The organism is Listeria tempestatis (assembly GCF_963575625.1).
In the GTDB taxonomy this organism is placed as follows: Bacteria; Bacillota; Bacilli; order Lactobacillales; family Listeriaceae; genus Listeria; species Listeria tempestatis.
This window is the reverse complement of sequence record NZ_CAUYTK010000017.1, coordinates 1-52,842: the sequence shown is the minus strand read 5'-3', so window position 1 is coordinate 52,842 and position 52,842 is coordinate 1. Positions and strand designations below refer to the sequence as shown.

Sequence of the window (52,842 nt, the reverse complement as noted above, 5' to 3'; positions counted from 1 at the left end):
GATGAAAGTGGTCTCACAGATGCAGTGATGGGATTAGGATTGAGTGTGGCTGCGATGCGGGGGAGTGTTACGTTTGATAAAGCAGGTGGGGCTACAAATGATATTATTAAAGAGACACCTAAACCTCAAAAACCCGAACAAATGCATCATTATGCAACAAATAAGAATAAAACTTATACCCCGCAGTTTGAGGAGATAGTAAAAAAATATGATTTAGGTTTAGATGATATTTGGAATAAGGAACTTTTACCACATCAAGGAAGACATCCTAATGCCTATCATGACTATGTTTTAGAAAATATGAAACAATTTGATAGTATTGCACAAGGAGACAAAGATATCTTTTTAGAACTATATAAAAATTTAAAGAAAAATATTGCTTCAAACCCAGATATGTTATATAAAGACTATTGGTTGCAAAAATAGGAGGTTTCGATATGAAATATTACAAATTATCGTTAGATATGACTCGAAGCGATGATATAATATGTCATTATGAGAATGATTTTGGAATCCAACAAAATGACTTAATGACAGGGAAGAAATTTGATAGATGGAATGGTAATTTTAAATTCTTTTTTAATAAAGAAGAAGGTAGTGTGGCTACAGACTACTTGGCAAATGATAAGGGATGGTTTGTAGTATCACTTAAGTTAAAGAAACTTTTAGAAAGTCTAAGCACAGAAATTCAATTTTTGCCTATAGAAATAGTCGAAAAATCAGGCACAGAGAAAATGACTTATTATATAGCTAACATAATTAGATTAGTAGATGCTTTGTGCTTAAAAGAATCAGAGTATTTTTCTACTGAACTTTCGACTTTAGGAACCATTTACACTGTAAGTAAATTCGCTATTTATGAAAAAAAAGTAGAGGAATCAGATGTGTTTAAGCTATCAAACAGACAAGAAATTCCTATTTTCGTATCCGAAAAATTCAAAAACTTGATTGAAAATAATGATATTACAGGAATTACTTTAACAGAAATTAGGGTTGTATAGCATTAATAAAAAATCTTGTTGGAGTATGAATGAAAAGTTGATATTAATAATTTTCTTCAGAAATTAACTAAAATATCGTTACAACCATGTATGGCGTTCATATTGGCTTTTATGATTTAAAAAGTGAAAAAGAAAAAATTATGAAACAAATTTTAAATAATAAATGAACATAAGTATTAATTTTTTAACAAAATTAAAGAGAAGCCAAATTAATGCAGCTTCTCTTTTTCATAGTCATTATACTTTTTGCATAATAGTAACGGCATTTTTGATACGAAAAAAGTGAATAGTGATGATATTAATCAGTTTAAAGAAATGTTTCCTAACACGAATGCTGTTGTAAAATACACAAAATAGTTTGGAGGATAAACATGTTTCAATACGAGATGTATTTCGCAAATGAATATCTTTTTGAAGTAATGACAGATTTGTCGCAAATCATGGGAATAAAATATGATAAAGATGAACTACAAAAAGTAATTAAGTTTAATGAAAAGAATAATATAGAAAACCTTTTTATCAGTTATGATGAAAATAGACAATATTTTATTTGTATTGATTGTGATAACATAGACTGGATATATCCGTTAGTCGTAAGATGTTCTGATAAGCAACACGAAGGAGTTAATAAGTGTATGTTGGAATGGGATAACAAAATTAGAGAAGAGTATGGACAAGATTTAACAGATTGTATTGGCAATAGTTACGGAAATGAAGATACTTTGTTAAAAAGGATTGAAGAAAAATATAAAATTAGCATTTAATAAAAGGATCCTTTACTATCTGATTGACGTCAAATAGTAAAGGTAATCTCATTAAACAAGTTGCTAATACCTAACAAAAGCTAGCTGTATTTGTAGATGGATGTATTTATAAAAAATACTCTGAAGACTTCAGAAAAGAATATGAATTCACTGAAAAAGAATGGTATGGCGAAAAATAAAGTGAGCAAAGGGTAGACTGTCCTAGCACTAATTGATTATGCAACTAATATTTTATCCAAAACAAGTGATGGTGCTAAACTGTAGCGACTAGTAAAGTAGGATTAGAGGCATTTCAAAAACTAGGGTCAGTTTCAGAATTTATAAAGACACATAAGATTGCAAAAGAGGGAATTGGCTATGTTGGAGATACCCTAAGTGTTACTGCGTATGCTTATGATGAATACATTAATCCGAAGAGCCCAGCTTATGGAGATGTGAACAAAGCCCTGTATGGTGGAATTAATTTATTCCTGTGGAATGCCGGACCATTAGAAGGTGTACAATATGGTGGGCCTGTTGGTGCGGCAGCAGGGGCTGCTAATACTTTAATACAAGGAAATTTAACTTTGTGGACAGACAAACTATTTGGTTTTGACTTGCCAGGAAAGAAAATAAAAACATCTGGTTTTGGAACAGAAAAAAATAAACGTAAATGGTTAGACAATTTATATACCTATTATGGTCAACATAAAATTATTGAAACTGATAAAAATTATCGAATCGGTATTCAACCAGAAAGTGGCAGTCCGAATTTTAACCCTAAAACTCAATATGAACCAAAGCAAAATAAAAAGGGAGTAGGAACAAATAATGCTCCTTCAGAAAATTGGAGGGGAAATCGATGAGTTTATTTTCAAAGTTAGTAGAAGAAATTTCTTTTGAACAATCACTGGAAAAAAATTCAATGCATCAGATTTATACAACATTAAATGGGACTGGAAAGGAGTTATTACCCAAAACAGTCAAGATATTCATTTTTGGTGTGATTGCTTGGGTAGTTTGCCTATTTTCTAGCAATAATTGGTTCTTATTTCCGATTATTGCATCTATCATTATTTTAGCAACTGTCATTGCCTATTTCAAAAGTAGTCTATATTTCAAAGCGGCTTTGTATAATGTGGCCATGTATTTATTTACACAGACTGCCCTAATTTTTTATCTTTCTAGCGTAGAAATATCGGAAAATGTCATTATAAATAGAGTGATTATTTTTTTCTATATGGTAGCTGGATATACTCTGTCATTTTATGTAATCAGATTAAAGTTACTTGAAATAATACAAACGAGATATTTGGCAATAGATGAAGAGCGGTTAAAAAAAAGAGGACCTATTAAGTTAGTTCGAACATTATCTATTATCTTGGTAAGTTTTATGATTGTTGCTATTGCAGGTATGCAGTTATACAGGGTGAATAAATGGTGGCTGAGTGGCTCTGACCCAGATTTTCTCGTAGGCCTAAATGGCACATTTATGGGCACAATTTTATCAGTAGTTCTTATAGGGGTTGCGATAATCATTGTACTTCTAATTACTTTATTGCCTACTTTACTTTTAAATGCAACGACTGTTGTAGATGGATGTATTTATAAAAAATACTCTGAAGACTTCAGAAAAGAATATGAATTCACTGAAAAAGAATGGTATGGCGAAAAATAAAGTGAGCTATGAAGAAAAAGAGGATAAAAATTATGGAATCTTGACCCCAGTCCAATATATTTAAAACCAGATGTGACCAAGTGATTCAACCCTTTATAGGAAAATACTGATTTAAAATGAATGGGGAAAAATTCGTGCGTGTTTTCTTTTTCCACATAAGTTGTTTTTGCCAAGAACTATAGCCACAATGCAGAAGTCCAAACTTTAATCTGAAAGAAATAAACTTAGGGATTAATTCAAATAAATCTCCTTATGAAAATGGGGGTGTAAAATGAAGTTAACACGAATTTTGTTTAATAGACAAATACAAGAGCAGGTTCAAAAGATTGATTTTGATCAAACTAAACAGGTGGTCAATCAAACATTTATAAAAAGGGGACTAAAACAAAACTTAATATTTGCTAGATACTTGATATTTGCTCTTACTATTATTATTGAAATCTTAATGGCAGGTACTTTATCGGGATGGGTAGTCAGTAATCCGATTTCTGCCATACTCGAATGGGCAGTTGTTTTGACTACCATTATTTATTTTTTTAAGATTATTTTTAAAAGTTTTTCTGAAAACTATTTATCAAGATTTTATTCATGTTGTTCTATCATGTTTAGTATAATTTCATTAATTTTTTCAATTGGATTGTGGTTTATACTAATTGCTTTTTCTGGTGGATTAAAAGATGCCTACATAATGCAAATTATCATTCAAGTAACTAGTGCGATTGTTGGAGGCACATTGGTTATCTATGTTATCTACAAATATCTTCTTTATTTAGAAATGAAGGAGCTGACTAGTTTTGATAAAGGAATAAAGCTCCCTTTTTTAGGGAAATTTTTGGATAAGTTTATTATTTATGGAGTTGTCATTCTAATCGGGGGGATGCAATTATATCGAATGAATAAGTTCTGGTTATTAAATGATTCATCTTGGATTTCTACAGTAATTGTCCCAATTGGTCAGATGCTATTAGGGCTTATCGTCGTTACGTTATTGATTATTGTTCCTCTACGATTCTTTTATCCGGAATTTGTGAAAAGCTACTTGCTTCAAAAATACAATGAAGAATTTCGTAAAGAAAGTGGAGTAACAGAAAGCCGGTGGTATCGTGGATAAATGTTCAATCTAATGTCAGGTACATTTTTTGATTCTGTTATGGACAAATAGGCCGCCTCCATATATTCTAGCTATTCAATAGCAGAGACAGCAAGAGTATCAGAGGTGTATCGATAGGTAAAAAATTTTAAGCCACCAACATCAAAATAAAAAGGTCAAAAAACCATTCACTTGTTTTTTGACCTTTTTATTTATTATTTCATCCCCGAAACATTGAACCCTTTTAAAATGTATTTTTGGAACATCATAAAAATCAGGATAACAGGGATAACCATGAAAGTGGAGCCTGCCATTTGTAAAGCATAATTACTGCTATATTGCCCTTTTAGTAACTGCAAACCTACGGAAAGTGTATAATATTTCTCGTCATTTGCAATAATGAGAGGCCATAGGAATGAGTTCCAGCCAGCAATGAAGGTTAAAATTCCTTGAACTGCTAAAACAGGTCGGGAAATGGGAATGATAATGCGCCAGAAAATATAAAATTCACTAGCTCCATCTAGTCGGGCAGCTTCAAGCAAGTCATCTGAGATGGTGGACATAAATTGCCGGAATAGGAAAATTCCGAAAGCACCAACTAAACCTGGAAGGATAATACCAGTCATTGTATTCGTAAGTCCCATAGCATTTAAAATTAAGTAAACCGGAATCATTGTGACTTGTCCGGGAATCATCATAGTCGCAAGTACTAAATAAAATAGTTTATTTTTTCCTTTAAACTTAAATTTAGCAAAACCATAACCGGCCATTGCATTGAAGAATAGACCGATGAAAGAAAATAGTACAATAATGAGGGTGTTTTTCAAATATACACTGAAATTCATTTCAATAAACAGCATTTTGAAGTTTTCCCAAGTAAATGTTTCTGGCCAAACTGTTGGAGGAATTTTTAAAATTTCTGCATCCGTTTTAAAGGAGGAGAGCACCATCCAAATGAACGGCAAAATCATAAAAAATCCGCCAATCGTTAAAATAAGAATAACAATTAGTTTTGACATACGTGATTTCTCTGTATATGGATTCATTTTTTTCTCCTCTCAACTTACATCGTATTGTTTTTTCTTTGTAAACGGAATTGAAGCAGAGTCACAATAATAATTGCAATAAATAAGATGAATGATCCAGCCGCCGCATAACCAAATTTACTAAATTGGAAGCCATTTTGGTAGATGAAAAGGGCAACTGAATTAGTACTGTCTAGCGGTCCGCCTTTTGTCATAACAAACGGCTCTTCGAAGAATTGCAACCAGCCAATTAATGTCGTCACACTGACAAAGAAAATTGCAAAACTAAGTAGCGGTACAGTAATTTTAAAGAGCTGTTGGAAATTTCCTGCCCCGTCTAGTTGCGCTGCTTCGTAATATTCTTTTGGAATTCCTTGTAAGGCCGCTAAAAAAATGATCATATTGACACCAATGGCCCGCCATACAGCAAGAATAATTAAAGAAATTTTAGCAATCGTAGGGTCTTGTAACCACGGAACTGGCGGCAAGTCGATGAGCGACAGCAAGTAGTTAAAAAGCCCAAATTGCGGGTTGTATAAATAACTCCAAACAACAGCAACCGCGACAACGTTAGTGATTGACGGAGTATAAAAGATTAAGCGGAAAAATTGGAAAATCTTTGCTTGAGAAAAATTAATCATAATCGCAATGGCAAGCGAACAAACGATAACAAGTGGAACACCAACAATAACATAAAATAGTGTGTTCCCAATAGATTTCAAGAAAATTGGATCTTGCAAAATATTAACGTAGTTCTCAAATCCAATAAAATTAATTTTTGAAAAGTCTGCCAGCCCTGTTAAGTTAATGTCAGTAAAACTAATGACAAAAGCTACAACAATCGGTATGAGGGAAAAAAGAATAAGTAAAATTAGCGCTGGCGAAATAAAGAAATAGGGTGTATGACGATTTAAAAACTGTTTCATGGCGCTCCTTTCTTATGAAAAAACGGGGCAAAGTGCGCCCCGCGGTATTTTATTTCTTGAGTATATCAACGACTTGTTGATTGTATGAATCCATTTGCTCTTGTGGATCAGCTCCGCCGCGATAAATTTGTTCCCAGTTTTTGAGGTAAGTTTGCGCAATTTCTTCAAATTCTGGAATAAGAGGCATTGGTTCGGCATCTTGCATTTGTTCACCGAATACTTGATAGAATTGGTCTTCTTTTAATGTTTTATCTTCCCAAGCAGCTTTACTTGCTGGCATAGAATTTGTATCTTTTAGCCATTTTAATTGAATATCTGGTTGACTCATAAATTCCATAAATTTAAGTGCTTCTTTTTGTTTCTTAGAATATTTAAAGACAGTCAAGTTCGCGCCACCTAGGCTGGAAATGTTATTTTCTTTTTTAGGAAGTATAGCAGTTGCCCATTTCCCTTCAATATCTGGGATTGTTGTTTTAACCGTGTTAACCATCCAAGGTCCACTAATGAACATTGGTACAATTCCGTCACCGCCAAATGTTTGAGCGGCATCCATTCCTAAATCAGTTTTAGGTGCAGAACCATTTTTTACAAATGAATCTAAATATTTTACAGCATCAACAAATTCTTTTTGATTAAAAACAGGTTTTGTATTGTCATCAGTAAGCAGTTCAGAACCGTTTTGACGACCAAACATAAAGCCTAGCGTTTGCTCGTTTGCATCTACATTAAGGCCATACATGTCTTTGCCACGTTTAGAAAGTTTTAAAGCAGCATCGGAAAGCTCATCCCAAGTTTTAGGCGCTTCGTTGTAGCCTACTTCTTTAAGTAAATCGGTACGATAGAATAAAACGCGCGTTTCTGCGTACCACGGAACACCGTAGTATTTGCCGTCAAATTCGGTTGTTTTTACCGAACCTGGGAAAAATTTGTCGGGATTCATGTTTTCACTCGCTTTAACTTCCTTCGAAATATCTTGAATAGCACCAGCTTCAACAAATTCAGGCATCCAAGTTGTTCCCATTTGCAAGACATCTGGTCCTTCTTTTGATGCAACTGCTGTTAATAATTTGTCATGTGCGTTTGCCCAAGGGATAACTTGTACTTTTACATCAATACCACTATCTTTTGTAAAGTCTTTGGCTAATTCTTTCAATGACTTAGCTTCGTCTCCCATTGCCCAAACTGTAAGCGTATCTTTATCGCTAGATTCACTCCCACTTCCAGAACCACAAGCTGCTAACACTAAACTTAAGGATAAAACTAAAACAGACAAAACAATACTCATTTTCTTCTTCATTATTTTTACCTCCGTTTTTATGACACATTTTCACAAACTTGGAATTTTATAGAAACGTTTCGATAGAGTTATTATAATATGAAATGTAATCGGTTTCAACTGTTTTTTCTTAAAAAAGTAAAAAAAGATAAATAAATGGCTATATATAAGGATTTATATAAGGTGAATTTAAAACGGATGTAAAATTTGTTTTTCAGCATTTTAATAGTAGAAAAACAAAAATCGGGTATAAATTCTTGTGAAACAATAAAAATGATTGACTATAAAAAAGAAAGCGCTTATACTGTTGTTATATTTATATAGAAACGTTTCGATTTTAAAAGAAGTTTAGGAGGCCGTTATGAATAATAATCAGTTGGAAGACTTACTTAAAAAAATGACACTTGATGAAAAGATTAGTCAAATGATGCAACTTTCACCGATATTCTTCGAAGGAACTGAAATGCAAGGAGAAATTACTGGACCGATGGAAGAACTCAATTTGACGGAAAGCATCATCCAAAATGCGGGTTCGGTTCTAGGGTCGAGCTCGAAAAAAGATATGCTGCAAATTCAGGAAGCACATATGAAAACAAATCGCCTAGGAATTCCACTTATTTTTATGGCGGATATCATTCACGGGCATAAAACGATTTTTCCTATTCCACTCGCACTCGGCGCATCTTTTAGCGAGGAAATGGCTCGCGAAATGGCACGGGTTTCTGCACTTGAAGCGACAGCAAGCGGGCATCATGTGACGTTTTCGCCAATGGTAGATTTAGTTCGAGATCCGCGCTGGGGACGTGTTATGGAGTCTACAGGGGAAGATCCATATTTGAATAGTCGCCTGGGCGCGGCGATGGTTCATGGTTATCAAGGGGAAAACTTACGGGAAGATTATACACATTTAGCTGCTTGTGTGAAGCATTTTGCGGCATACGGAGCACCGCAAGGAGGACGCGAATATCATACGGTTGATATGAGTAAGCGCGAATTTTACCAAAATTATTTACCGGCTTATAAGGCTGCGCTTGAAGCAGGAGCAAAAATGGTCATGACATCTTTTAATGTGCTTGAAGGCGTTCCGGCAACAATGAACAAATGGCTAAATCGAGACGTTTTGCGGCAGGAACTGGGCTTTTCAGGCGTTTTAATTTCTGATTGGGGTGCGGTGAAAGAAGTCATTAATCATGGAACTGCAGAAGATACGAAAGAAGCTGCAAAAGGCGCTCTTTTAGCAGGCGTGGATCTTGAAATGATGACAGAGTGCTTTATCACTAATCTAAAAGAACTTGTTGAAACAGGTGAAGTGGCAGAAGAGCTACTAGACGAAGCGGTGATGCGCATGCTCGTACTAAAAGAGGAGCTTGGGCTCTTTGAAGATCCTTATCGGGGATTAAAACAGGATTCGCGGGGCGAAGATATTTTGTCTGATAGGAACCGCCAAGTAGCAAGAAGAGTCGCGACTGAATCAGCCGTGCTTCTTAAAAATAATTCTAACATGTTACCCCTTGCTTTAGACAAAAAAATTGCACTCATAGGGCCGCTTGCAGAAAGTAAAGATGTTCTTGGTGGCTGGGTTGTATACGGAGAACAAAAAGATGCGGTATCCATTGCGGATGCCTTTCCGGGTCATTTTAGCGCTACGGAAATTGTATCCACTGACTATGAGCATATTTCGGAAACCGTGTTTCAAAAAGCGGAAGAGGTAGCAAAAAATGCGGACGTTGTCGTTTTATGTGTAGGTGAGAAAAGTGAGTGGAGCGGCGAGGCGGCAAGTCTTGCGACAATTCGTTTACCAGAGGCGCAGTATGAGCTTGCAAAGCGTGTTGCCAAAGCAAATTCAGCAGTTGTAACAGTTTTATTCAACGGACGCCCGCTTGATATTCACGATTTAATCGACCATTCCGAAGCATTCTTAGATGTCTTTTTCCCAGGAACAGAAGCAGGGAACGCCATCTTAGATTTACTAACGGGTGAAGTAAATCCTTCTGGGAAGCTATCAATGACGATACCGCAAACAACAGGGCAAATTCCCATTTTTTATAATGAACTGCGTACAGGACGCCCGAAAACGGAACAAAATGCGGGCGAAAAATATTTGTCACAGTATTTGGATATTCCAAATGAACCGCTATTTCCATTTGGTTTTGGATTAAGTTATACGAATTTTACGCTTAGCGATGTAGAAGTCGCAAATCAAATTGCGCTTTCTGACACACTACATGTCAAAGTGACAGTCCAAAATACGGGCGAATGTGCCGGTAGTGAAGTCATTCAAGTGTATTTACAAGATGTCACGGCGAGTGTCTCACGGCCGCTAAAAGAGCTCAAGGCGTTTCAAAAAGTGCGCCTCGAACCAGGTGAGAAAACGACACTTTCTTTCGCTTTAACAAAAGAGGATTTTTCGTTTTATTTACCAGATTTACGTCGTGTGCAGGAAGCTGGGCTTCATCGTCTGTTTATCGGGACGAGCAGTGTGGATGTGAAAAGTTTTGAGGTTAGGGTGGTTAGATGATTACAATTGGAAAAGGTCAATTTGAAGCAAAATTTTTTGAAACGGGGCACCTGCATGCGCTTTTGTATGACGGGGTGCTAATTAATCAAGTTTTACAGAATCCGCTAGAAACGCGTTTAGGGCAAATTTTCTTGCGTGCAAATGGAGAAAGTTATCCGCTATTAAATGAGGAGGCGACTTTTTCATATCATACGAGTGCGGTTCAATATGCGGGTGTGTTACCTATTGGAAATTACGCTGTGACTTTTCATATCCATGCTGATGGCTGGTTTTATGAAGTGGAAACGGATGTCGCAGGAAGATATGATTTAATTTATATTCAAGATTTGGGGCTTGCTGATGTTGGGGCTGTTAGAACGAATGAGGCATATATGGCGCAATATATTGATTATCATGTACTTGATACAGAGCGCGGGAAGGTTATTTTAACTAGACAAAATCAGCCGCAAGCAGGGAACCAATTTCCGGGCGCCGAGTTTGGTGCTTTAAGTAAAATTACACGCTTTGTGACAGACGGATTTGATTTTTACGGGACGGGTGTCAAGCTTGGGGAAACACCTGAAGGACTTATTCAAGGTCTAAAAAATCGCAAATGGCAGTATGAGATGGCGCTAGTCGGGTTACAGACGGAGCTTTTAGAAGGTAAGGAAAAAACATGCTTTTATGGGCTACTAACACGAAATCAAAAGGAAGCGACTTCATCAGTAGCCTCCAAAGCGAAATTAAACGCGCTTTTTGATGGTTTGGAAGAGAACGATTTTCAAACGGGTGAAAAAATGATATGGCACCACGAACGAAAGTCGGAAGTTAGAGGTGAAACGGCTTCGGCAGATTGGCTTCAGGCGCACTATCCCGTGCGCCAATTTGAAGAACAAGCAGAAAACAAAACGCTAAGCTTTTTTACTCCAGAAAAAACGCATGTTGTTTTAAAGGAAAAAGAACGCCTCGTGGAGCGTGCGCACGGTACAATCTTGCTTGACCAAGTTGACTTGCTGGAACCTTCTGGTACGCTTGCGACAACGGTTTATATGGCGGGTGTATTCCAATCGCATGTGACGCTTGGGAATACGAATATGAATAAATTTAGTTCGCATCAACGAAATGCACTGAATTTGCTACAGACGAGTGGTTTACGAATTTATCTGTGCGGAGTAGACGGGTTACATTTACTTACGATGCCAAGTGTGTTTGAGATGCAACCAAACTGTGCCAAATGGATTTATATTTTAGCAGATGATACGCTCACTGTGGAAACGAAGCTTTCTAGTGGCAGTAAAAAAGTGCTTGTTACGATAACTTCAGAAAAGAACAAAGCGTATGATTTCATGATGACGAATCAGGTCAGCATGGGACCAAATGAATATGAGAATGAGTTCTCACGGCTAGAATCAGACGGCAAACTTATTTATCGGCCGAAAAACAATCCACGGTATCCAGATTTAGCGTATCACATTTCTGGCAATTTTGATGAAGTAACGGATGAACGTTTCATTGCAGATGCAGCAGTTGGCACAGCCGATTTAGATTGCTTTATCTTCAAAGGGAAAGAAAGCGCCCACTTGGAAGTTCAAGCTACATTAGACGGTCAATTTTTTGCTGAGAAAGAAGAAGACTTTGCGAAGTTTTATGATGAATTGCTTTCGCAGCTCAAGCTTTCTCATAGCTCAGATTTTGCTGAAAAGTATAATTTGACGGCTTATTGGTATGCGCACCAAATGTTAATTCACTATGCTTCACCACACGGGCTTGAGCAAGGTAGCGGCGCGGCTTGGGGGACACGTGACGTATCACAGGGACCGTTTGAATTCTTTTTAGCAACAGGACAAAAAGAGGTGCTGCGCCAACTTATTTTAAAAGTATTTTCGCACCAATATGCTGAAACAGGCGACTGGCCACAATGGTTTATGTTTGATGAGTATGTGGATATTCAGCAAGAAGAAAGCCACGGCGACGTCATCGTCTGGCCGCTCAAAATGATAGGCGATTACCTTGCGTTTTCAGGAGACAAAACCATTTTGGAAGAAAGCATTCCGTTTATTTCGGCGAAAACGAAAGGGTACACAGACTTCAACGAAACATTAAAGGCGCACATCGAAAAAGCTGTAGCGACAATTGAAAGTCGCTTTATGAAGGGGACTTCGCTTTCCAATTACGGTGACGGTGACTGGGACGACACACTACAACCGGCAAATAGTGAACTCAAAAAACGGATGGTTTCTAGCTGGACGGTTGCGCTAACGTACCAAGTTATGCAACATTTGGGGGACGAAATGCCAGAAGGAAAACACTATGCGGAGCTTGCAGATGCTATTAAGCGTGATTTTAACCAATATATGCTTGGCTCTACAGATGTCATTCCAGGTTTTATTTACATGAAAGATGAAACGACGGCGGAATTTATGATTCATCCGCAAGATTCGGAGACGAAAATTGATTACCGTCTTATTCCACTAACGAGAAGTGTCATCGCAGAACTTGTGAGTGATGAGCAGCGTAAGAAAAATTTTGATATTATCGAAAAGCATTTGCTCCATCCTGACGGGGTTCGTTTAATGAGTGCACCTGCCCACTATGCAGGCGGTGTGAGTAAGCACTTTAAGCGGGCTGAGCAAGCGGCGAACTTCGGACGTGAGGTCGGTTTGCAATATGTCCACGCGCACATTCGTTATGTTGAATCCCTTGCAAAGATAGGTGATGCACGCGCATTCCGCATGCTAGACGTGATTAATCCGATTCAAATTGCTAAAGTTGTACCAAACGCTGCTACGCGCCAAAGCAACACTTATTTTAGTAGTTCTGATGCGGCTTTCCTTGACCGCTATGCCGCTCAAGATGATTTTGCGAATGTGAAAAAAGGAAACATTCCTGTAAAAGGCGGATGGCGCATCTACTCAAGTGGTCCAGGCATTTACTTGAACCAATTGATTCGCTCTGTTTTAGGTATTCGAGAAACGGAAAATCATTTTGAATTTGATCCTGTTCTGCCGCGGGATTTAGATGGCCTAAAGGCGACAATTGAGCTTTCTGGTCGCTTGTTACACCTCACTTTCAAGATAAGCGAAGAAAAAGGGATCACTTTCGGAGGAGAGACGCGGCGTAAGCTTTTGCGTAATCCTTACAGAGAGGGCGCTCTTTTCATTCTGAAAGAGGAACTTGAAAGAGGTGAACATGAGCTTGAGATTTTGTTTACCAGTATTTAAGAAATTGTGTATAATATAAGAAAATGGCGAAAAGGAAGCGATTTATTTGGTTGGAATTAAAGATATTGCAAAAAAAGCTGGCGTTTCTATATCCACCGTTTCCTATGCGCTTAATGGAAGTTCGAAGGTGACGGAGAAAACTCGGAAACGCATTTTAGCCATTGCGGACGATTTAAATTATGTTCCAAACATGGCGGCACGTACTTTGAAAACGCGCGAAACAAAAATTATTGGCGCCTATTTGGCCAACTACGGCGGCGCCTTTTACGGGCCGCTTCTTGATGGACTCACTGAAACGCTGCGCAAACTAGATTATGAACTTATTGCGCTCAGTGGGGAAAAATCGCAGCGCTTTTTACCGGAAAAAATGATTGATGGCGCTATTATATTAGATGCGACTTTTAAAACGGAAGACATTTTAAAATACGCCAATCGCGGCCACAAAATGGTCGTGCTTGACCGCGAACTTGCGCACCCCAACATACGCCAAGTCCTACTTGATAACAAAGGTGGCGCCACTCTCGCTGTCGATTTCCTAAAAGAAGGGTTTAGTGGTGATTTTTATGTTATCAAAGGACCAGTTGATTCGTTTGACGGCAACGTCCGTTTTGACACCGCGCTTACGGAACTTGCGCGTTTTGATAGCGAAAAAGTTCATGTGATCGAAGGCGATTTTGAAGAAGCTTCCGGCGAACTTGCCGCCGCCCAAATTGTTCGCGAATGGAAACAGCCTGTCTCTATATTTTCGTTAAACGATAATATGGCAATCGGAATGTATCGCTATTTTGCTAAACAAAATTTTGTCATCGGTCGTGACGTGCGCATTATCGGTTTTGATAACCGTGACGTAGGCGCCTATCTAAATCCGCGCCTTTCGACCATCGACTATTCCAAGTACAAATGGGGGGCAGTCGCAGCCGAAAAGCTTGTGAAGTTACTGCAACAAGAAGAAACTGAAAATGAAATCATCTATACTTCGCTCATTCGAGGGGGTTCCGTTGGATAAATGAGGTAAAACCATATGGTTTTACCTCGTTTTTTATGATATGATGAGCTTACTTAATGAATGAAAAAAGGAGCTTTTAAATGCAAAAAATTTGGCAGGAAAAATGGTTGGAACATGAGTACGGGGAACCAACTGATATTCAAACCGCAATTTATGAGCCGCTTCAAAACGGAGACGATGTGATTGCGATTTCTCCGACCGGGACTGGGAAAACAGTTGCCTATACGCTACCAATTCTTGAAAAAATAGAAAAAAAACCACACACGCAGTGGCTCGTTTTGGCTCCAAGCCATGAGCTTGTCATGCAAATTTCAGATACAATTAAAACGTGGGTACCTGAAGGTATCCATGTATTACCAATTATTGGCGGGGCAAACGTCAAACGCCAAATCGAAAAGCTAAAGAAGAAACCGCAAATCATTGTGGCTTCGCCAGGGCGCGCACTAGAACTCATCAAACAAAAGAAAATCAAGATGCATGAAGTCAAAACAATCACGCTTGATGAGGCGGACCAATTGCTACTTGCAGAAAATTTTAAAGCCACAATGGAAATTTTAGCTAGTAGCATGCGCGACAGACAATTGGTCCTCGTTTCGGCAACGAAACTAGACGATTCTGAACAATTTTTTAGACAAACCGAGAAAAAACCGCTTTTCATTGAAGCAACACCTGTTGAGCGTGCGAATGAGAACGTATCGCACCTTTACATGGAAGTCGAAAACCGGGACAAAGCTACCCTCATCCGTAGGCTTGAGCACGTTCCAAATATGCGTGCCTTAGTCTTCGTTCGCGATAAACCGAGAATGGATATTTTGTTAGAAAAACTCGCGTATGACGGGGTGAAGGCGGCCGGAATTCATGGCGACATTCGCCGTGATGTGCGAAAAAAAACATTGCAAGCTTTTAAAAAGGCTGAACTAAATTTTCTTATTGTGACCGATGTGGCAGCAAGAGGTTTAGATATCCCAGACTTACCATATGTAATTCATTATGATTTGGCAAAAACAGCAAAAGAATATGTGCATCGTTCTGGACGAACTGGTCGTATGGGAAAAACTGGAATTGTAATCAGTTTTGTAAATGAAAGAGAAACAAGAACGCTCAAGCAATATTTAAAAGGCATAAATCAAACTGGAGAGCTTGTTCGTTTCTATAAGGGAAAACTTATGCCTGGTGTAGCACCAAAGAAAAAGTAGGCACTTTTTCAACAACTTGAAAGGCGCTTACAAAAACGAGTATAATAAGGATGAATGAGTTTTTAAAGGAGCGAAGGGCATGTCAAGTAGAAAAAATGAAGTATTACGACATTTAAATGCGATGAATCAAAAAGTTTCGGCTGGCGATGTCGCTAGTGAACTAGGTATGGACCGAGCAAATGCCAGTCGATACTTGAATGACCTATTTAAAGAAAATAAAATTGAAAAATTACCTGGCAAACCAGTTTTTTATCAAGCTTTAAAAATAGAGAATGAACATGAAACGAGCTCAAATGAAACGAGTGCTTTCGACCGTTTGATTGGTGCAAGTGACAGCTTAAAAGTAAGCATTCAACAAGCTAAGGCAGCTATTTTATATCCTCCGCATGGTCTTCATACACTTATTTTAGGAAAAACAGGGACTGGGAAATCGCTTTTTGCAGAATGTATGTATCATTTTGCGAAAGAGTCTTCCATGATTCCAAAAACGGCTCCATTTGTTTCTTTTAACTGTGCTGACTATGCACAAAACCCGCAACTTTTGTTCGGTCAAATTTTTGGTGTTTTAAAAGGCGCCTATACAGGTGCTGAGGAAACACGTTCAGGCTTACTCGCAAAAGCTGACGGAGGGGTTCTCTTTTTAGATGAAATTCATCGTCTACCACCAGAAGGACAAGAAATGCTCTTTACCTTTATTGATAAGGGGGAGTATCGTCCGCTTGGTGAAAGTTCAAAAGTGCATACCGCACAGGTACAAATTATTGGGGCGACAACGGAATCGCCAGACAATTTCCTTCTTGAAACATTCACAAGACGGATTCCAATGACAATCACACTGCCAGCACTTTCAGAACGCAATTTGGAAGAGCGTTATCAATTGATTGAATTTTTCTTAAAACAAGAAGCTCGCCGTTTAAATCAGCCCATTCGCGTGCATCGTCAAGCTTTAATTGCTTTTTTACTTTATCATGCAAGCGCCAACGTGGGACAATTGCAACGTGACCTAAAATTGGCGTGTGCGAAAGCGTTCTTACATTATAAAACGAAAGCGACAAACTACATTTTAATCGAACAGGATGATTTACCTATTCATGTGCAAAAAGGTTTATTGCATATGAAAGACGAGCCTGAGAAGTTAAATCGTCTCATTGATGTGAATAAAACAATTTTTAAATTTGCTGACGCTGGTGAAGAGAGTGTAGCGAAATATATGGACGTAAACGATGTCTATCAAGCCATTCAAGAGCGCGCAGATGAACTAATTAAAGAAGGTAAAAACCAGTCGGAACTTGAGGAAGCCCTCTATGTTGATGTCGACCAATATTTTCACGATTATATGGTACAACTGCCAACACAGCAAATGGCAAAAGAAATTGTTGTTCCGGAAGTTTGGCGTCTTACTGAGCGTGTTTATGAAGTGGCAACAAATCGTCTAGAGCGACAATACAATGACAAAATGCGTTTTGCTTTTGCGCTTCATCTCCAAAGCACAATTGAACGAATTCGTGAGCAAAAGCATATCATCCATCCAGATTTAAATAACGTACGTAAAAAATATCCGAAAGAATTCCAGGTTGCTATTGATATTTCTACTTTAATTGAGCAGGAACTAGGCATTGAAATTCCATTTGATGAAATTGGTTTCTTAACGATGTTTTTAACAGCAGAAGTGGTTGAGTCAATGTTTGTCAGTGAATCACAAGTTGAAGTTTTAGTTTTAATGCACGGACGTTCAGCAGCAACAAGTATGGTGGAAACTGTGCAAGAGCTTCTAAGTATTGAAAGTGGTACGGCGATTGATATGCCACTTTCGATGGAAGTAAAGACAATGTATGAAAAAGTGAAAAAAATTGTTGTGAAACTTGATCCACAAAAAGGTGTACTCATTCTTTCAGATATGGGGTCCCTTGCTTCTTTTGGAAATATGTTAACAGAAGAGCTTGGTGTTCGGACAAAAACGGTCACGATGGCTAGCACACCTGTTGTCCTTGAAGCAATTCGAAAGGCTTCACTTGGCAGGGGTCTCGAAGATATTTATCAAAGTTGTCAGCAACTGTTCGAAAATAAGTATAAAGCACAAATTTTACGAGCAAAACCCGCTAAAAATGCAGTTATTTTTACTTGCTTTACCGGGGAAGGAGTTGCTGAACAACTTCGTTTACGCGTGGAGCCACTTATTGATCAAACCAAAGTGGAAATTATTGTACTACAGTTTCTGCATAAAGAAGCATTCCGTGAGCGAATCGATCAGCTGATGGAGGAGTATAATATTTTAGCTATCATGGGTTCTGTTGAATTCCAATACCGAGATATTCCCTTTTTCAGCGCGCTGGAAGTATTCTCTGATGGCGGTATAGACATCATTAAGCGAATCTTAAATGATGAAGTACCTTATGAAAAATTAATTGCTTCTTTAAACGGAAATTTAACCGCTGTTGAATCAGCAGAAGAACTTGTCTATTTCTTACGGAAAATTATTTCTGAGCTACAAATTCAGCTTAATTTAATTTTAGAACCAGGGGTCGACATTGGCATGATTTTACATCTGGCATTCTTAATTGAACGAATGCGTCTTGGCGCTGTTGACCGTGAGTTTCCAGATTTTAATGAGTTCGCAAAAAACCATCTAGTGGAGATGCAAGTCACTCAACAGATGATGGAAAATGTAGAGCGAGAGTACAATATTACCATTCCACAATCCGAAATCGCCTACCTCACACAAATGATGCTGGCTAACCGGATTGGTGCTGCGGACTAAAAGTATGCTGAAGTGTGTAGGAAACTACACACTTTCATTGTTTTTGTGTAATGGAAAAAGAAGATAAAGCGGTCATTTAAAAATAACGAGATTGGCATGAAACTTGCATCTTAATAGGTCGATGCTAAATTTCGATTTCGGAGGGTTAACATGAAAAAAATTATGCTCATTTGTTCTGCAGGAATGTCAAGCAGTTTACTTGTGAAAAGAATGATTGAGGCAAGCGCTGAACGAAACATTGACACAGAAGTACTTGCTGTTGCTGAGGCTGATGTTCATAAACATATTCAAGATACAGATGCTGTTTTACTCGCACCGCAAGTTCGTTTTTTAGCTAAAAATTTAAAGAAAAAATTAGATCCACTTGAAATACCGGTTGAGATAATTGACAGCATTGACTTTGGAACCATGGACGGGAACAAAGTATTAGACCAAGCATTTCGAATGATGCAAGCGGATAATTAAAGAAAAGGACGTGTTGAAATGGAATTAGAACAAACGATTATGGGACTTATTGTTTTTGGAGGCAATGCAAAAAGCGATGCCATGCTCGCAATTGATGCAGCAAAAAAAGGGGATTTTGAAAAAGCTAACGAACAAATCAAATTAGCGGAGGAAGCTTTGTTAGAGGCACACCATTCACAAACGGCTTTAATCCAAGGAGAGGCGCGCGGTGAAAAGACAGAGGTATCGCTGTTACTTGTACACGCACAAGACCACTTGATGAATGCGATTACGTTTAAAGACTTGGCAAAAGAGATTGTTGAACTATATCGTACAAAATAAGAGGAGAGAAGGTTTTTGACTATGAGAAAATTAGGAATTTCGGTTTTCCCGCAACATGTGGCATTGGAAGACTCACTTCAATATATTGAAACGGCTGCTAAATACGGTTTCAGTCGTATTTTTACATGTTTAATTTCGGCGAATGATAAAGAAGAGTTTGCGAAATTAGAAACCATTTGCAAACGTGCAAATGAACTCGGATATGAAGTGATTGCTGACGTGGATCCGACTGTTTTTGAGTCACTTAACATTACGTATCAACAACTTGATCGTTTTAAAGAACTTGGATTATCGGGTTTGCGTCTTGATTTAGGATTTTCTGGTGCTGAGGAAGCTGCCATGAGTTTTGATGATAACGATTTAATGATTGAATTAAATATTAGTAATGGAACACGTTATGTTGAAAACATTTTATCTTATAAAGCGAATGTTTCAAATATCATTGGCTGTCACAATTTTTATCCGCGACGCTATACAGCACTTTCTCGTGAGCATTTCTTGCGTACAAGTAAACAATTTAAAGATTTGAATTTAAGAACAGCCGCTTTTGTTTCTTCAAATATTGGTGAATATGGTCCGTGGTTTGTTGTAGACGGAGGACTTCCAACGCTTGAAGAACATCGCGGTATGGATATTACGGTTCAAGCAAAAGATTTATGGAATACGGGTTTAATTGACGATGTAATTGTAGGGAACATGTTTGCCTCAGAAGAGGAGCTAAAGGCACTCGGCGAATTAAATCGCAACGAATTACAAATCGCAGTTGAATTTTTACCAGAAACGACTGATGTTGAAAAAGAAATTGTGTTGACGCAAAAACACTTTAACCGTGGGGACGTCTCCGCTTATGTTATCCGCTCAACGATGACACGTGTAAACTTTAAAACACATGATTTCCCAGCTCATGATACGGAAAAACTTGCTTTAGGTGATGTGACAATCGACAATAATGGCTACGAGCGTTACAAAGGCGAAATGCAAATTGCACTCCAAGAGATGGAAAACTCAGGAAATACGAATATCGTGGCACGTGTCGTTCCAGAAGAACGCTATTTGCTTGAAAATATTCTTCCTTGGCAACATTTTCGTTTGGTGGAGAAATAAGCAAAAAAAGTGGTCGCGCGTGCGACCACTTTTTTAAATAAAATGTCCTGAGAGGGAATCGAACCCACGACCTACAGCTTAGGAGGCTGTCGCTCTATCCTACTGAGCTATCAGGACAAAAGCCCAATGAATTTATTCTATCAAACTAAGAGCAAGTTGACAAGAGAATAAAAAAATGCGTGTGAACCATATTGAAACTAGGTTCACACGCGTTTTTTATTTTCCAACTAGCTTATCCAATTTTTCAATATACTCAAGTGATTTTCCCGTGCCAATCGCAACCGATTCCATCGGACTTGGCGCCATATGTACCGGAACATCGATTTGTTTCACAAGCCATTCTTGTAAACCTTGAATAAGTGCCCCGCCACCAGTTAACACAATGCCGCGGTCTACAATATCACCACTTAATTCTGCCGGGCATTTCTCAAGTGTTAGACGAATCGCTTCTAAAACGCGATTTAGAAGTTCAGAAATGGCATCTTGAATTTCATTTGAGGAAATCTCCACCACTTTTGGAAGGCCAGTAAGTAAGTCACGACCACGAACTTCCATTGTTTTTTCTGCATGAGGAATTGGGGCGTAACCGAGATTCATCTTGACGCGTTCGGCCGTAGATTCACCAATTAAAACGTTATACGTTTTACGGATGTACGCAATAATTTCTTCGTCGATATGGTCGCCGCCAGTTCGAATGGAGGTGCTAGATACGACACCGCCGTAAGAAATAATCGCAATTTCAGTTGTTCCGCCACCAATGTCGACAATGGTGTTCGCAAGTGGCTCATCTACAGGGAGGTCAGAACCAATTGCCGCAGCTACAGGCTCCTCGATTAAAACGACAGAGCGTGCGCCCATGCTACTAACAGCATCCGTAATCGCACGGCGTTCCACGGAAGTTGCGCCTGTTGGTGTGCAAACAATCACTTTCGGTTTTTTAAATCCACCGCCTGCTGCATTAATTCGCCTCATAATCTCTTGAAGTAGGCCGCTAGTAATATCAAAATCTGCAATCACTCCATCTCGCATTGGCCGTACCGCAACGATAGACGCAGGTGTTTTTCCAATCATATTTTTAGCTTCTGTTCCAATTGCTAAAACTTGTTTCGTATGTGTGTCTAAAGCTACCACAGAAGGTTCGTTTAAAATAATACCTTTTGATTTGCTATAAACAAGGATATTCGCTGTACCTAAATCAATCCCAATAGTTGTACTCCCAAACATTTTAACACCTAACTTTCCTTAACAATAATACTCGGCACAAAAGGCCCTATGGAACAGTATAAAGTAAATTCCTACACGAAGCACAAAATTGAGCCTTATGATAAGAAAAGTTAATCAGAACCATTTCTTTTTTTGAAGAAAGTAAATTCGCCGTAATCTCTGTAATAAAAAACATATCGCGACCATCGTTTAAAATTCGACTGCCGCAATATGTTTAAAGTTGTGTTTTTTCATATTGAACATACATGACGTAATAAATCAGCCCACTAATAAAAGCTAAACTTGCAATAAGTGCAAAGGTATAAAAGTACCCAATGAATGTGGCAAGTGTAATTGCAAGTGGCGCAATGACTTTTCCTAGCGTATATCTAAGACCCGCCGCTGAAAAATACATGGCGCGCTTGTCTTCTGGTGCTAGCTTAGAAACGAAATTTTGCTGAATACCTACCGTCATAAGTTCGGCAAAACTAAATAGAATAATTGCGAAAATGGCGCCCATTGCACCTGTCGAAAGTGAAAAGCATAAAATGGCAATGCCATATAGGAACGAGGAATTCATAAAGACAAATTTTTCCTTGTAACGCGTCATCCAGCGTGTCATAAAAACAGTAAGTGCCGCAACGCAAAAGCCGTTAATAGATACGACGACGCCAAATAATTCTTCGCCGCTAAGCGAGATACTAAACAAGCTTGATGCACCAATGACTTCTTTAATATATAACGGGAACAAAAGGTCAAGTTGCATGAAGGATTGCGAAATAATAACACCAGCTAGAATGTAAAGGAAAAATATTTTATCTTTGAAAATTAATTTGTAATTTTTAATTTGCTCAAGTAACACCGTCAAAATATTTTTGCTCGCTTGTTCTTTTCTTAATACTGGGTTTAGCGCGAGCGGCGCCGTTTCATGACCAAATTTTTGCAAAAGAAAGAGCAGTACAATATCAAAAAATGTAATCGAAAGTAGCGTTTGAACAGTAAAGCTATTGAAGACAACAGCTCCAATGATTGGCCCAATGACAACAGCGATATTAATCATCATGTAGAACACTGAATAAACATGGCTACGATGCTCCGGGGATACGACGTCAGCAATCATCGCCTGACTTGCCGGTTGGTAAAAGGCCATAAAAATACTCGCAACTGTAAAGCCAAAAAAGCTAAGATACGGGGAGTCAACAAATGAAAGTGCACCAATCGCAAAAATTAAAAAGCCAATCCCCTCACCAACAACAGAAATGCTCATCATCCTTTTTCGCCCGTAAACATCCGCAAAATAGCCACCAAGTAACGCAGTAATAACAGCCAAAAGCTGTGAAACAATAAGAAGCAAACTCGTCGTTTGTCGCCCAATCGCTTCTGAAAAATATAAGGTTAAAAAAGGGAACACTGTCCAAAAAGAAATATCAAGCAGTGCTTCCCCGAAAAGGCGCACCTTTAAATTAATATCCCATGTAGAAAATTTCATCATATACCTTCTTTCTCTGTTTAAAATAAAAGAAGCCCCTCCCGAAATTGCTAGCAGGAGGGAGCTTTTACGCGGTATATGTTATAAGAAAAGGATTTTAAAATGCCCAGTCGCCATTACGGAATACAGGAATCGTTTCACCTGATTTTGTAATGCCATCAATGTTCATTTTATCAGAACCAATCATGAAATCGACATGCGTTAAACTCGTGTTAACACCTCGTGCGTCAAGTTCCTCACGACTCATGTTTTCACCGTTTTTAATGTTGAATGCATAGGCGCTTCCGATTGCTAAATGGTTTGAAGCATTTTCATCAAATAACGTATTATAGAATAAAATACCACTTTGAGAAATAGGGGACGGATCCGGAACAAGTGCAACTTCACCTAAATAGTGAGAGCCTTCATCTGTATTTACTAAATCTTGTAAAATTTCCTGTCCTTTTTCAGCTTCAACATTTACAATACGACCGTTTTCAAAAGTAAGCTTAAAGTTATCAATCACGTTTCCAGAATAACTTAGTGGTTTTGTACTAGAAACATAACCTTTTACACTTGTTTTTTCTGCGCAGCAGAAAACTTCTTCAGTCGGCATGTTTGCCATAAATTCATGACCTTTTGCATTATAACTACCAGCACCAACCCAAACATGGTCTTCCGGTAAACCAATATAAAGATCAGTTCCCGGAGCTGTATAGTGTAATGTTTTAAATTGCTTTTCATTTAATTCATTTGCTTTAGCGTTTAAAGTAGAATCGTGTTTTTTCCAAGTTTCAATGGGGTTTTCCGTATTAATACGTGTTGTTTCAAAAATAGTTTCCCAAAGTTTTGGAACTTGTTCATCAAGTGGTAAATCAGGAAACACTTTTTGTGCCCATCCTAGAGAAGCAGCCGCTACAACGGTCCAGCTTACAACATTTGCCATCGTAAGTTCGCGGAATTCGCTAAGTGCTTGTCCCATTACTTTTTGATTTGCAGAAATTTTTTCACCAGGCACACCTTTAAGTAAATCGGGATCTTCTGAAACAATTGAAATAAAGCAAGCGCCTTCCTTAGCTAGCTCAGTTCGCTCTTGTACTCGGTGACTAGGAGCCGTTTCAAAAACAGAAAGTGGAGCATGGTTATAACGCTCAAGAGTGATTGTTTCATCTGTCCAGTTTACAATGACATCCATTGCACCTGCTTCAAATGCATGTTTCGTAATTAAACGAGTAAGAGGAGCGGATTCAACACCAGAAGCAATCACAACTTTTTGATTTGGCTGAACATTCACACCAACTTTAACAACTAGTTCAGCGTACTTGTCTAACTTTTCATTAAATTTTGTCACAATATATCACACCTATCTTTTTTCAATAAGATAATAGTAGCTCAAAATCACTGGGAAAGCAATGATTGCGCAAAAAAACCTGCACATTTTTATATTGTACAGGTTAATCTACTATTTTTTTCTGAAATAACTAAAGCCAAACATGATTAAAGCACCAATTAATGTGGAAAATAAAATCACGAGTACTAACGGCATTTCGACATGCATAAAAATAAAGTTTACACGAACCTTTTCGGCATTCACAGCTGCAAAAATAATAATAAAAACAACTAAAATTGCACTAACAATTAGTTTAACAGGAACTGGCTTCTTCGCATTCGTTTTTTTAGGTGTTGCTTGATCATTTGCCATCTCAATCCCTCCTTCTCAATTATAATAAGTAATAATCAAGGAAAAAACAAACGATATGAATAAATTTGACAATATTTTGAACTTTTCATCGAACGTATTTTTTTTTACATAAAAATTGGTATAATGTATGTAAAAAAAGAAGATGGGGAATTTATGAGAATTTTTATTGCAGTGTTGTCATTTATAGTTGCTGTTACGGGTTTTATTTTTCAGATAAATACTCAAAATGTTGTATTAGTTAACATTTTTAGTGTTTCTGCAGAAGAAATGGGACGGTTTGGCTACGTGTGTTCAGGGCTTATGGTTAGCGCGAGTATTTTATACATATTGGGAAGAAATAATCGCTATTTAAGTTTAAGTGCTGTTGTTATTTGGGGAGTGCTTGCGATAGCAGGCTTTTTTATCGAACCAGGTTATCAGTCAATTTTATTTATTCGTCCTATTACATGCGCAATATGTATCATTTTAGCTTTATTTGTATTCATTCCATCATTTAAAAATCAAAATCAATAGTAAACAAAAGAACTAAGCATTTGCTAGCTTAGTTCTTTTATCTAGATTTTTAGCCTAAAAGCACATCGACATATGTTTTAGCATAAGCTTCGGCGCGTTCAACATCTTCCTCATCTGGGTCTAAATCTACTTTTAGACCAGCAACAGGGACGGTTGCACCTTGTTCTTTTAATCGGGTTTCAACAAGATCGACTGTTAAGCAAAACTCATCATAAAATGTATCCCCCGATCCAAATGAGGCACAAACTTTTCCGGAAAAGTCTACATCCGCCATATCTTCATAAAAATCAACAAATTCATCTGGAAGCTGACCGTCATCATACGTATATCCGCCGATAAGTGCTCCGTCATAATCGAGCAAATCTTCCGGTTCAACGTTAATACACTCTTCAATCTCAACTTCAATATCATATTTTTCTAATTCTTCACCTAAGATGTCCGCAATTTCTTGAGTGTTTCCAGTCATACTTGCATAAACAATCATCACTTTTGCCATCTTCTAACCACCATTTTCTAAAATTTTTGTGAACAGCTATTCATAATGTGAAAAAATGGATAGCTTGATAAAGTTTTCACCAATAACTCTATTATAAATGTTCGATGAAATTGTGCAACCTTTTTTATAGAATACTTTATTTTATGATAGTAGGAGGTTATAATAAAGAATAGTGGATTTTTTAGGGAGGATGAAAACGAAATGATTACACTTAAATCACGCCGCGAAATTGACGAAATGAAACGTGCTGGTGATATTTTAGTTGCCACACATCAAGAAATCGCGAAATTAATTCGACCAGGTATTACAACTTGGGATATTGAAGTGTTTACAGAAAAGTTTTTAAAAAGCCAAGGAGCTACTCCAGAGCAAAAAGGCTTTGAAGGATATGAATATGCAACATGTGCAAGTATTAACGATGAAATTTGTCATGGTTTTCCGCGCAAAACACCTTTAAAAGAAGGTGATATTGTGACGGTCGATATGGTTGTGAATTATCACGGAGCGCTTGCAGATTCAGCATGGACGTATGCTGTTGGTGAAGTAAGCGATGAGGTGAAACATCTAATGGAAGTAACACGTAAATCACTTTATCTTGGAATTGAACAAGCTAAAATTGGAAATCGAATTGGAGATATTGGCCATGCCATTCAAACATATGTTGAGAGTGAAAATTTAAGTGTCGTGCGTGATTTCATCGGCCATGGTGTCGGTCCAACTTTACATGAAAAACCAGAAGTTCCACATTACGGAGAGCCTGGAAAGGGACCGCGCTTAAAAGAAGGTATGGTTATTACAATTGAACCAATGGTGAATATAGGGGGTTGGCGTGCCAAAATGGATGACAACGGCTGGACAGCACGAACTGTTGATGGCTCGCTTTCTGCACAATATGAACATACTATTGCCATTACAAAAAACGGACCAGAAATTCTAACGTATCAAGGTGAAAACGACTAAAGGTTAAAAACTGCAACATAAATTGTGTTGCAGTTTTTTTTAAAGAAAGAAGGGGAAATATGGGAGAGAAGCTTACGATTCAAAGAACAAAAGAGCCGTTCACAAAAGAACGACTCATAAATGAATTTAGAAAAGCTGGCATAAAAGCTCAGGATACAATTATTTTTCACGCTTCTTTGTCACAAGCTGGCTGGATTTGCGGGGGTGCGATTACCCTTATCGATGCACTGCAAACCGTCATCACTACAAAAGGAACGATTGTCATGCCTGCTCAAACAGGAGGCCTATCCGACCCAGAAAATTGGCAAAATCCGCCAGTACCAAAAGAATGGTGGGAAGAAATTAGAAAGACAATGCCAGTCTTTGATGCAAACCGCACGCCAAGCTACAAAATGGGGGTTATTGCAGAAACATTCCGAGCGCTTCCAGAGGTGTCGCGAAGCAATCACCCTTTTTATTCCTTCACTGCCTGGGGGAAAGACGCAACAAAAATTCTTGAAAACCACTCTTTAGAACACGGTTTTGGGGAAAATTCTCCTTTAGGAAAGCTGTATCAAATAGCGGGGAGTAAAATCGTTTTGTTTGGTGTTGATAATGATTCAAACACATCGCTTCATCTGGCGGAAGAGCGTTCAAACAAAGTGGCGAATAAAATGAACCGAGCGACACTGCTGAAAAACAATGCGCGGGTTGTTCAAACGTTTGAAGAAAAGGATTATAATAGCGAAGCGTTCTTAAAAATTGGCGAAGTTTTTGAAAAAGAAAAAGGGAGTCACAAAAAAGAAATTGCGCTCGCCCCGTCTAAAATATTTGATTTAAAAGAATTTGTTGATTTTGCGGAAAACTACTTAAATACGAATGAAGCTTAATTCTTCAGCAAATAATTGCATTTCCCTAGGGCTAATCAATTTTTTGCGATGAATTAAAGTATATAAATCAAGTAATTTATCATAATGTATGCTCTCAAGTTTCAAATTTTCAAAAACACCACTATTTACCATTTTTAATTTAGACGTAATCTCTTTTAACATAAAATCCACATTTTCTTGAGAGGGATTTTCTAAATTCATACTACTTGGCCCCTTTTTACTCGTAATAAAAAGCATTTTATCATAAAATAGCATGGTGTGCGAGTGTTAAAGGTATCGAAAAATGATTGAAAGGAGGAATTTTTATGGTGAAAAAGCTAATGAGGCACCCGCTTTATCGTTTTATCCGAATTATTGCCGAACGTTTTGGAAAAAATGATGTTTCTGGAAGCGCTGCTCAGCTCGCCTATTATATGCTTTTTTCAATCTTTCCAATGCTTTTAATTGCTGCGACTTTACTCGCTTATTTAAATATCGATAAAGATGCTGTTTTTAATTTAATTCAGGAATTTGCCCCAGAAGAAATTATTAAGTTTTTGGAAAGCAATTTAGATTCACTACTGACAAACCGAAATGGTGGTTTGTTATCAATTGGGATTATTGGTACACTTTGGTCAGCTTCAAATGGTATGAATGCTGTTACAAAAGCACTTAACAAAGCATATAGCGTAAGTGATAGGCGCAATTATTTTATTAAGCGTTTTGTATCAATGATTTTTACACTCGCGATGTTAGCGACGATTGCAATTACTTTGATTTTACTCGTATTTGGTCAACAAATTGGCTTGTTTATTTTTGATCACCTACACGCCTCACCAGAAGTTATGGATTTTTGGAATAATATTCGTTGGTTAGTAACGGTTGTTGTTATTTTTGTTGTATTTACTTTTTTATATTGGGTTGCACCAGCGAAACGAAATCATTTGTTTAAAATCTTACCAGGCGCTCTTTTTTCAACAGTCGGATGGTCGCTTACCTCAATGGGTTTTGCATACTATGTCAATAACTTTGCGAACTACTCGGCTACTTACGGCAGCATCGGGGTTATTATTATTTTAATGTTATGGTTCTACCTAACAGGCATAATTTTAATGATTGGTGGCGAAATTAATGCGACACTTTTAATTTTAAGGCGACGAAAGATAGCTGGCGAAATGAATTAAAAAAAAGCTTAGGACATCATGAGATTTTGTTTGATAAAAAAAAGAACGTAGGTAAATAAAAATCCAGTAAACATGCCATTTTTAAAAATGGATTTTACTGGATTTTTGCCTATTTTTTATTTATGACCCGAACTCTTTTTATGATGAACGAATTTCTTTCAACTTAGCACGAATTAAGTCCATGAAATAAGCTGCATCTGCTTCTTTACGTATATCAATTTCATCAATATTTATAACAAGTGTCTCACTATGATGATAGGAGTTAAACCAATCATCATAACGCGCATGTAAGGTCGTGTAATAGTCTAATAAGGCAGGATTTAGCTCGATTTGTTCATAAGGGCGCCCACGTCGTTTAATGCGTTTTAAAACAGTGTCTAAACTTCCACGCAAATAAATCAGCAAATCAGGCGACTTTTTCGGAAGCGTACTAATCTCTTCCATCATGTTATCAAGCAAATCTAAGTACGTATCCATCTCCGGCTCTGAAATATTTCCTTCTTCAAAATTAATTTTTGTAAAAAGCGCATCCTCATAAATACTTCGATCTAACACATTATTTTGGTCTAAAAGGGCGCGTTTTATGCTGCGAAAACGAGTATTTAAAAAATAAATTTGTAGCGCAAAAGCCCAGCGTTTTGGATCGTTATAAAACATTTCAAGAATGCGGTTATCTTGGATGCTTTCATAAAATGCTTTTGAACCCAATTCTTTTGCAATGAGCTCCGTATAGCTGCTTTTACCAGCGCCAATCATTCCAGCAAGTACAATCACGTTTTTTTCCATCCTTTCAAAAAGCCTCCTTCATTCAGTAATCAAAGGCTGATATCATTATTGTACCAAATTTTAGCAAAAACGAACCATGACAAAGCCCGTAATTTTTGATAGTATAAGAAAGAATGAAATGGAGGAGAGCATGTTGAGTGAAGCGCAAATCAAGGTCGGACAAGAATTTCCACTTACCATCAAAAAAATGGGAATTAACGGTGAAGGAATTGGCTATTTTAAAAGAACCATTATTTTTGTTAAAGGCGCGTTGACAGATGAAGAGGTCGTCGTAAAGGTGACGAAAACAGCGCCGAAATACAGTGAAGCCGTGGTGCGCAAAATCAGAAAAGCATCGCCAAATCGTGTCACAGCACCATGTCCCGTATATGAAAGTTGTGGTGGCTGCCAGTTGCAACATGTGTCATATCCAGCACAATTACAATTTAAAAAAGACATTTTAATCCAAGCGTTAAAAAAACATACAACCTTTGACACTGATAAAATGAAAATTCGCGAAACAATTGGGATGGAAAATCCATTTCGCTATCGTAATAAAAGTCAATTTCAAGCGCGAACAAATCGAGCGAGTGCTATCGTAACGGGACTTTTTGGTGCGGATTCACATGAACTTGTGCCAACAAGTGATTGTCTCGTACAAGATGAGCGGACGGTTGAAATTACAAATTCGGTGCGCGATTTACTTACAAAGTTCGGCATATCGGCGTATGATGAAGCAACTGGTCGAGGATTCATCCGTACAATTGTTGTCCGGGTTGGTGTTCAGACAGGGGAAGTGCAACTTGTTCTTATTACGACAAGTGAAAAATTTCCAAAAAAACAAGAAATCTTAGCTGAAATAAAAATAAGCCATCCAGAAATTGTATCGATAATGCAAAACATTAATGCTGATAAGACTTCTTTAATTTTTGGAGATAAAACACTTCTTTTAGACGGAAAAGCGAGCATTGAAGAGGAGTTAAATGAATTACAGTTTGATTTATCGGCGCGTGCTTTTTTTCAGCTCAACCCAAAACAAACGAGTCGTTTATATGAGGAAGTGTCAGAAGCGCTTACACTAACAGGTCATGAAAAAATTGTTGATGCATATTGCGGGGTGGGGACAATTGGGCTTTCTCTTGCTAATAAAGTGCAGGAAGTTCGTGGCATGGATGTTATTCCTGAAGCCATTACTGATGCACAAAACAATGCACTTAAAAACGGAATTACAAACGCCCACTATGTGACTGGCACAGCGGAGGAAGTATTTCAAAATTGGCGAAATGAAGGTTACTCGCCTGATGCGGTCATTGTTGACCCACCTCGAACTGGGCTTGAGGCAAGTTTAACACAAGCCATTTTAAGCGCTCGTCCAAAGCAACTTGTCTATGTGTCATGCAACCCTTCAACGCTCGCTAGAGACTTAGCTTTATTCGAAAAACGCTATCGCATTCGTTACTTACAGCCAGTTGATATGTTCCCAATGACTAGTCATGTGGAGTGCGTCGTGAAACTGTCACTAAAATCCAATCAAAAGAAAAAAGTAAAAAGCTGATACAGAATTGTATCAGCTTTTTATTTACAATTGGTGAGCATTGTGATAGTTTTAAACTTATAAAGGAGGGAGAAAATATGTCTAAGGCAAGCTACATCGCTTCCTTACTTCAAAATGGAAAGTTTATTGAGAAGTACAAAGAAGCGGGTAATTCCATGTTGCCAATCATTAAATCAAATCAGCCAGTTAGTTTAGAGCCCGTAAATGAGCAAACTTTATTAGAACCAAAAATGATTGTTTTTTGTAAAGTAAGAGGAAACTACTACACGCATTTGATTTCTGCCGTGCGTTCGCGAAACAATGAAATGGAATTTCAAATTTCAAATAATCATGGCTTTGTTAATGGTTGGGTGAAACGTAAAAATATTTTTGGAAAAGTAGTTAAAATTTGGTAATCGTACCAAGTTTTTTTTAATGCCTAAAATTCTCACCTTTCGTAAATTGACTAACGCTGAAAGTAACCAAAATATTTGCAAGAAGTGGCAAAAAGCCAATATTAATATCACTAATTGCACGCGGTAAATCTGGGAAAAGCGTCGCAAGTGTCATGCTATAATTGCTCACAAAAATGGTAATTAAAATCCCCGTTGCGATTCCAGAAATGGCGCCTGCAGTTGTAACTGGATTACGTTTCATTAAACTTGCAAAGAGAGCCGGACAAAGTTGTACAATAAGGCTATAGCCTACTTGAAGAATTGCCGCAAGCGCATTTCCACCTTGAAACACAAACACACAGGAAAGAACGCCAAGAAGCGGCACGAAAAGCTTGGACAGCTTTGCGACACGCTCCTCGTTATCGTTTCCTTTCAACCCAAAAACGATATTTTTAGAAAGCAAGGTGCTGGCAGTCATGAGAAGCATCGAGCCCGGCACAAGTGCGGTGAGCATGCCCGCAGCCCCAATGATACCCACAAAAAAAGGATTAAAGCTTTGAATGGCAAGCAAAATGAGCGCAAGATCGCTCTCATCGCCTTGTAGGCCAGGCACTTTAATAACGGCCGTGAACCCAATGAAAATAACAAATAATAGCATTAACGTATAAATTGGGCTGATGATGGCATTTTTTCTAAAAGTATTTGCATTTTTAGCAGTAAAAGTAGATGCAAATACTTGTGGCCACATGTAAAAACCGAGAACATAAAAGAGTACGGTACTTATAAACCAAGTTACAGTATAGGTAGTTTCGGGAAATGTTAAAAGTTCTGGTTTTATCTCCGCGACTTGTGCGAAAAGTTCGCCGTAGCTACCAAAATAATGGAGTGGCAAATAAATACCCATAAAGACAATAACAAATAAAATCATAAAATCTTTTAAAACGGAAATCCAAGCAACACCACGAATCCCTGATAGGACAGAATATAAAATAATACCGAATGTTCCAATGAAAATAGCAAGGTTCATGGGGATTTTGCCGTAGGATGTAAGTGAAACAATAATACCTAAACCTTTTAGCTGAATCACGATGATAGGAATAATGGCGATAACCCCAACAATAGCAACAATAATACCAAGCCATTTGCTGTTATATTTTTTAGCAAAAAAATCTGATTGTGAGACAAGGCGATGTTTGTGCGCATATGACCAAATGAGTGGAAGTAAGAAATAAGATGAGACGTAAGAAAGAGCAATGTAGACCATGACATAAACTGCCGAAATACCTTTTGAGTATGTCCAGCCGCTTCCACCTAGGAATGAGAACGTTGTATATACTTCACCAGCCGTTAAAAGAAAGACAAATACGGTATTAAAGCTTCGGTTCCCGACCGCCCAATTTTCAAGTGTCATTTTTTGTTTTTGCTTTGCGCGAATGGCTAAAATAATCGTTAAAATAAAAAAAGCTGAAATAATAAAAAGCGCCGTCATGATACATTATCCTCCCCGTCGTGTTCCCATTTATACAAAAGGAACACGGTAATAGAGGAAAGAATAACACCCACTGCAATATACACCAAAACAAACGGAACGCCAAAAATGAGTGGATAAATACGATTAGCAAATGGAATTCCACCTAAAATAAATAAAAAGGGGATGATTAGTAACCACTTTTTCATCTTTTTCCTCCTAAAATTTACTGCATTAAAGCCCAAAGAATAATCGCATCAAAAGCTAAAAGTCCGAGTACAACGGCTATCGAAATTTTGATGAGCAATTTTTTATCTGTTGTTTTTTTTGCCATATAAAAAGCCTCCATAAAGTTTACTATACAAAAGATACTATAAAAAACAGTATAACAGCAAAAAAGAATCTGGAACATAAATCTTTGCTGAATTTGAAAAATGGGTAGAAAATCGAAAAAAAGATTTTTTGCCTATTTTTTCATTAATGAATGGCAATAGCTACATCCTCTTTTTCTAATTTTTTCTAAATCTAGCGGTGAAATAATTTGATTCATGCTCTACTGTTTATACAAAAAGATTACCTTGTTGAATTTGGTTTTGTCGCTTTAATTCTAACATAGGTGGTCTTTTTTGTTGAGCAAAAGCAGGTGTTAGATTTCAAATGCGAAATCTAATGCTTGTTTTTTATTTACCGGGATTTATGTTTTGTTTTTGAGAAATAATTTAATGAAAAATTGACTTACTTTTTCAATGCTTAAGATTTATTATGAAGCTAAGAAAGGAGCTATCAGAATGGAAGTTCTTTTAGGAACGAGTATTGTAATTACGAAATGTCAGAAAAACTTCCGAGTTTTAGAAATATGTTATTCTGACTCACTTTAAATAAATATTTTGAGATCTTCTCTTTTGATAAAAGTTTTTTTATATGAAAGTTCATAAAATGTTCACAGACAAAGCTTTAAGGTTATGCTACATTTAAAATTGAAAGAAAATAATACATAAAGAAGAGTTTCATGCTTGGACAAATCAGAATGACTCCAGCAGAATTACGAGATTGTGCGAAAACTTATGGAACAAGTGCCACATGACATTGAACAAATGTTACAACGTTTATCGCAAACATAAGGACAACTTCGGAGTAAATAGGAAAGGCAAGCGTTTGCACGATTTGATGCTCCGCTTAATCAATTGAAACCAAAAGTAACGGAGTTTGCGAATGTGATGGATCGAATCGAACAACAACTTCAAAAAACAGTGACAGTGGTGAGAGAACAAGACCAACAACTGTCCCAAAACTTTGGCTTTTTAATTTCAAAAAAGCGTCTTTTATTGTATACCATTAAGAGGCGTTTTTGATAGAGAAAGACGTAAATAGATGGAGGAATGAGATGAAAAAGGGATGGATTATTTTTATTACTATCGTTGTCATTATTATTGCAGTTGTAGCAATTGCTGGAGGGAAGATGTACATGGATAATAAAAAGGTGAATGAAGATATGAATGAAGTTGTGCAAAGTAAGGAGGCTAAAGATTTGTTCGAGAAAACTTTAAAAAAAATGGATTCTGAAGCTCTAACCGAAGAAGGTCGTATTAAGTCATACAAGATTGATAGTGATAGCGTTAAGCATAATCCTATGGGAGGAATAAATGTAACATTAATAGTTAATAATAACAAAAATTTGCATGTAAATTTCACTATAGATAAAGGAGATAAAGGAATAAGAAATAGTGGAATTAGTTATTCTGAGAAACTAGAAAAATTAACGGAGGAGAATTGATATTGAAGAATAATCTCAATGATTCCCAGAGAGTAGATTTGGCGAGAAAGGAATATGACCCTTTACATGTCGGCGATAAAATTAAGATAGATGACGATAAGTTAACGATAGGCAAGGTTTCTCAAGTAGTTGACAATAAAGCAACCGGGGAACAAGCTTATATTATCACAAATACGGAGAAAACTGTCTCACCTAATGCTTCGCTGGCCGAAAGAGAAAAGGTTACAGAAGTCACCATTTTATATCCAGGATCTACTGAATTAGATCAATGGGAAAAAGAACCTTTAGATGTTTGGAAAGACTGGCTGGAGAATGATATCCCTTCTGCTGCACAAATCCTAACCAATACAGGTGGAAGAGTTGTGACACCACAATTAAAATCTGCCGCCGATACACTAAAAAATTCACTTAATAGGTATCCCAAGCTGTGGAAGAACAAGACCAACAACTTTCTCAAAAGTTTGGGTTTTAATTTCAAAAAAGCGCCTCTTATTGTATACTATAAGAAGTGTTTCTGATAGAGAAAGACGTAAATAGATGGAGGAATGAGATGAAAAAGGGATGGATTATTTTTACTACTATCGTTGTCATTATTATTGCAGTTGTAGCAATTGTTGGAGGGAAGATGTACATGGATAATAAAAAGTTGGATGAAGATATGAATGAAGTCGTACACAGCAAGGAGGCTAAAGAAGTTTTCGAAAATGGTTTGAAAAATTTAGATGAGAATGCTCTAACAAATCAAGGTGTTATAAAGACATATAAAATTGATGATGGAAGCATAGAAAAAAACCCTATGGGCGGTATAAATGTGACTTTATTCATTAATAATGAAAAAAGTTTATATGTCTATTTTATTTTGGATAAAAATAGTGAAGGTGAGTTGAAAGATTCAGGAGGAGGTAATTCTGCTAGTTTAGAAAAATTACTTCAGGAGGGGTAACATGTCAAGACTAAATTATAATGATGAATTGAGGGTTGAGATTGCTAAGCAAGAGTACATTAATTATAAAGTGGGTGAACCTGTAAAAATAAATGGCAAAAAGACAACTGTAGGCAAGGTTTCTCAAGTAGTTGACAATAAAGCAACCGGGGAACAAGCTTATATTATCACAAATACAGAGAAAACTGTCTCACCTAATGCTTCGCTGGCCGAAAGAGAAAAGGTTACAGAAGTCACCATTTTATATCGAGGATCTACTGAATTAGGTCAATGGAAAAAAGAACCTTTAGATGTTTGGAAAGACTGGTTAGAGAATGATATCCCTTCTGCTGCACAAATTTTGACGCATACAGGCGGAAAAGTTGTGACACCACAATTAAAATCTGCTGCCGATACACTAAAAAATTCACTTAATAGGTATCCCAATGCCAAACACTATGTTTATGCCCATTCTTTAGGTTCAATGACAGGACAGTATGCACTTTCTGATATTGATGAAAAAGATATTCCGCGAATCGGCGGTGCTTTTCTATATGAGGGACCAAACGTCTATTCCCTTTTAACTCCCGAACAAAAGAAAACGGCTGAAGCGCTACGAGGAAAGATTTATAATTATGTGGATTTTAAAGACCCAGTTACGATAGGCTATGGGGTTTATAAAGAAAATGTCGGACAATTAATTGCTGTTGATTCTAAAGATATGAATGATATGGGCAAACAACACATGTGGGGCGGCTATCAATATGATAAAGAAGGTAATGTGTTAACCGATGCAAAAGGTTATGCGGCACTAGCTAAAAATAATACAAGAGAAAAACTTGATGGTCTTGAAGATTTGAAGAAAATATTTGCTAAAAGTGGTGGGAACTTATCTGGATCTGAAAAGATTTTTTTGGATGCGGCTGAAGCACTAGCTTTAACACAAGGCATGAAGATGACCATTCAATACGATATGAATGAACTTCAAAAGACGTATAAGAAAGCAATTGATAATGCCGATGATTTATGGCGGGATACGTTAAAAGATGCTCGGACGATTGGAATCTCCCTTTCAGAATCCGAAAGACTTGATGCACTGGCGAGTGGTGGAGCTACAGAAGTGAGTATTCGAACGAAACCGAAAACGAAATACCAGAAAAAAATAACCGAGTTAACGACCATTCAAAAAGAGTATGATGAATTAATTAACAATATTAAGCACGCTATTGCTGAACAGTTGCAAAATGATCAAGAGCTCGCTCAGCAGATTGGAAATACGTAAGATGAATTTTTCTTCTCAAAGACGTCTCGAAGAACTGGAACAAGATTATACAAGCGTGCGCAAAAAACAAGAAGAAGCTTTAGAGGAAATTTATTTTCAAAATAGACAATTTGAAAAGGGGCTTGATGATTTAGCAGATCGTTTAAGATATGTGACCTCTCATTATGATTCGGAATTAATGCCGCCGATAAGCAAAGGATATTCAATAATTTCACATGCACATGAAGAAGGAAACTATTTCGTGAGGCAACTAACGAGCGAACTTGAAGAGGAGATAGATCAAACCACAGAGACCTATAATCTTGAAAGAACACGCTATGAAGAGGCATATTTGCTTGATAAGAAGGAGGGAGGGCATTCATGATTGATAGCTTAACAGTGGGGCTAGAAGATATAAAAAAGAAAGCTGAGAAATCATTGATTCACTTTTTTACAGCTTCACATAGCAAAGCTACCTCCGAAACACGAAAACAGGTCATGAAGGAAATGGAGAAAGAAGCCGTTCAAAAAGTGGAGTCCTCTAGTGAAGCCTATTTGGATTCTTTTTCTAGCTCGGTTCAAGGAAAATGGAGCAAAGCGGCAGATACCGCATTTAAGAACACAAATAAAGCGCTGAAAGATTTATAAAACTATTCGGGGATTTAAAAAATAGATGTTATAAATGTTGATAATAAAGCATTTGCTTTGAAATGTTAAGAACCAAGTGAAAAAAGACTGATTATAAATGATTTAATAAAGAGTCCGGAACATAAATAAAAAATAGGCAAAAATCCAGTAAAATCCATTTTTAAAAATGGCGTGTTTGCTGGATTTTTGCTTGCCTACTTTTTTTATCAGGCAAAATCTCATTATGTCCAAAGCTCTTTAATTAAAGTGAAGCTACAACGGCATCACGGAGTCGTTCAGCAGTTCCTGCGCCTCCGCGGTCATCATAATAAGCTTTGAAACGTGCATCGTCAACATACATGTTTACAAGACCAATATGCGCTTCTTCCGAATAGCTTGGCCAAGATAAGGAGAGCCATTCTTTATGTGTTAAATAAATGTCTTCCTGTAAAGCCGTATCCGTCTTCGCACGCTCAAGCAAATCAAACAGCTTGTCATTTAGTGCCTCCATCCGCGCAAAATCCTCTTTTGAAAGATTGAGCATACGTTTGTTGCTTTCATCAACCGTTTTGTCACCGTATTTTTCACGAATTTCTTCACCATACTTCGCTTCATTTTTTTCAATTAAATCTTTCTTAAATCCTTCAAATTTCTCTTTATCAGACATTTTCACCATTCCTTCCATGTTTTCAAGCGTTTTCTCAACATTTTGAATCAACGCATCTAGTCGTTCTTTTTTACGAAGGAGTTCCTGCCGATGACTTTTTAGAGCCTCTTTTGGCTGAAAAGTAGGATCTGTTACGAGCGCTTTAATCTCAGGAAGAGCTAAATCCATTTCGCGATAAAATAAAATTTGCTGCAGTAAATCTAGCTCATGTTGCCCGTATATCCGGTAGCCGCTTGATGCAAGCCTAGCCGGTTTTAAAAGGCCAATCTCGTCATAATAGCGTAGTGTACGTGCACTTACACCCGCCAATTTCGCCACTTTTTGAATTGTGTATTCCACGATTCAATCACCTCCGTATTCACATTATAAACCTTAACGTAACGTAAAGGTCAACTGGATTTTGAAATTAATTTTAGGCTTGCAAAAATGTAAGCTAGAATATATGTAGGAACGCTTTTCAAGAAGGTGCCTATCTGCTACACTAGCTATATAGAAAAAATAATTTGGAAGGCGTGAAACTTTTTAATGCAAGCACGAAATTTAAAATATCTTGTCCTTTGTCTTCCGGTTTTATATCTCGGGTACGGGATTACACTGGCGCTTCAATTTGGGAGCAGACCCGAGCTAATTAATTCAGCAGCAAATGGATTGTTTTTGCTTATCATTACGTTTATTTTAACAAAAAAAGCTGTTTTAAAGACGAGTATTGATTTTGTTTGGTTTATTGTTTTCATTTTATACGTGTTTGTGTTGCATCATCTTGTTACGTACATTGCTTTGGGGGATTTTGTAAGCAGTACGTACACAGGAAATTTTTATATTCAAACAGATATGATCAATCTCAAACCTTTTACGACAATTGAAAATACCGTCAAGCAGACATTACCAACAATGCCGACAATCATTCAAATCGTAGGAAATGCTTTACTTCTTGCACCGCTTTCTTTCTTTTTACTTTATTTTAAAATTTGTAAAAGAGCAAGTATGGCCATTTTAGTTGTATTTCTTACGTCTTGTATGATTGAACTCGTTCAATTTGCACAAACGACACTGATTACCGGTTTCGATGGTATTATGCTACCAACAGGTCGTTCAACGGATATAGACGATGTGATTTTAAACACTTTGAGTGGTTGCTTGGGAGTTATTGTTATGTATAGCGTACCGACGCTTCGAAAACGAATTGGGAAAAGAAAGCGTTAATTCTTTGACAAGCGAAGGAGAATGGAAATGAAAGAAAAATTATTACAAGCCTATGATTTTTTGAAGCGAAACAGTAAGATAGTTAAAATTGTCTTTGTTTCTCTTATCATGTTATTTGTCATCTACGAGGTCATCAACATTTTAACAACGGTCGATTATAGTTCGCTCAAACAAAATTTAACATCACAAAGTCCTGAAAGCATTTTTATTATGGTTATTGTCGGATTAATAGCCGTTATGCCCATGCTTATTTATGATTTTGTTATCGTTAAACTTCTACCAGGAAAATTTTCAACGATGCACGTCATCTCCTCAGGTTGGATTACAAATACATTCACCAATATTGGTGGTTTTGGCGGTGTTCTAGGTGCTTCTTTACGAGCTAGTTTTTACGGAAAGAATGCTTCGCATAAAGAAATTCTACTTGCAATTTCGAAAATAGCATTATTTTTAGTTTCTGGACTATCGATTTATTGTTTAATTGGGCTTACAACGTTGTTAGTTCCAAACTTTGCTAATCATTTTATCAATTACTGGCCATGGCTTCTTGGCGGTGGACTTTACTTTCCTATTTTATTTATCGTCACGAAATGGAAAAGTAAATCGCTTTTTGAAGATTTACCATTAAAACGCGAGTTAACTTTAATTTCTGCATCGCTTTTAGAATGGGGCTTTGCTTTCGGTTGTTTCATCATTATTGGCTTTCTCATGAACGAGCCAGTCGACCTAATGAAAGTATTTCCACTTTTTGTTATTGCGTCTGTCATCGGCATCGTTTCAATGGTTCCAGGAGGTGTTGGTACATTTGATTTAGTGATGCTCTATGGTTTAGGACAACTAGGCGTTTCGGAAGAATTAGCACTTGTGTGGCTCCTTTTTTACCGAATTTTTTACTATATCATTCCGTTTATTGCAGGATTATTTTTCTTTGTACAAAAAGCGGGCAAACGATTTAACGACTATTTAGAAAATCTGCCCTTTTTATTTTTACAAAAATTAGCACATCGTTTCCTTATTATTTTCGTTTATTTTAGTGGTTTGTTGCTTGTAATCTCTTCAGTCGCACCGTTTGCCGTCTATCACGTTCCTTTTTTGTATAAACTCATGCCTTTTGGCTTTCTGTTCATCTCCCAAGTTACAAACGTCGCGTTTGGTTTTCTCTTGCTTGGCCTAGGTCGAGCCATTGAAAGCAAAACAAAGAAAGCCTACATTACAACGATTATCATACTAGGCTGCGCGATTTTTAACACTTTGGCGCGTGTATTCTCCATTAAACAAGTGATTTTCCTTGGCATTATTCTGCTCTGCGTGTATTTAGCAAGAAAAGAATTTTACCGTGAAAAATTTGTGTACACATGGAGCAAAATCATTATGGACGCAATTATTTTTATCGTCTGCCTTGCTGGATATGTCATCATCGGCATCTACAATTCGCCAAACATCCAACATAAAAAACAAATCCCGGAATATTTAGAAATTGCGTCTGAACACGTGTGGGTAACCGGATTTATCGGTATGCTAATTGCCATCATCTGCTTGGTAGCTATCTTTATATATTTCTCTCAGTCTGAGAAAAAGCTCGGTAGCCCGTTTGAGTCTGAAAAAGTTCGTGATCATTTACGTAAATGGGGCGGGAATGAAGTAAGCCACACCATGTTCCTGCGCGATAAATTGCTTTTTTGGGCACAAGATGGTGAAGTGCTTTTTGCCTTCCGAATCATTGCGGATAAAATGGTCATCATGGGAGAACCAACGGGCAATCCAAATCGGCGAGATGCCGCTATTTTGGAACTGCTTGAAAAAGCAGACTTGTTCGGTTACCGTCCTGTATTTTACGAAGTTCGCGGGGATATGTTGCCATATTTACATGAAATTGGTTTTGATTTCATTAAATTAGGTGAGGAAGGTTACGTCGATGTCACAAACTTCTCTCTTTCTGGGAAAAAGAAAAAAGGCGAGCGTGCTTTAATGAATAAATTTGAACGTGAAGGTTATCAATTTGAAATTCTACAAGCACCGTTTAGCTCTGAGGTTTGGAGTGTGCTACGTAAAATATCTAATGAATGGCTAGACGGACGTACGGAGAAAGGTTTTTCTTTAGGATTTTTCGACTCCTATTATTTAGAACAAGCTGGGGTTGCAGTTGCTAAAAATGAAACTGGAGAAATTATCGCCTTTGCGTCCATGATGCCTGCTTATAATGATGAACTTTCCTCTATTGATTTAATGCGCTACGGTAAAGAGGCACCGTCTGGTATTATGGATTTCCTTTTCATTAACTTGTTTGAAAATGCTAAAGAAAATGGCTATCAAGTTTTCAATATGGGGATGGCGCCACTTGCCAATGTCGGCGAATCCAAATACGCTTTTCTCGGTGAACGTATGGCAGGTCTTGTTTATCGCTACAGTCAAGGATTCTATGGTTTTAAAGGGCTTAGAAAGTACAAGGCAAAATACGTCAACGTCTGGGTACAAAAATTTGTTGCCTACCGAAAAAGAAGCTCCATTGCCTTTACCATGTTACAACTCATGCTTCTTGTAGGAAAAAAACGTCAATTATCGCACAATCAAATTATTTTAGAAGTTCCACTTTCTGAATCAGAAAAATAAACGAAGAGTTCGGGACATAAATAACAAATAGGCAAAAATCCAGTAAAATCCATTTTTGAAAATGGCATGTTTACTGGATTTTTGCTTGTCTCCTTTTTTTATAAAACAAAATCTAACTATACCTCGGGCTCTTAGTCGATTAAATCGGCGAGTGCTTCTTCTAACGTATTAAATGTGAACTCGAAATGATGGGCGAGTAATTTATCAGGATAGACGCGCTGACTATCTAAAATCATTGCGGATTTATCTGCAAGTGCAAGTTGAATGACTTTTTTAGGAACAGGAGTCTTATACGGGCGATGTAATTTCTTCCCAAGTAATTCGGCAAATTTTTTCTCTTGGACAGGGTGCGGGGCAACTAAATTGATGGCGCCGTTTAATTCCTCTGTTTGAATGATGAAGTGGATGGCAGAAATGACATCATCTATATGAATCCAAGAGTACCATTGTTTCCCGCTACCAAAACGTCCACCGAAGAAATTTTGAAAAGCTTTCTCAAATATGGGAAACGCACCGCCGTCTCTCCCTAAAATGAGACCAAAGCGCGCGAATGCGACACGTATGCCATATTGTTCGGCTTTTATTGCTGTTTCTTCCCAGGCAAAAACAGTGCGCGCTAAAAAGGCTCGGCTCATGGGAGTATCTTCGAAGTCAGAATAAATCGCAGTTTTAGAAGAAGGGTAGACGCCAATTGCGCTTGCATTAATCCACACTTTTGGTTTTACATTCATTTTGCGAACGATGGATAGGAGTGCGGCCGTTGCTTCCACGCGGCTTGAAACAATGGCGCGTTTCTGCTCTTTTGTATAGCGCCCCTCAGCTAAATTAACACCAGCTAAATTAATCACCACATCAAAAACGTTTTCTTTTAAATCGGGAAGTGGGTTTTCGTTTGTCAGCCAGTTAATAAAATGAACATTCGCATAATCAGCTTGATTGCCGCGTGTCAAAATAAAAACGTCATCCATCGACTTCTCAAAGTCATGCGTCAAATGGCGCCCAACAAAACCAGTTCCGCCAGCAATTAAAATTTTCATAATCGGCTCACCTCTTACTTGTTTGTATTCCCACTTTCTTCAAATAAAAACTGTGATACAATGGAAGAGGAGGTTTTTTTATGAAAATAACTTTAATCCAAACCCAACAAAAGAATAAAGAACGTTACAACATTTTTGTGGATGAAAACTATTTATTCAGTGTAGACGAAGCCGTATTAGTGAAATTTCAGTTAAAAAAAGAAATGCCGCTAACAAATGAATTAATCGATAAAATCGTGGAAGAAGATGAAGTGCGAAGAGGACTAAACAAGGCCATTCAATTTTTAGCGCACCGCGTTCGCTCAGAAAAAGAAGTACGTGATTATTTGAAGAAGCAAGAAATTTCAGAGGCGCATATTTCAAATGTGATTCAAAAATTGGTGGAAATGAACTACCTAGATGATGCCGAATTTGCAAAACTATATATTAGAACGCAAATGAAAACAACCACAAAAGGAAAAGGCAAAATTGAACGCGAACTCATTGAAAAAGGCATCACACGCGAATTAATTACTGCCACACTTCCATTTTATACGGCAGACTTGCAGTTCGAAAATGCCAGCAAAGAAGCCGCTAAAATTGCGCGCCGCGGTAAGCGAACATCGCGTAAAATTTTAACACAAAAAATAATCACAGATTTAATGCAAAAAGGCTATTCGGTCGAGCTTGCGAAAGAAGCGGCGGCTCATGCGACAGCAGAATTAGATGAAAATAGTGATGAAGAAATCCTTGGCGCACAGCTTGAAAAACTGATGCGGAAAAATAAACGACTGGATTCAAAGAAAGCAAGACAAAAAACAATTCAGTCACTCATGCAAAAAGGTTTTCAATATGATACAATACAAGCTTATCTAGCAAAACATGAAATTGATTTTGAAGAGGTGGAGCAAGATTGAATGAATATGTAGAGGAACTCACGCAATTGCTTCAAGCGAAAAATCCGAATTTAGACAAAGAAAAAGCACTCTGGTGGGTGGAAATGCTTTGGTCGGATTTTGAAAGTTCTTATGCGAAGGCAGGTTATCCGTACCGCGGAAGTGAATATGCCTATCAGTATGTCAAACAACAAATTGAACGCCACGGCGCTACGCTGCATCATGTCGTTCGAGAAAATAAAGGAGAGTTTAAATGAAAATAAGAGGTTTTGAAGTGGTGAAGGATGCTAATCGAGTGTTTCTAAATCAAACGATTACACTACCCGTTCGGTCAGATAAAGGATCTGCTGGGTATGATTTTTTCTCCAATGAAGAAGTGACCTTACATCCAGGCAGTCAGCACGTTTTTTGGACAGATGTGAAAACTTACATGCAAGACGATGAGGTTTTAAGTGTGTATGTTCGTTCCTCGATTGGGATTAAACGCGGACTTAATTTATCTAATAATACAGGTATTATTGATGCTTCGTACTACGAAAATCCTTCAAATGACGGAAATATTGGGATTGCGATGCGGAATATTGGTGAAGCAAGTGTCAAAATTGAACAAGGTGAGCGAATTGCACAAGGCATTTTTACAAAATATCTCGTTGCTGATGTGGATAATGTGACAAATGAATCGCGCGAGGGTGGAGTTGGCAGCACTGGTAAATAGAATGAACTAATAAAAATCCCGGCTGTTATAAGTAACAGCCGGGATTTGCTTATGAGGTTAAAGTTAAACAGCTACTGGGGTGAGTTTCTTCTGAAGTTTTTCATCAGAGAAAATCCAGCCTGTGTATGATGATAAGATATTCATATCATCATCTAGGCGAACAACAGCAACAAACGGGTAGTGCCCGTTGCTACGGTATCTCAAATCCGTAAATGTGACATATGTGGCATCTAGCTTTTCTTCAATTCTCCAGTTATACACTTTTGAAAAGGAAACAAAAGCAGCCAAATTCTTATCTTGTTTCGCAGAACGAATGATTTCATTATTTGGAACAGGTAGGCGATCAAACTTTTCATAAACAGAAATGTTTCGTTTGAAAGCACGTCCCACATAATAGTGGTCTTTCGTCGTTACAGCAACACGCCACTGGAAGAAATGAATCGTTGAAGCGATGATAATTTCCTCAGCATCAGGAATTAAATTCTTGACGGCATGTTTTATCATATGCTGTGTAACTGCGCGCGCGACATAATAAAGCACGAGGATTCCGTATAGTGTAAAGAATGTTGGACCGGCAGGAGCACCGAGTAGCCAGATGATAATCGCAACAACATGAGATCCGAAAATAAACCAATCAAATGTGTTGATGAAACCAAATGCAACCCAAGTGTCTTTAAACGGTCGAACGGCTTGCGTCCCGTATGCGTTAAAAATGTCGACGAAAATGTGTAACCCGACTGCTATAAAGCTCCATAAGAGCAAGTGTAGAAATGTTGCTGCCGGAAAAATAAAGTAAAGTACAGTTGAAATTAAGAGCGGCCAAATCGCAAGCATCGGTAGGGAATGTGTAATCCCTCTGTGATTGCGAATATAATCCGCATTGTTTTTAAGTTTTAATACGGTGTCAATGTCAGGAATTTGAGAACCAATAATTGTTGCTGCCATGATACCCATCGTAGCATGAGTACTACTTGCAACTACAGGGTCGATTGTAGCAAGAGCCCCAAGTGCAATCCCCATAACAACATGTGTGCCTGTGTCCAAATGCTTTCCTCCTCCAAGAAGTTAGAAAGAGTCACTTTACAAACCAAGCGGCATCTTCCCGTGACTAAAGTGTGTGGGTGAGTAATGACTACTCTGTTAGCTAAGCCTTTACAAGCAGAGTGCTGTTCAAAAAAAGCTAGCTTCTGTATAATAGAAAAAGCTTAACCATTAATCTATTCCCATGTTTTCATTATACTACACATCATAAGTGCGGAGCATTAGAATTTTATGAGAAATTTAGGTGAACGAATGACACATACATACTTTAATAAAGAACAAACTGAAGCTTTCAGAAAGGCACTAATCGGTTGGTACCTAGCGAATAAGCGGATACTTCCGTGGCGAGAGAACAGAGACCCGTACCGGATTTGGGTGTCAGAAATCATGCTCCAACAAACGCGGGTGGATACGGTTATTCCTTATTTCACAAAGTTTATGACGCAATTTAAAACGATGAAAGACTTTGCTTATGCAGATGAAAATGCGATTCTTAAAATTTGGGAGGGACTCGGTTATTATTCACGTGTCCGTAATTTGCAAGCGGCGATGCGCCAAGTTGTAGAAGAACATGACGGAATCGTACCAAATACGAAAAAGGACATTTTAAATCTCAAAGGGGTAGGCCCATATACGGCTGGCGCTATTTTAAGTATCGCCTACCAAAAAGCCGAACCTGCAATTGATGGAAATGTGATGCGTGTTATGTCCCGTGTATGTGAAATTGATGCTGATATTATGAAACCAAGTACGCGAAAGATTTTTGAAACGGTACTGTATGATTTAATTGACCCAATTGATCCAGCATCTTTCAATCAGGGCTTAATGGAAATTGGCGCGTTAGTTTGCACACCCAAAAAGCCAATGTGTCTCCTTTGCCCACTGCAACCGTTTTGTTTAGCGCATAAAAATGGTAAGGAACTGGACTACCCAGTGAAAATAAAAAAAGTGAAGTCGAAAAAAATTCACCTTCTAGCCATTGTTGTTCGGCAAAATGACCATATTTTAGTGGAACAGCGTCCAACTTCGGGGCTCCTAGCCAATTTATGGCAGTTTCCAACTGTGGAAATAAAAGGAAATGCAAATAGTGAAATGATAAAACTTGCTTTTTTACAAAAATATGGTTTGGAAGTAGAGCTTCAAGAAGCACTCCCGCATGTGAAACATATTTTTTCGCATTTAGTATGGGAAGTGGACGTTTGGACAGCTGATTTGACTGGTGAAAAGCCAGAAGGGACGGCGAAATTTGTTTCGGAAGAAGAAATGCAGCAGCTTGCATTTCCAGTGCCATACCAAAAAATGTGGCAAAGTTTTATTGAAAGAAAAGGGGATTTGAAATGAATAAAGTAGCTTTAGTGACTGGAAGCAGTCGTGGACTTGGTCGTGAAATTGCGATTCAACTTGCAAAAGAAGGATATGATATGGCGATAAATTTTGCGCGAAATCGTAAAAAAGCAGAGGAGGTACAAGCAGAAATTAAAGCGCTTGGTAGAAAATGTGAGCTTTTCCGTGCCAACATTGGTGATGTTGACAAAACGCGTGTGATGTTTTCAGAAATTAAAGCGACATTTGGGCGGCTTGACCTGTTTGTAAGTAATGCTGCAAGTGGCGTTTTAAAACCACTTATGGAGCTTGAACAGACACACTGGGACTGGACGATGAATATTAATGCGCGTGCCTTTTTGTTTGCTAGCCAAGAAGCGGCTAAATTGATGCAGGAAACGGGTGGTGGGAAAATCATTGGGTTGAGCTCAATTGGGTCAATTCGCTATTTGGATAACTATACGACTGTTGGCGTTTCTAAAGCGGCAGTTGAATCGCTGACACGTTATTTGGCGGTTGAGCTTGCACCATTTGGTATAGCGGTTAATACTGTTTCAGGCGGCTTAATTGAAACGGATGCGCTAGAGCATTTTCCGAACAAAGCAGCATTAATTGAAGATGCGGTTAGTAAGACGCCAGCTGGACGCATGGTAGAGCTTCAGGATTTGGTTGGTGCGGTTATGTTTTTAGCGAGTAGCCAAGCAGATATGATTCGCGGACAAACCATTGTGGTTGATGGTGGGCGGACGTTACTCGTATAAGCTTGAACAAAAATAATTATGCCACTCGTGGTGGAACTTCCAACATAAATTTCATATTTTTAAGCAAAAAAGAAGCTTTTTAAGGGCTTTTCGTTACTTTATTGTTTTTTGCACTGTTTTGTTATGTTATAATGATTTGTGAATAACAGCTTCTAGTACATGAAGAAAGTAGGAAAGTGTGTATGTACTTGCCAAAAGAGAAAGAAATTATTCAGATTAAGAGCTACAAACATAACGGTAAACTTCATCGTACTTGGAAAAAAACAGTTGTTTTAAAAGCAACGGAAAATGTTATTATCGGGGGAAATGATCATACACTTGTCGTGGAATCTGATGGGCGAAAATGGGTGACGAGAGAGCCTTCAATTTGCTATTTCCATAGCGATTATTGGTTTAATGTGATTTCAATGATACGGGAAGATGGCTTGTATCATTATTGTAATCTAGGAACGCCTTTTGCAGTCGACGAGGAAGCGTTAAAGTATATTGATTATGACTTAGATATTAAAGTTTTTCCTGATGGACGTTTCCATTTACTTGATGAAGGTGAGTATGAGCAACATCGTCGCCAAATGAAATATCCTGATGCCATCGACCGAATTTTACGCAATAACGTAGATATTTTGAGTCACTGGATTTTGGATAAAAAAGGACCTTTTTCAAAGGACTATATTGATATTTGGTATGAAAAGTACAAAGAATACCGTTGAAAAGAGGGCTAGCACTGTGCTAGCCCTCTTTTCCTTATTCCTCCGTCACACTAATATCAATTTTATTTTCATCTGTATGTCGGATTTTAAAACTATGAATGAGTTTTTCCAAATAATCAAGCGATTCCTGATAAGCAAAAACACAAGCAATAATGCGCATTAAATGGTATTCATCTGTATTGTTATCTGGGTCACCTGACCTCATTTCATTTAAAAATAAGTCCATTAGTTCTTTTGGGTCTTGCGCGAGGTGATCTTCTAAATAATCCGTATCAACGGCAACGCGGTCGATATAGGTGAGTAGTAGCTGTTCATGTTTATCGACTAAAAAGTCAATTTGCTGTCTGATAATTTCTTGTTTTTCGGGATTAAGTTGTAAGTAATCATTTTCGTAGCGATTTTGAATTTTTAAAAGTTCATAACCTTTTTGTGAGCAGAGAATCATTTGCCTGTAGATTGCAATTTTACGCCCTTTAGAAACGGAATTTCGTTTTAAAAAAGTTCTTTCTTCTTTATAAAGCTCATATTGATTACGAATTTGCCCAATTTGTTTTTGCATCCAGTTCATATCTTTTTTTAGTAAAGGGAAGTCTGCCGCATGACGTAAATTTAAGCGAATCCATTTGATGATTTCATTGTTTGTATTATAAATTTGTTGGTATAGTGCCACCTCATATTTTGGCGGAATGAAAATTAAGTTGACAATAAATGCTGCAACAAGTCCTAACATGATTGTGCCAAAACGAATCAATGCGATTTCAAGGAAGTCATTCCCAGGTGAGTCCATAACAATGACAAGTGTGACGAGGGCAAGACCAATTGTATTCTCTAGTTTTAATTGAAGAAGAAGTGCCACACAAATAACGGAAGCTACACCAATTAAAATGAAGTCATTTCCAATGTATAATCCAAAAACAATGGCAATGATGGCGCCGATTACATTTCCTTGCGCTCGCTCCAAAATGGTTCGATACGAGCGGTAAATGGATGGTTGAATCGCAAATATGGCGGAAATCCCTGCCAGTGAAGGAGAGGGAGACTGGAAAAGTTCGGCAATAAATAAAGCTAAACTTATAGCGATACCAGTTTTTAAAATTCTAGCTCCAAATTTCATGCTAGGTAGTTCCTTTCTAATAGGCGATTTTATTCTTATATTACCTTTATTATAACCATATTTTTCATTTTATAACATAAAAATCATTTTTCCGAAGCCATTATGGCAAATACACGTTCTGTCGCTGCAATGGTTTTGTCAATGTCAACTTCTGTATGAGCCGTTGTAATAAACCAAGCTTCATATTTGGAAGCCGCCAGTAAGATACCTTCCTCGCGCATAAGTTTAAAGAAACGACTAAATTGTTCGCCGTCCGTTTGTTTTGCGTCCTCATAATTTTGCACAGGTTTATCAGTAAAAAATACAGTTAGTGCTCCGACAATTTGATTAATCGTAATGGTGATACCATATTTTTTTGCTGCATTTAAAATACCATTTTTCAATTTAAATCCGTATTTTTCAAAACGATCATAAAGTCCTTCTTCTTGCAAAACTTCTAGACAGGCGATTCCCGATAAGATTGAAGCAGGATTCCCTGCATGCGTGCCAGCTTGATAAGCCGGACCAAGTGGCGCAACGGTTTCCATAATATCTAAGCGACCACCATAAGCGCCAATCGGCAAGCCACCGCCAATAATTTTTCCAAGCGCAGTCAAATCGGGTTTTACTTGCAACAAATCCTGCGCACCACCGTACATAAATCGGAAAGCTGTAATCACTTCATCATAAATTACGAGCGCGCCCGCCGCGTGAGCTAGCTCATTCACTTTTTCCAAAAATCCAGGTTCAGGTCCGACGATACCAAAATTCCCAACAATCGGTTCCACAAGCACCGCCGCAACCTGAGTTCCCCACACATCAAGAGCTTCTTTAAAAGCTTCTACGTTATTAAAAGGAACGGTAATGACTTCTTTGGCTGTCGCTTCTGTCACACCAGCTGAATCAGGCGTTCCTAGTGTTGAAGGTCCAGACCCCGCTTCTACCAATACAAGATCGAAATGTCCGTGGTAAGATCCGCCAAATTTAATAATTTTTTCCCGCCCCGTATAGGCACGAGCAACTCGAACGGTTGTCATAACAGCCTCCGTACCTGAATTGGTAAAGCGTACCTTTTCCATAGAAGGAATAGCTTCTTTTAACATTTTAGCAAATGTTATTTCATGTACAGTTGGTGTCCCGTACAAAACACCAGTTTCTGCAGCCAAAGTGATTGCCTTTGTAATGTGCGGGTGCGCATGCCCCGTAATAATCGGGCCAAAAGCTGCCAAGTAATCAATATACTTGTTCCCATCCACATCATAAAAATAAGCCCCATTTGCTCGCTCCATCGTAATTGGTATGCCACCTCCAACGCCTTTATACGAACGACTTGGGCTATTAACACCACCAACGATATGTTTTTTTGCTTCCATATGTATGGCATCTGATTTTGAATGATCCATCTTGACATCTCCTTTAAATTTCGCGGAATCCCGCTTATCTAGTCCATTTTATGCGAAAAAATTTAAAACAGCAACTTGAAAGAACAACTTAATTGCCGTTTTTTAAAAAAAAGCATAAACTAAAACTATAGGAAGGGAGGCTATCTGTTTGAAAATCTTATATACACTATCCATATCGGAAGACTGGCAAATAAAACAGCAAGAAGCATATCCAAACGATATATTTTATTACGAAAAGAAAATAACAGATTTTAAAAACCTAGATGAAGTGGACTGTATCGTGACTTACGGCGGTGACATTACAACAGAAGTTATTAAAGAAGCTCGCGCATTAAAGTGGATTATGGTTTTTTCTGCTGGTGTTGATGGTCTACCTAAGCAAGCTATTTTAGAAAAAAATATTCTCATATCAAATGTTCGCGGCATTCACGCTATCCCGATGGCCGAATTTGTCATGAGCTATTTATTACATGATGTTAAGCAACTACAACATTTCTATGAAGCACAAAAAAATAAAGAGTGGGAGTTTTCTCACCCAGTTGTCGAACTTGGAAATAAAAAATTAGTCGTGGCCGGTGCCGGATCAATCGGTGCGCAAATCGCAAAATTTGCCAAAGTGTTTAACATGCAAACCATAGGACTAAATACAACCGGTCACCCCGTAGCAGGCTTTGATGAAACTTTCGCCATGCAGGACTTTAAAAAAGTCATTTCTGATGCTGACTATTTTGTTTCCGTTCTACCAAAAACAAATGAAACGACAGGCATCTATGATGAAGACTTCTTCCGCATTTTGCCAAGCAGCGCCGCATTTATTAATATCGGTCGAGGTAATGCGGTAGAAAGCACTGTCTTAGAAAAAGTTATCGCTGAAAAAACTATTCGACATTTCTATCTTGACGTCTACCCCGAAGAACCTCTTTCGACTGAAAGCCCGATTTGGACTGCTTCAAACGTCACAATGACCCCACACGTATCTGGTCACACTGATCAATACATCAATCGAAGCATGGCAATCTGGTTGGATAGTTTAGAAAAGTTCAAATTAGGCAAAACCGTACAAAATGAAATTGACCTAAATAGAGGCTATTAAATCGTTGTGTTGACAGTTTATGAACATTTCCGTTAAAATATAAGAAACTTATCATTTAAAGGAAGGAGTGCATGACGGTGTCTAACACTCATTTAAAAGAGTCAATAGATATTCTGAAACAGTCAGGAGTGCGAATTACTCCTCAACGTCATGCTATACTTGAATTCTTAATTAATTCACATATCCATCCAACTGCCGATGAAATTTACCGGGCACTTGAAGGTGATTTTCCAAATATGAGTGTTGCAACAGTTTACAATAACTTACGCGTATTTAGAGATGCGGGATTAATTAAAGAATTATCATATGGCGACGCTTCAAGCCGGTTTGATTTTTCTACTTCTAACCATTATCATGCGATATGTGATGAATGCGGAAAAATTGTTGATTTTCATTATCCAGGTTTAGATGAAGTCGAGCATTTTGCCTCTCATGTCACAGGTTATGAAATTAATAAACATCGCCTAGAAGTTTATGGATTATGTCCTGAATGTAAAGCGAAAAATAAAAAATAAAATCATCTATGTTTGAATAGGTGATTTTATTTTGCATAAAAGAATTAATTTTTATGCGAAAAAGGGAACTTCAAGACCTATTTTTGTTAGGAATTGATAAAAAAAATAATTTCTCGCATTTTTATGCATAAACTTATTGACATCTTCATTTAAAATTGATATATTAGTTCTCGGCGCTACTAATCAATTGTTTTTGAAATAAAATTAATTCAAAAATATGTTGACAGGCAAGCGTTTAGATGATATGATTTAAAAGTCGCAAAAAGCTAACTGCTTTTCAAAAATGCGATAAAATGTGACCTTTGAAAACTGAACAAAACGAAGATGAAAAAGCGATGAAACAGATGTTTCACCAATCAATTCATAGGA

General features: G+C 37.7%; 53 protein-coding genes, 1 tRNA gene and 1 pseudogene. 37 read left to right on the top strand and 18 right to left on the bottom strand.

Going from position 1 to position 52,842, the window contains the following annotated elements:
- The 6 genes from R8923_RS13775 to R8923_RS13750 all read left to right on the top strand — a co-directional run.
- On the top strand, window positions 1–426 hold a 426-nt coding region (locus R8923_RS13775), incomplete at its 5' end, for an AHH domain-containing protein (protein WP_485873330.1).
- A gap of 11 nt (window positions 427–437) precedes the next feature.
- A complete protein-coding gene (locus R8923_RS13770; protein WP_485873329.1) occupies window positions 438–1,001 on the top strand; it encodes an imm11 family protein in 564 nt (187 codons plus the stop codon).
- Between the two features lie 371 nt (window positions 1,002–1,372).
- Entirely contained in the window at window positions 1,373–1,765 is a 393-nt protein-coding gene (locus R8923_RS13765) for a hypothetical protein (protein ID WP_485873328.1), read from the top strand.
- Between the two features lie 434 nt (window positions 1,766–2,199).
- A complete protein-coding gene (locus R8923_RS13760; RefSeq protein ID WP_485873327.1) occupies window positions 2,200–2,610 on the top strand; it encodes a hypothetical protein in 411 nt (136 codons plus the stop codon).
- Entirely contained in the window at window positions 2,607–3,422 is an 816-nt protein-coding gene (locus R8923_RS13755; protein ID WP_485873326.1) for a hypothetical protein, read from the top strand. The genes R8923_RS13760 and R8923_RS13755 overlap by 4 nt, the downstream gene beginning before the upstream one ends.
- A 271-nt stretch (window positions 3,423–3,693) precedes the next feature.
- Window positions 3,694–4,533 carry a hypothetical protein gene (locus tag R8923_RS13750; RefSeq protein WP_485873325.1) on the top strand — a complete coding sequence of 280 codons (840 nt, stop codon included), beginning with the start codon at window positions 3,694–3,696 and terminating at the stop codon, window positions 4,531–4,533.
- A 194-nt stretch (window positions 4,534–4,727) separates the two neighbouring features.
- Here R8923_RS13750 and R8923_RS13745 read toward each other — a convergent pair whose 3' ends face one another.
- From R8923_RS13745 to R8923_RS13735, 3 genes are read right to left on the bottom strand one after another with little or no spacing between them, the layout of a single operon-like run.
- Complete coding sequence (locus R8923_RS13745) at window positions 4,728–5,558, bottom strand: carbohydrate ABC transporter permease (RefSeq protein ID WP_485873324.1); 831 nt, start codon at window positions 5,556–5,558, stop codon at window positions 4,728–4,730.
- Between the two features lie 17 nt (window positions 5,559–5,575).
- Window positions 5,576–6,463, bottom strand: a complete 888-nt coding sequence (locus R8923_RS13740; protein ID WP_485873323.1) for a carbohydrate ABC transporter permease — start codon at window positions 6,461–6,463, stop codon at window positions 5,576–5,578.
- Between the two features lie 49 nt (window positions 6,464–6,512).
- A complete protein-coding gene (locus tag R8923_RS13735; protein ID WP_485873322.1) occupies window positions 6,513–7,760 on the bottom strand; it encodes a sugar ABC transporter substrate-binding protein in 1,248 nt (415 codons plus the stop codon).
- Window positions 7,761–8,100: 340 nt separating this feature from the next.
- Here R8923_RS13735 and R8923_RS13730 point away from each other — a divergent pair, with 340 nt between their 5' ends.
- The 8 genes from R8923_RS13730 to R8923_RS13695 all read left to right on the top strand — a co-directional run bounded on the left by R8923_RS13730 (window position 8,101) and on the right by R8923_RS13695 (window position 20,307).
- The gene (locus R8923_RS13730) at window positions 8,101–10,257 is read left to right on the top strand and encodes a glycoside hydrolase family 3 N-terminal domain-containing protein (RefSeq protein WP_485873321.1); all 2,157 of its coding nucleotides are present in this window, start codon (window positions 8,101–8,103) and stop codon (window positions 10,255–10,257) included.
- Window positions 10,254–13,457, top strand: a complete 3,204-nt coding sequence (locus tag R8923_RS13725) for a GH36-type glycosyl hydrolase domain-containing protein (protein ID WP_485873320.1) — start codon at window positions 10,254–10,256, stop codon at window positions 13,455–13,457. The genes R8923_RS13730 and R8923_RS13725 overlap by 4 nt, the downstream gene beginning before the upstream one ends.
- Window positions 13,458–13,503: 46 nt before the next feature.
- Complete coding sequence (locus tag R8923_RS13720; protein ID WP_485873319.1) at window positions 13,504–14,463, top strand: LacI family DNA-binding transcriptional regulator; 960 nt, start codon at window positions 13,504–13,506, stop codon at window positions 14,461–14,463.
- Between the two features lie 80 nt (window positions 14,464–14,543).
- Complete coding sequence (locus R8923_RS13715) at window positions 14,544–15,659, top strand: DEAD/DEAH box helicase (protein WP_485873318.1); 1,116 nt, start codon at window positions 14,544–14,546, stop codon at window positions 15,657–15,659.
- 79 nt (window positions 15,660–15,738) lie between these two features.
- Window positions 15,739–18,417 carry a sigma-54-dependent transcriptional regulator gene (locus R8923_RS13710; RefSeq protein ID WP_485873317.1) on the top strand — a complete coding sequence of 893 codons (2,679 nt, stop codon included), beginning with the start codon at window positions 15,739–15,741 and terminating at the stop codon, window positions 18,415–18,417.
- Window positions 18,418–18,567: 150 nt separating this feature from the next.
- Window positions 18,568–18,882 (top strand): PTS sugar transporter subunit IIB, encoded by a 315-nt coding sequence (locus tag R8923_RS13705; RefSeq protein ID WP_485873316.1) that lies wholly within the window; start codon window positions 18,568–18,570, stop codon window positions 18,880–18,882.
- 18 nt (window positions 18,883–18,900) lie between these two features.
- Window positions 18,901–19,203, top strand: a complete 303-nt coding sequence (locus tag R8923_RS13700) for a PTS sugar transporter subunit IIA (RefSeq protein ID WP_485873315.1) — start codon at window positions 18,901–18,903, stop codon at window positions 19,201–19,203.
- 21 nt (window positions 19,204–19,224) lie between these two features.
- Window positions 19,225–20,307, top strand: a complete 1,083-nt coding sequence (locus tag R8923_RS13695; RefSeq protein WP_485873314.1) for a DUF871 domain-containing protein — start codon at window positions 19,225–19,227, stop codon at window positions 20,305–20,307.
- A 43-nt stretch (window positions 20,308–20,350) separates the two neighbouring features.
- Here the strand turns inward: R8923_RS13695 and R8923_RS13690 are convergent.
- The 5 genes from R8923_RS13690 to R8923_RS13670 all read right to left on the bottom strand — a co-directional run bounded on the left by R8923_RS13690 (window position 20,351) and on the right by R8923_RS13670 (window position 24,680).
- Window positions 20,351–20,424: transfer RNA gene (locus R8923_RS13690), tRNA-Arg, on the bottom strand.
- A 99-nt stretch (window positions 20,425–20,523) separates the two neighbouring features.
- Entirely contained in the window at window positions 20,524–21,531 is a 1,008-nt protein-coding gene (mreBH, locus tag R8923_RS13685) for a rod-share determining protein MreBH (protein WP_485873313.1), read from the bottom strand.
- A gap of 214 nt (window positions 21,532–21,745) precedes the next feature.
- Entirely contained in the window at window positions 21,746–22,999 is a 1,254-nt protein-coding gene (locus tag R8923_RS13680; RefSeq protein ID WP_485873333.1) for an MDR family MFS transporter, read from the bottom strand.
- A 97-nt stretch (window positions 23,000–23,096) separates the two neighbouring features.
- Window positions 23,097–24,329 (bottom strand): aminopeptidase, encoded by a 1,233-nt coding sequence (locus R8923_RS13675; protein ID WP_485873312.1) that lies wholly within the window; start codon window positions 24,327–24,329, stop codon window positions 23,097–23,099.
- A gap of 111 nt (window positions 24,330–24,440) precedes the next feature.
- Window positions 24,441–24,680, bottom strand: a complete 240-nt coding sequence (locus R8923_RS13670) for a LapA family protein (protein ID WP_485873311.1) — start codon at window positions 24,678–24,680, stop codon at window positions 24,441–24,443.
- 153 nt (window positions 24,681–24,833) lie between these two features.
- Here R8923_RS13670 and R8923_RS13665 point away from each other — a divergent pair, with 153 nt between their 5' ends.
- Window positions 24,834–25,193, top strand: coding sequence for a hypothetical protein (locus tag R8923_RS13665; protein WP_485873310.1), 360 nt, complete (start codon window positions 24,834–24,836; stop codon window positions 25,191–25,193).
- A 49-nt stretch (window positions 25,194–25,242) separates the two neighbouring features.
- On the opposite strand, the gene R8923_RS13660 is transcribed toward R8923_RS13665, so the two are convergent.
- Entirely contained in the window at window positions 25,243–25,689 is a 447-nt protein-coding gene (locus tag R8923_RS13660; RefSeq protein ID WP_088810907.1) for a flavodoxin, read from the bottom strand.
- Between the two features lie 201 nt (window positions 25,690–25,890).
- Here R8923_RS13660 and map point away from each other — a divergent pair, with 201 nt between their 5' ends.
- Both map and R8923_RS13650 read left to right on the top strand, forming a co-directional pair.
- Window positions 25,891–26,649 carry a type I methionyl aminopeptidase gene (map, locus tag R8923_RS13655; protein WP_485873309.1) on the top strand — a complete coding sequence of 253 codons (759 nt, stop codon included), beginning with the start codon at window positions 25,891–25,893 and terminating at the stop codon, window positions 26,647–26,649.
- 59 nt (window positions 26,650–26,708) lie between these two features.
- Complete coding sequence (locus tag R8923_RS13650) at window positions 26,709–27,518, top strand: AAC(3) family N-acetyltransferase (RefSeq protein ID WP_485873308.1); 810 nt, start codon at window positions 26,709–26,711, stop codon at window positions 27,516–27,518.
- Here the strand turns inward: R8923_RS13650 and R8923_RS13645 are convergent.
- A complete protein-coding gene (locus tag R8923_RS13645; RefSeq protein ID WP_485873307.1) occupies window positions 27,498–27,719 on the bottom strand; it encodes a DUF1128 family protein in 222 nt (73 codons plus the stop codon). The two genes, R8923_RS13650 and R8923_RS13645, sit on opposite strands and share 21 nt — an antisense overlap.
- Window positions 27,720–27,823: 104 nt before the next feature.
- Here R8923_RS13645 and R8923_RS13640 point away from each other — a divergent pair, with 104 nt between their 5' ends.
- The gene (locus R8923_RS13640; protein ID WP_485873306.1) at window positions 27,824–28,681 is read left to right on the top strand and encodes a YihY/virulence factor BrkB family protein; all 858 of its coding nucleotides are present in this window, start codon (window positions 27,824–27,826) and stop codon (window positions 28,679–28,681) included.
- A gap of 138 nt (window positions 28,682–28,819) precedes the next feature.
- Here R8923_RS13640 and R8923_RS13635 read toward each other — a convergent pair whose 3' ends face one another.
- Window positions 28,820–29,467, bottom strand: coding sequence for a deoxynucleoside kinase (locus R8923_RS13635; protein WP_485873305.1), 648 nt, complete (start codon window positions 29,465–29,467; stop codon window positions 28,820–28,822).
- 133 nt (window positions 29,468–29,600) lie between these two features.
- Here R8923_RS13635 and rlmD point away from each other — a divergent pair, with 133 nt between their 5' ends.
- Both rlmD and R8923_RS13625 read left to right on the top strand, forming a co-directional pair.
- Complete coding sequence (gene rlmD, locus R8923_RS13630) at window positions 29,601–31,001, top strand: 23S rRNA (uracil(1939)-C(5))-methyltransferase RlmD (RefSeq protein ID WP_485873332.1); 1,401 nt, start codon at window positions 29,601–29,603, stop codon at window positions 30,999–31,001.
- Window positions 31,002–31,078: 77 nt separating this feature from the next.
- Complete coding sequence (locus R8923_RS13625; RefSeq protein WP_485873304.1) at window positions 31,079–31,396, top strand: phage repressor protein; 318 nt, start codon at window positions 31,079–31,081, stop codon at window positions 31,394–31,396.
- A 16-nt stretch (window positions 31,397–31,412) separates the two neighbouring features.
- Here the strand turns inward: R8923_RS13625 and R8923_RS13620 are convergent, their stop codons facing one another.
- Window positions 31,413–32,864: a sodium:solute symporter family protein gene (locus tag R8923_RS13620; protein WP_485873303.1), complete on the bottom strand. Its 1,452-nt coding sequence runs from the start codon at window positions 32,862–32,864 to the stop codon at window positions 31,413–31,415.
- Entirely contained in the window at window positions 32,861–33,052 is a 192-nt protein-coding gene (locus R8923_RS13615) for a DUF3311 domain-containing protein (RefSeq protein WP_485873302.1), read from the bottom strand. The genes R8923_RS13620 and R8923_RS13615 overlap by 4 nt, the downstream gene beginning before the upstream one ends.
- 800 nt (window positions 33,053–33,852) lie before the next feature.
- Between R8923_RS13615 and R8923_RS13610 the strand changes: the two are divergent.
- The 7 genes and pseudogenes from R8923_RS13610 to R8923_RS13580 all read left to right on the top strand — a co-directional run bounded on the left by R8923_RS13610 (window position 33,853) and on the right by R8923_RS13580 (window position 37,448).
- Window positions 33,853–34,195, top strand: a pseudogene (locus R8923_RS13610) (WXG100 family type VII secretion target).
- Between the two features lie 32 nt (window positions 34,196–34,227).
- On the top strand, window positions 34,228–34,617 hold the full coding sequence (locus R8923_RS13605; protein WP_485873301.1) for a DUF1310 family protein: 390 nt from the start codon (window positions 34,228–34,230) through the stop codon (window positions 34,615–34,617).
- Window positions 34,618–34,619: 2 nt separating this feature from the next.
- Window positions 34,620–35,135 carry a hypothetical protein gene (locus R8923_RS13600; RefSeq protein WP_485873300.1) on the top strand — a complete coding sequence of 172 codons (516 nt, stop codon included), beginning with the start codon at window positions 34,620–34,622 and terminating at the stop codon, window positions 35,133–35,135.
- Between the two features lie 32 nt (window positions 35,136–35,167).
- Window positions 35,168–35,560, top strand: coding sequence for a DUF1310 family protein (locus R8923_RS13595; RefSeq protein ID WP_485873299.1), 393 nt, complete (start codon window positions 35,168–35,170; stop codon window positions 35,558–35,560).
- A gap of 1 nt (window position 35,561) precedes the next feature.
- Window positions 35,562–36,821 carry a hypothetical protein gene (locus R8923_RS13590; RefSeq protein WP_485873298.1) on the top strand — a complete coding sequence of 420 codons (1,260 nt, stop codon included), beginning with the start codon at window positions 35,562–35,564 and terminating at the stop codon, window positions 36,819–36,821.
- Window position 36,822: 1 nt separating this feature from the next.
- A complete protein-coding gene (locus tag R8923_RS13585) occupies window positions 36,823–37,185 on the top strand; it encodes a hypothetical protein (RefSeq protein ID WP_485873297.1) in 363 nt (120 codons plus the stop codon).
- A complete protein-coding gene (locus R8923_RS13580) occupies window positions 37,182–37,448 on the top strand; it encodes a hypothetical protein (RefSeq protein ID WP_485873296.1) in 267 nt (88 codons plus the stop codon). The genes R8923_RS13585 and R8923_RS13580 overlap by 4 nt, the downstream gene beginning before the upstream one ends.
- A gap of 241 nt (window positions 37,449–37,689) precedes the next feature.
- On the opposite strand, the gene R8923_RS13575 is transcribed toward R8923_RS13580, so the two are convergent.
- On the bottom strand, window positions 37,690–38,433 hold the full coding sequence (locus tag R8923_RS13575) for a MerR family transcriptional regulator (RefSeq protein ID WP_485873295.1): 744 nt from the start codon (window positions 38,431–38,433) through the stop codon (window positions 37,690–37,692).
- Between the two features lie 186 nt (window positions 38,434–38,619).
- Here R8923_RS13575 and R8923_RS13570 point away from each other — a divergent pair, with 186 nt between their 5' ends.
- Complete coding sequence (locus R8923_RS13570) at window positions 38,620–39,297, top strand: VanZ family protein (RefSeq protein WP_485873294.1); 678 nt, start codon at window positions 38,620–38,622, stop codon at window positions 39,295–39,297.
- Between the two features lie 27 nt (window positions 39,298–39,324).
- Window positions 39,325–41,907, top strand: coding sequence for a bifunctional lysylphosphatidylglycerol flippase/synthetase MprF (gene mprF / locus R8923_RS13565; RefSeq protein ID WP_485873293.1), 2,583 nt, complete (start codon window positions 39,325–39,327; stop codon window positions 41,905–41,907).
- A gap of 131 nt (window positions 41,908–42,038) precedes the next feature.
- Here mprF and R8923_RS13560 read toward each other — a convergent pair whose 3' ends face one another.
- A complete protein-coding gene (locus R8923_RS13560) occupies window positions 42,039–42,944 on the bottom strand; it encodes a TIGR01777 family oxidoreductase (protein WP_485873292.1) in 906 nt (301 codons plus the stop codon).
- An 80-nt stretch (window positions 42,945–43,024) separates the two neighbouring features.
- On the opposite strand from R8923_RS13560, the gene recX reads away from it, so the two are divergent.
- Genes recX through R8923_RS13545 form a run of 3 tightly spaced genes read left to right on the top strand, consistent with a single transcriptional unit; the run spans window position 43,025 to window position 44,534 of the window.
- Complete coding sequence (gene recX, locus R8923_RS13555; RefSeq protein WP_485873291.1) at window positions 43,025–43,840, top strand: recombination regulator RecX; 816 nt, start codon at window positions 43,025–43,027, stop codon at window positions 43,838–43,840.
- Window positions 43,837–44,076, top strand: coding sequence for a YfhJ family protein (locus R8923_RS13550; RefSeq protein ID WP_485873290.1), 240 nt, complete (start codon window positions 43,837–43,839; stop codon window positions 44,074–44,076). Before recX ends, R8923_RS13550 begins: the two co-directional genes overlap by 4 nt.
- On the top strand, window positions 44,073–44,534 hold the full coding sequence (locus tag R8923_RS13545) for a dCTP deaminase/dUTPase family protein (protein ID WP_485873289.1): 462 nt from the start codon (window positions 44,073–44,075) through the stop codon (window positions 44,532–44,534). The genes R8923_RS13550 and R8923_RS13545 overlap by 4 nt, the downstream gene beginning before the upstream one ends.
- A 63-nt stretch (window positions 44,535–44,597) precedes the next feature.
- On the opposite strand, the gene R8923_RS13540 is transcribed toward R8923_RS13545, so the two are convergent.
- Window positions 44,598–45,578 (bottom strand): metal-dependent hydrolase, encoded by a 981-nt coding sequence (locus R8923_RS13540; protein WP_485873288.1) that lies wholly within the window; start codon window positions 45,576–45,578, stop codon window positions 44,598–44,600.
- A gap of 249 nt (window positions 45,579–45,827) precedes the next feature.
- Between R8923_RS13540 and mutY the strand changes: the two genes are divergently transcribed.
- The 3 genes from mutY (at window position 45,828) to ntdP (ending at window position 48,369) form a co-directional block, all read left to right on the top strand.
- Window positions 45,828–46,916, top strand: a complete 1,089-nt coding sequence (mutY, locus tag R8923_RS13535) for an A/G-specific adenine glycosylase (RefSeq protein WP_485873331.1) — start codon at window positions 45,828–45,830, stop codon at window positions 46,914–46,916.
- Window positions 46,913–47,659, top strand: a complete 747-nt coding sequence (gene fabL, locus R8923_RS13530) for an enoyl-[acyl-carrier-protein] reductase FabL (protein WP_485873287.1) — start codon at window positions 46,913–46,915, stop codon at window positions 47,657–47,659. Before mutY ends, fabL begins: the two co-directional genes overlap by 4 nt.
- A gap of 182 nt (window positions 47,660–47,841) precedes the next feature.
- Window positions 47,842–48,369: a nucleoside tri-diphosphate phosphatase gene (gene ntdP / locus R8923_RS13525; RefSeq protein WP_088810924.1), complete on the top strand. Its 528-nt coding sequence runs from the start codon at window positions 47,842–47,844 to the stop codon at window positions 48,367–48,369.
- Window positions 48,370–48,403: 34 nt separating this feature from the next.
- On the opposite strand, the gene R8923_RS13520 is transcribed toward ntdP, so the two are convergent.
- Window positions 48,404–49,483, bottom strand: a complete 1,080-nt coding sequence (locus R8923_RS13520) for an aromatic acid exporter family protein (protein ID WP_485873286.1) — start codon at window positions 49,481–49,483, stop codon at window positions 48,404–48,406.
- Between the two features lie 83 nt (window positions 49,484–49,566).
- The gene (locus tag R8923_RS13515; RefSeq protein ID WP_485873285.1) at window positions 49,567–50,865 is read right to left on the bottom strand and encodes a glutamate-1-semialdehyde 2,1-aminomutase; all 1,299 of its coding nucleotides are present in this window, start codon (window positions 50,863–50,865) and stop codon (window positions 49,567–49,569) included.
- A 148-nt stretch (window positions 50,866–51,013) separates the two neighbouring features.
- Here R8923_RS13515 and R8923_RS13510 point away from each other — a divergent pair, with 148 nt between their 5' ends.
- Together R8923_RS13510 and perR are read left to right on the top strand one after the other, a co-directional pair.
- Window positions 51,014–51,958: an NAD(P)-dependent oxidoreductase gene (locus R8923_RS13510; RefSeq protein WP_485873284.1), complete on the top strand. Its 945-nt coding sequence runs from the start codon at window positions 51,014–51,016 to the stop codon at window positions 51,956–51,958.
- A gap of 71 nt (window positions 51,959–52,029) precedes the next feature.
- On the top strand, window positions 52,030–52,473 hold the full coding sequence (perR, locus tag R8923_RS13505) for a peroxide-responsive transcriptional repressor PerR (RefSeq protein WP_485873283.1): 444 nt from the start codon (window positions 52,030–52,032) through the stop codon (window positions 52,471–52,473).
- The last annotated feature ends 369 nt before the right edge of the window (window positions 52,474–52,842 follow it).

Excerpts from the sequence above, each read along its gene's own strand:
- R8923_RS13770 (WP_485873329.1), top strand. The coding sequence starts at position 438 with ATGAAATATTACAAATTATCGTTAGATATGACTCGAAGCGATGATATA.
- R8923_RS13765 (WP_485873328.1), top strand. The coding sequence starts at position 1,373 with ATGTTTCAATACGAGATGTATTTCGCAAATGAATATCTTTTTGAAGTA.
- R8923_RS13755 (WP_485873326.1), top strand. The coding sequence starts at position 2,607 with ATGAGTTTATTTTCAAAGTTAGTAGAAGAAATTTCTTTTGAACAATCA.
- R8923_RS13750 (WP_485873325.1), top strand. The coding sequence starts at position 3,694 with ATGAAGTTAACACGAATTTTGTTTAATAGACAAATACAAGAGCAGGTT.
- R8923_RS13745 (WP_485873324.1), bottom strand. The coding sequence starts at position 5,558 with ATGAATCCATATACAGAGAAATCACGTATGTCAAAACTAATTGTTATT.
- R8923_RS13740 (WP_485873323.1), bottom strand. The coding sequence starts at position 6,463 with ATGAAACAGTTTTTAAATCGTCATACACCCTATTTCTTTATTTCGCCA.
- R8923_RS13735 (WP_485873322.1), bottom strand. The coding sequence starts at position 7,760 with ATGAAGAAGAAAATGAGTATTGTTTTGTCTGTTTTAGTTTTATCCTTA.
- R8923_RS13730 (WP_485873321.1), top strand. The coding sequence starts at position 8,101 with ATGAATAATAATCAGTTGGAAGACTTACTTAAAAAAATGACACTTGAT.
- R8923_RS13725 (WP_485873320.1), top strand. The coding sequence starts at position 10,254 with ATGATTACAATTGGAAAAGGTCAATTTGAAGCAAAATTTTTTGAAACG.
- R8923_RS13715 (WP_485873318.1), top strand. The coding sequence starts at position 14,544 with ATGCAAAAAATTTGGCAGGAAAAATGGTTGGAACATGAGTACGGGGAA.
- R8923_RS13710 (WP_485873317.1), top strand. The coding sequence starts at position 15,739 with ATGTCAAGTAGAAAAAATGAAGTATTACGACATTTAAATGCGATGAAT.
- R8923_RS13705 (WP_485873316.1), top strand. The coding sequence starts at position 18,568 with ATGAAAAAAATTATGCTCATTTGTTCTGCAGGAATGTCAAGCAGTTTA.
- R8923_RS13700 (WP_485873315.1), top strand. The coding sequence starts at position 18,901 with ATGGAATTAGAACAAACGATTATGGGACTTATTGTTTTTGGAGGCAAT.
- R8923_RS13695 (WP_485873314.1), top strand. The coding sequence starts at position 19,225 with ATGAGAAAATTAGGAATTTCGGTTTTCCCGCAACATGTGGCATTGGAA.
- mreBH (WP_485873313.1), bottom strand. The coding sequence starts at position 21,531 with ATGTTTGGGAGTACAACTATTGGGATTGATTTAGGTACAGCGAATATC.
- R8923_RS13680 (WP_485873333.1), bottom strand. The coding sequence starts at position 22,999 with ATGAAATTTTCTACATGGGATATTAATTTAAAGGTGCGCCTTTTCGGG.
- R8923_RS13670 (WP_485873311.1), bottom strand. The coding sequence starts at position 24,680 with ATGGCAAATGATCAAGCAACACCTAAAAAAACGAATGCGAAGAAGCCA.
- R8923_RS13665 (WP_485873310.1), top strand. The coding sequence starts at position 24,834 with ATGAGAATTTTTATTGCAGTGTTGTCATTTATAGTTGCTGTTACGGGT.
- R8923_RS13660 (WP_088810907.1), bottom strand. The coding sequence starts at position 25,689 with ATGGCAAAAGTGATGATTGTTTATGCAAGTATGACTGGAAACACTCAA.
- map (WP_485873309.1), top strand. The coding sequence starts at position 25,891 with ATGATTACACTTAAATCACGCCGCGAAATTGACGAAATGAAACGTGCT.
- R8923_RS13650 (WP_485873308.1), top strand. The coding sequence starts at position 26,709 with ATGGGAGAGAAGCTTACGATTCAAAGAACAAAAGAGCCGTTCACAAAA.
- R8923_RS13645 (WP_485873307.1), bottom strand. The coding sequence starts at position 27,719 with ATGAATTTAGAAAATCCCTCTCAAGAAAATGTGGATTTTATGTTAAAA.
- R8923_RS13640 (WP_485873306.1), top strand. The coding sequence starts at position 27,824 with ATGGTGAAAAAGCTAATGAGGCACCCGCTTTATCGTTTTATCCGAATT.
- R8923_RS13635 (WP_485873305.1), bottom strand. The coding sequence starts at position 29,467 with ATGGAAAAAAACGTGATTGTACTTGCTGGAATGATTGGCGCTGGTAAA.
- R8923_RS13625 (WP_485873304.1), top strand. The coding sequence starts at position 31,079 with ATGTCTAAGGCAAGCTACATCGCTTCCTTACTTCAAAATGGAAAGTTT.
- R8923_RS13620 (WP_485873303.1), bottom strand. The coding sequence starts at position 32,864 with ATGACGGCGCTTTTTATTATTTCAGCTTTTTTTATTTTAACGATTATT.
- R8923_RS13615 (WP_485873302.1), bottom strand. The coding sequence starts at position 33,052 with ATGAAAAAGTGGTTACTAATCATCCCCTTTTTATTTATTTTAGGTGGA.
- R8923_RS13605 (WP_485873301.1), top strand. The coding sequence starts at position 34,228 with ATGAAAAAGGGATGGATTATTTTTATTACTATCGTTGTCATTATTATT.
- R8923_RS13595 (WP_485873299.1), top strand. The coding sequence starts at position 35,168 with ATGAAAAAGGGATGGATTATTTTTACTACTATCGTTGTCATTATTATT.
- R8923_RS13590 (WP_485873298.1), top strand. The coding sequence starts at position 35,562 with ATGTCAAGACTAAATTATAATGATGAATTGAGGGTTGAGATTGCTAAG.
- R8923_RS13585 (WP_485873297.1), top strand. The coding sequence starts at position 36,823 with ATGAATTTTTCTTCTCAAAGACGTCTCGAAGAACTGGAACAAGATTAT.
- R8923_RS13580 (WP_485873296.1), top strand. The coding sequence starts at position 37,182 with ATGATTGATAGCTTAACAGTGGGGCTAGAAGATATAAAAAAGAAAGCT.
- R8923_RS13570 (WP_485873294.1), top strand. The coding sequence starts at position 38,620 with ATGCAAGCACGAAATTTAAAATATCTTGTCCTTTGTCTTCCGGTTTTA.
- mprF (WP_485873293.1), top strand. The coding sequence starts at position 39,325 with ATGAAAGAAAAATTATTACAAGCCTATGATTTTTTGAAGCGAAACAGT.
- R8923_RS13560 (WP_485873292.1), bottom strand. The coding sequence starts at position 42,944 with ATGAAAATTTTAATTGCTGGCGGAACTGGTTTTGTTGGGCGCCATTTG.
- recX (WP_485873291.1), top strand. The coding sequence starts at position 43,025 with ATGAAAATAACTTTAATCCAAACCCAACAAAAGAATAAAGAACGTTAC.
- R8923_RS13545 (WP_485873289.1), top strand. The coding sequence starts at position 44,073 with ATGAAAATAAGAGGTTTTGAAGTGGTGAAGGATGCTAATCGAGTGTTT.
- mutY (WP_485873331.1), top strand. The coding sequence starts at position 45,828 with ATGACACATACATACTTTAATAAAGAACAAACTGAAGCTTTCAGAAAG.
- fabL (WP_485873287.1), top strand. The coding sequence starts at position 46,913 with ATGAATAAAGTAGCTTTAGTGACTGGAAGCAGTCGTGGACTTGGTCGT.
- ntdP (WP_088810924.1), top strand. The coding sequence starts at position 47,842 with ATGTACTTGCCAAAAGAGAAAGAAATTATTCAGATTAAGAGCTACAAA.
- R8923_RS13520 (WP_485873286.1), bottom strand. The coding sequence starts at position 49,483 with ATGAAATTTGGAGCTAGAATTTTAAAAACTGGTATCGCTATAAGTTTA.
- R8923_RS13515 (WP_485873285.1), bottom strand. The coding sequence starts at position 50,865 with ATGGATCATTCAAAATCAGATGCCATACATATGGAAGCAAAAAAACAT.
- perR (WP_485873283.1), top strand. The coding sequence starts at position 52,030 with ATGACGGTGTCTAACACTCATTTAAAAGAGTCAATAGATATTCTGAAA.